The organism is Methylobacterium mesophilicum SR1.6/6, from assembly GCF_000364445.2.
GTDB lineage: Bacteria > Pseudomonadota > Alphaproteobacteria > Rhizobiales > Beijerinckiaceae > Methylobacterium > Methylobacterium mesophilicum_A.
In genome coordinates this window covers 57,059-112,939 of record NZ_CP043538.1, presented here as the reverse complement: position 1 = coordinate 112,939, position 55,881 = coordinate 57,059, and the positions used below count along the sequence as shown (strand labels likewise).

Sequence of the window (55,881 nt, the reverse complement as noted above, 5' to 3'; positions counted from 1 at the left end):
CGGCCGGGGCTAGTACGCGATGCGGCCCGAAACGCAGGATAGAGGGAGCAGTTAGCGGGGCGTGCCTACAGGTCAGCCGCAGCCGTTCTACCTCGGGATCACCGGCTCAAAAAGTCCACGGCGGCGAACGGGGTGGGCTGAGTGCGGCAGTGAGGTTACTTGCCGCCGCCGCTGCCAGTCGAACCGAGGCGGGAAGGTTGTGCTTCGTTGCCCACCGCTGCCGAGTCTGACGCAATGCCGTCGGCAGCGCGACCCGTCGGTGAGTAGGTCGCGGCACCTTCGTCTCCGGTCGATCCGGGCTGGCGCGTGACGACGCACGGCACACCAGGCGGGACAACGACCGTGGTGATCGTGGGCGTCTCGATGACAGCCTGCGCGAAGACGGGCTAGATAGAAAACAGAGAGGCGACGTTAGTAAAAGAAAGCTTATACATATTGAGCCCCAGACGAAACATGTGCGACAGGAAATTCCTGAAGCTTGTGCCGATCTCTATTGCCTGCAATTGATCCAGACATGCATTATGCCATGTGTACTTATCCGCGTTTACACATCGTATTTACATTTAGAAACAGATGTCCGGCACTGTCTTTATCTTCAGGCTGAGGTTTGCGGCAACGGGTCTTCGTGCGGGCTGAGATAGCTGTTTGCCAGACCGTCACTCCTCGAAGCTATCCTACTTTGCTTCGGCAGGCAGATGCACAGAAACATCTATTGTTCCATGTATGCTATCTGCATTAGATTTCCGCTGTTCGTCAGCAAGTTGTGACATCGGATCAGTCCCGCCGAAGCCCTGTCAGCTAGCTGGAAACTGTTAACCGAGATCAATTGCGGACGACTGATCTTTCACGATCTTAACCTGGATTGGGTTCGCGGACGTTTCTAATAGGGCACCCAAGAAACGGGTCGCCAAGTCAGAAAGATCGAACGATGTCCTCCATCACCCTGTCGGCCGCCACGCGTCAGAATCTGCTCTCGCTGCAGGACACGGCGCAGCTGATGGCGACCACCCAGAACCGCCTCGCCACCGGCAAGACGGTCAACTCCGCCCTCGACAACCCGACCAACTTCTTCACCTCCCAGGCCCTCGACAGCCGCTCCAACGCCCTCAACACCCTGCTCGACGGCGTCTCCAACGGCATCCAGTCGATCCAGGCGGCCAACCAGGGCATCACCTCGATCCAGAAGCTCGTCGATCAGGCCAAGTCGATCGCCAACCAGGCGCTCTCGACCCAGCTCTCCACCACCGGCACCGCCGCCAACGCCTACAGCGCCAGCGCCTCCAGCGCCTCCGTGCTGCTGACCATCAACGGCACCTCGGTGTCGGCCAACATCAGTGCCACATCGAGCATCTCGGCCACCGTCGCGGCCCTGAACGCCGCGGTCAGCTCCGCCAGCACCTCCTCCAATGGCTCGTTCGGCGCCGGCGCGATCTTCTCCACCGACAGCACCGGCACCAAGATCGTGCTGAATGCCCAGGCCGACGTCGAGTTCCAGAACTCCACCAGCCAGGCGGCCCTGGGCTTCACCTCGTCCTCCACCACCGCCTCGACCTACGGCACCGCCGCCTCCACGGTGGTCAGCAGCGACCTGGCGGTCTCCGGCGTGACCCAGCGCGCCTCCCTGGCCCAGCAGTACAACAACCTGCTCAACCAGATCACGCAGCTCGCCGGCGACGCCAGCTACAACGGCGTCAACCTCATCGCCGGCAAGGGCAACGACCTGAACATCAAGTTCAATGCCAACGGCAGCTCGAACCTGAACGTCGCCTCGGTCGACGCCACCGCCAGCGGTCTGGGCCTGTCCTCGATCACCAACTCGAACAGCTCGTCGAGCTCGAACGGTCTGGGCAACTTCCTGCTGAACGCGGACGTGAACAAGACTCTGGCGACACTGACTTCTGCGGGCGGCACGCTCAACTCGGCGGCGAGCGCGCTAGGCTCGAACCTGTCGGTGGTGCAGAACCGTCAGGACTTCTCCAAGCAGCTGATCAACGTGCTGCAGACCGGCTCGGCCAACCTGACGAACGCGGACCTGAACCAGGAGGCGGCGAACTCGCAGGCGCTCACGACGCGTCAGTCGATGGGCATCTCGGCGCTGTCGCTGGCCAACTCGGCCCAGCAGGGCGTGCTCCAGCTTCTCCGCTAAGCATCGGCATCGTTACCGATGCGGCGGCCGGGGAGCTACCCCGGCCGTTTTCGTTCGAAATGTAAAGCGGTGCGGCATCGATGGTGCGCCCGAAATTTTGTTGTCGGAGGTTCGGATTAAAAACGCGGCCGATCCGTTTGCTTTGCCCCGAAATGGACATGGCAACATCATCGCCGCATGTCGCTTGGCATTACTCAATCTAATCAGCGGATGAGAACGGCTTGGGGCAGCTTGGGCCCGAGGTGTGACCTCGAAGATACATCAATTTGCTGCGTTCTTGACTAAATCTCAGCACGATTGGTGTCATGAACAAGAGATCGCTGTGATTAAAAATCTGCTTGGCATTTTGGTGGCGGGCGCTGCTTTGACCGGCGCCGCCTTGGCCGCCGACCTGCCGCGCCGGGCCGCGCCGCCGCCGGTGTTCACGCCGGTCCCGGTCTTCACCTGGACGGGCGCGTATTTCGGCATCAACGCGGGCTACGCCTACACCGAGGCGGACACGATCCGGACCGTGGGCATCGGCGCCCTCCAGAGCAACGTGAACAACCTGCTGCGCAGCCCGGCCGTCCGCCTGCCGCAGGACGGCTTCACCGCCGGCGGCCAGGTCGGCTACAATTATCAGTTCACCCCCGGCTCCGGCATCGTGGTCGGCGTCGAGGCGGATGCCGCCTACATGGATCTGCAGCGCACCGGCGTGCAGTCGATCTTCCGTCCCGCCTTCAACCCGAACGTCCTGACCAACACCTACCGGACGGATCTGAGCTTCCTCGGTACCGTGCGGGGACGCGTCGGCTACGCCTTCGACCGCGTCTTCGTGTACGGCACCGGCGGCTTCGCCTACGGCGACGTGACTCAGCGCGTCGGGTTCCAGACCGGTGCCCCGCTCACCTACTTCGGCAGCCGTTCGCGGATCGACACCGGATACGCCTACGGCGGCGGCATCGAGTACGCGCTGCCGACCGACTCGTTCCTGAACTTCTTCCGCTCCAGCGCCGTGACGCTCAAGGCCGAGTATCTGCGCTACGATCTCGGCAGCCACAACCTGCTCGTCGGCTCCGTCGGGGGACCGGGCATCGGCTACATCTCGCGCTTCCGGACCGAGGGCGGCATCGCCCGCGCCGGCCTGAACTTCAAGTTCGGCTCCTACTGAGCGCGGCGGGCGCGCTCAGCCCCGGCCCGCCCGGCTGGAGCGCCCGACCGGACTGCCTACGTCACCGCGAGCGCCCCGGGGGCCACGGCTTCTGAGGCGCTCGCCGTCCGGTGCGGCTCTTCCGGGAACGGAGCGGCCTGCGCCCCGGATCCTGCGCGCGGCTGCGCGAGCACGGCAGCAGCGCGGCGGCGACGACCCGCGTCGATCCGCTCCCTGATCGCGCCGCCGCCGAGCTTGATCGGGAGACCGGTCCCCTACGGGGCGACGGCATCGCCGTCGAATCCGTGGGCGTCGAAGATCCTGCGGACGAGACCCGCGCGCTTGGCCTCCTGCAGCCACGCGGTCACGTAGGCGAGGGCAGCGGGACGGCCCTTCGGCAGAGCCACAGCGACCTGCGTCTGCTGGAAGCCGCCGCTGACGATCCGGGAGCCCGGAACCTGCGGGACGACCGGCCGCAGCGTGTCGCGCGAGAGGGCGAAGGCGTCCGCTTGTCCCGCCCGCATGCGGCTGACCGCCTCGGCCAACGACGGGACAGCCACGGGCTGCGTCCGCGTCAGCGTGCGCGCCGAGGCGCGGAGCGTCGTTGTGCCGTCGATGGCCAGGACCCTGATGCCCGGCCGGTCCACCTGCGCCACGTCGGTGATCCCCGAGGCCGCGCTGGCGAGGTAGGTGCTCTCCAGGTCGTAGTAGCCCGGCCCGAAATCGAGCACCTGCCGCCGTGTCGCGTCGACCGGCATGAAGCTCACGTCGAGGCTCCCGGCCTGGAGGGCGGCGGCCGCCGCACCCGAGTTCGGGAACAGGGTGACGGCGAGCGGTACTCCGGCCACCCGGGCCAGGTCCGCGCCCAGATCGGCGGTGACGCCCTCGGGCGTCCCGTCCGCCGCGCGGCCGACGAAGATGAGTCCGGCGGACGGCGCCTCGATGAGGCCGGCACGAAGCGTGCCCGTGGGGGCGAGTTCGGCCCTCGGGGCGGCGTCCTGGGCGTGGCTGGCCGGCGTCATGCCGGCGAGGATAATGGCCGCCGCGACGGGCGACCAGACGGAACGGACACGACCGGTCCCCCGGACCGGGGCTGCGGCACGAGCCCCATCACAAAGCGCGGAGGCGGGTTGTGCGCCGCCGCCGCGGGCGCCATCTCGTCGTGGTCCTTGTCGGGGCAGGGGCGGGCCGTCGGGTCGACCGAGCCTTCCCCCGTCCATCGTTCCTCCGGAACGGAGCAACCGCTGATCCCAGCCTGAACGTCGCAGGAGCTTTGCCATGGCGTATGTCACCAAAGAGCGGGCCGCGGACGGCCACTTCCGGGTCATCGTGGCGGGCCGGCCTGTGACGGAGACCTGCGAGAAGCGGCAAGCCAAGATGCTGGTGCGCGCCATCCGCCGGCTGCGCTCGCTGAAGAAGGCCAAGAAAAAGGACCGCGGCGTCCCTCTGTTCGGCGGCGCCCGACTCGGCTGACGCGGCGCGCGGCCGCCCGGACCGGGACGAGACCGGTCAGGCCCCGGGCGATCCTGCCTCGCGGCCCTCGTCCGGCGGATCCACAGACGGCCGCGTGCCTCACGGGAACGTCTCGGGCGGTCGCGGGTTCGTCCGCGACGCAGGAGGTCCGCAACCGCCATGATCATGATCATCATCTGCTTTCTCGTGCCGTGGCTCGCCATGTTCCTGCGCGGGAAGGTGTTCCAGGGGATCCTGTGCATCCTCCTGCACCTCACGCTCATCGGCTGGATCCCGGCGACGATCTGGGCCCTGATCGTCACCCGGCGCGAGAGCGCGGCCTGAGCGGCCGGTCGGCCCGGCCGGCGGAAAGAAGCGCCGGTCCGGGCGTTGTACGGTGGCATCGACGCGGAGGATCGGGATCATGCGCGGACGTCGCAGAACGGCGGGCGGCCCGTCCGGGTGGCTCACGATGGGAACGGAGATCGCGATGCTCGGCGTCGAGGCCCAGATGGTCATCGGCCAGCGCATCGCGATGCTGATCGTCGGCGGCCCGAAGGCGCGCCGGGAGGCGCAGCGCATGGTGACCGAGAAGGTCCTGGCCGCCGGCAGTGCCGCGGCGACGATCGCCATGGGCGGTACGCCGCGGAAGGTCGTGCGCGGCTATCGCCGGAAGGTCCAGGCCAACCGCCGGCGCCTCGGCCAGGGCTGACGGCCCGCGGTCCAAGGCCGCCCCGACCGGGTCGGGACCGGACGTCCGCTTCCGATCCCGCGATCCTTGGCGCCCGCCGCCGGACCGGCATCCCCCTCGGCCGCGCGCCCTAGCGCGCTAACCGATCGACCAGTGCGCGAACCTGCGCCCGATCCATCGGCTGCGGGTCGACGGACCGGTGGATGAGCAGCCCTTCGATCATGGCATCCAGCACCTTCGCGGCCTCCGGCGCGAAGTGCCGCTCGAGCGCGGCCCGGCTCCGTCCCATCCATCGCCGCATCACCGCCCGCATCGGCGGATTGCGCGCCGCCAGGGCGTACAGCTCGTAGCTCAGCAGCAGCGCGCGCGGCCCCACCCAGCGCGCGTCCACCACCAGGTCGACCACGGCCTCGCAGGCCGCGTCGGCGGTCGCGCAGGCGCCCAGGCGCTCCTCGAACCCGTTCGCCACCGCGTCGGCGAGATGCGTGAACGCCTCCAGCAGCAGCGCGTCAAGGCTGGCGAAGTGGTAGGTCATCGAGCCCAGCGGCACGTCGGCCGCCGCCGCGACGCGGCGGTGGGTCGTGCCCGCCACCCCGTGCTCGGCGATGACGTCGAGCGTCGCCCGGATGATGCGGCTCCGCCGTTCGGGATCGTAGCGGCGCTGGGCTGCGGTCAAGGCGAACTCCGGGAGGGCCGGCTTGGAGGGTCGAGTGCGGACGGTTGGCATCCTCCGCCGTTGCGTACATATGTACATAACGGAGCAGGAGGGAAGGCTCCCGCATCGTCCGGCGCGGCAAGGATCGAACGTCCATGAGAACCGAGAAGCAGAAGATGCTGGCGGGCGAGGCCTACCGGCCGAACGACCCGGAACTCGCGGCGGATGCCCAGCGGGCCCGGGACTGGATGGTCCGCTACAACACGAGTCTTGCGGCCTCGCCGGACGAGCGGCGGGTGATGCTGGCCGCGCTGTTCGCGCATGTCGGCGCCGGCGCGGTGGTGCGACCGCCGTTCCACTGCGACTACGGCCAGCACATCTCCCTGGGGGAGGGGGCCTTCCTGAACTTCAACTGCGTGATCCTCGACGTCGCCCCCGTCGTCATCGGCGCGCTGACGCAGGTCGGGCCCGGCGTGCAGTTCCTCACCGCCGACCATCCCCGCGATCCCGCGCTCCGACGGGCCGGTGTCGAGAGCGGCCTGCCGATCACCGTCGGGACGAATGTCTGGATCGGCGGCGGCGCGCTGATCCTGCCCGGGGTCACGGTTGGAGACGACGCCATCATCGGCGCGGGGGCGGTGGTCACCCGCGACGTGCCCGCGGGGGCGACCGTCACGGGCAATCCGGCCCGGCCGCGCGGAACGGCCTGACCGGCCCGGCGCGGCCCGGCCCCGTCTCGCGCCGTCTCCGAAGGCCGCCCGGCATTCCGCGGCGCGGCTTCTTCATCGCGGCGGAGGCCCGGACCCTGCCCCGGATCCGGATCCCGCGGCGACGGCTCGCCAGACTTGCCATGACTGTCCGCGAACTTCGACGCGTGCGCGTCGATCCGGAGGGCGGATCGGCCCGGCGGACGACGACCGTCCGCGCCTCGCGTCACCCGTCGCGGGACCCGCACGCCGATTCCGCGACTCCGCGGCCCGCCTTGCCTGATCGTCCCGGCAAGAACTGCCAAGTCGTCCCGTAACCCTTTGAAAAGCCGGGGCAATTTGTGGCATAAGGGACACAGGCCGGCGGCATTCGCGTGCGCGGACCGCCGGTGCCAGGGATTAAACTATTCGTGAATTGCGGAGCGATGCCCGCCCGATGTGAATGGCTGTGCGCAGTCGCGGACAAGCACGCGCGTCCTGAACATCTGGCTGGGGGAAGATATGCGCGCCTTACGAGGCAGCCTGATCGCGTCTGTGGCGATGTTGCCCAGTCTTGCGGAGGCGCAGCAGGCCGTAACACTTGGGGAGATCAGCGTCGTCTCGACCTCGCCGGTCGGCGCGGGCGGCGGCAATTCCAGCGCCGTTCAGAACCTGAACACCCTCGGCCAGACCGTGCCGACCGCACCCGCCGGTCCGGCGCGCCTGCGCGGCTCCGAGCAGCCGCTCAACAAGATCCCCAGCACGGTCGAGACCGTCACGGCCCGCCAGATCGACGTCGACCGCGGCACCGACAACATCCTCGCGACCTTCGCGCGGGAGACGCCGGGCGTGAACCTCAACGACTCGCAGGGCAACGGCAACCGGGTCGATCTCAACTACCGCGGCTTCACCGCCTCGCCGGTGCAGGGCGTGCCGCAGGGCCTGGCCGTCTATCAGAACGGCATCCGCATCAACGAGGCCTTCGGCGACGTCGTCAACTTCGACCTGATCCCGCCGCAGGCGGTCCAGCGGATCGACGTGGTCACCGGCAACCCGATCTTCGGCCTCAACGCCATCGGCGGCGCGGTCAACATCCAGATGAAGAACGGCTTCACCTGGCAGGGGACCGAGATCTCGGCCTGGGGCGGCTCGGACGCGCGCACCGCCGGCTACCTCGAATACGGCAAGGTCTCCGACAACTGGAGCTTCTACTTCACGGGCGACGGGCTGAACGACCGCGGCTGGCGCTACCAGAATCCGAGCACGATCGGCAGGCTCTACGCGGATCTCGGCTACCGGTCGCAGGATTCGGAGTTCCACCTGATCGGGCTCGCCGCCCGCAGCTTCTACGGCGCGGCCGCCGCCACCCCGGTGGACTTCACCCACATCGATCCGCGGGCGATCTTCACCTACCCGCAGACCCAGACCACCCAGGTCGGCACGCTGCAGCTCACCGGCCGGGTGGACATCTCGCCGACCTGGGATCTCGCCGGCAACGCATATTACCGGCGCTTCAGCGAGACCTACGTCGACGGCAACCAGGGCAACTTCGAGAATTGCAGCAGCCGCGGCAGCTTCCGGGGCTTCCTGTGCTTCCAGGACGACGCGTTCAACGTGAACGCGCCGCCGACCAGTCAAGTGGCGGCGCGCCGGGCCTATGCCAACCAGTTCACCATCATCGGCCTGAACGGCCAGCCGATCCCCTTCCGGAACGTTCCCTACGGCACCATCGACACGACCCTGACCAACTCGGAAGCCTACGGTGGCTCGTTGCAGGCAGCCAACCGGGATCGGATCTTCGGACTGTCCAACACCTTCGTGGTCGGTGGCAGCGTCGATGCCTCGAACTTCTCGTTCAAGTCGGATAGCCAGTTGGGCGTGATCAACCCGAACCTTTCGGTCAGCGTCGATCCGAACAACCCGTATTACGGGACGATCCCCGGCCTGGGCACGACCGACATCCGCACGCTCGGCGCGATCGGCCTCGCCCCGACCAATGTCAGCGGGTCGACGCTGTACCTCGGCCTCTACGCCACCGACACGCTCGACTTGACCGACCGGCTGTCGCTCACCGCCGGCTTCCGTCTCAACTACGCCCGCATCCAGACGCGCGACCAGACCGGGTTCTCGCCGGACGTGACGGGCACGCACGAGTACACCAAGGTCAACCCGCTGGCGGGCCTGACCTACCAGTTCGATCCGGCCCTCAACCTCTACGGCAGCTACTCGGAATCGAACCGTGCGCCGACGCCCCTGGAGCTGTCCTGCTCCAGCCCGACGCAGCCATGCCTGCTGCCGAACTCGCTGGTGGCCGACCCGCCGCTCAAGCAGGTCACCGGCCAGACCTACGAGGCCGGCTTCCGGGGCGTGATCCCGGCCTTCCTCCAGGGCGGCGCCCTGACCTACAAGGCCGGCGTCTTCCGCACCGACCTGACCAACGACCTCTACCAGGTCGCCGTCGCCGGCAACGCCGCCCGCGCCTACTACATCAACGTCCCGGCGACCCGGCGACAGGGCATCGAGGTCGGCGCGGAATACGCCGTCACCCCCGACCTGCTGATCTACGCGAACTACGCCCTGGTCGACGCGACCTTCCAGTTCAACGAGACGCTGTCTTCGCCGAACAATCCGCTGGCCAACGCCGACGGCTCGATCAACGTCCGCCGGGGCGACAAGATCCCGCTGGTCCCGGATCACCAGATCAAGGCCGGGTTCGAGTACTTCATCACCCCGAACTGGCGCTTCGGCCTCAACGTCTCGGCGTTCTCGTCCTCCTACTATCGCGGCGACGAGTCGAACCTGAACCGCAAGCTGCCGGCCTACTACGTGATGAACCTGACGACGAAGTATCAGGTCACCAAGAACCTGGAGATCTTCGGGCTGATCACCAACCTGACCAACAACCGCTACGCCACCTTCGGGACGTTCGCGGAGCCGGGTGCGGTGGCCGGCAACCTCTCGATCAACGACCCGCGGACCACGACCCTGGCCCAGCCGCTCTCGATCTATGCGGGCCTGACCTACCGGTTCGGCGCCGATCCCGTGCCGATGGCGCCGGAGCCGATCATCCGGAAATACTGAACCGGAACCGCCGCGACCGACCCGGCGGAGCCGCAGACCCCCTGCGGCTCCTTCCCGTTTCGGGGGATCGACGCGGGGCGCTCAGGATGGATGCGGCGCCCCGATGGAAGCGGCTCCACGATCGGGCCGCCCGCTCCCGGCCTTCACGCCCCCCGGATCCGCCACCGGTGTCACGGTCGCGCGCCCGCGGCATGTCGAAGGCCGAGGGGGAGCGCGGCACAGGGTTCGCCCGTATCGGCGGGACTTGGAATACTGGCGGCGTGATGCGGATTGACTGGCGTTTCCGGGCGGTAGATCCGGGACAGGCGCAGCCATCTGTCTCGATCACGTTGGACAGAAGGCAAGCAATACGCTGTAGTTGGAGAGCCAATAAAGAAACACATCGGAGGAATGCCGCATGCCGTCGCTCAGCCGCCGTGATCTGCTCGCGGCCACGACAGCGCTGATCGCGCCCCCGCTGATCCGGCCCGCCCGGGCCCAGGCGCCCGTCATCCGGCTCGGCGTGCTCAATGATCAGTCCGGCCCCTACAGCGATGACGGCGGGGCGACCTCGGTGGCCTGCGTGCGCCAGGCCGTGCAGGAATTTGGCGACGGCCTGAAGGTCGAGGTGATCTACGCGGACCACCAGAACAAGCCCGATGTCGGGGCCGCCATCGCGCGGCAATGGCTCGATCAGGACGGCGTCGACGCCATCATCGACGTGCCGACCAGTTCGGTCGCGCTCGCGGTCAACCAGATCTGCCGCGACAAGAACAAGGTGCATCTGAATTCCGGCGCCGCGACCACGGATCTCACCGGGGCGCAATGCAGCCCGAACACCGTCCACTGGACCTACGACACCTACATGCTCGCCCGCTCGACCGGTGGCGCGATGGTGAAGGCGGGCGGCGACACGTGGTACTTCATCACGGCGGACTACACCTTCGGCCAGCAGTTGCAGCGCGACACCACCCGCGTCGTCGAGGCGTCCGGCGGCAAGGTCCTGGGCAGCCGCGCCTACCCGTTCCCGGGGACGTCCGACTTCTCATCCCTGCTGGTTCAGGCGCAGTCCTCCGGCGCGAAGGTGCTGGGACTGGCCAATTCCGGGGCGGACACGATCAACTGCATCAAGCAGGCGCACGAGTTCGGGCTCGATCAGAGCATGAAGATCGCCGCGATGCTGTTCTACAGCACCAACGTCCATGCGCTGGGTCTCGAACTCGCGCAGGGGCTGCTGCTCACCGAGAGCTTCTACTGGGACCTGAACCCGCGCACCCGGGCGCTCACGGAGCGCCTGCATCCGAAGATCGGGCCGGCCTGCCCCAACATGGTTCAGGCCGGCTGCTACGCGGCGACGCTGCACTACCTGAAGGCGGTCGCGGAGATCGGGGTCGCGGCGGCAAAGGCGGACGGCAAGGCCGCCGTGGCGCGGATGAAGGCGATGCCGACCGAGGACGACGCGTTCGGGACGGGACGCATCCGCGCCGACGGGCGCAAGGTCCAGCCCTCCTATCTTCTTCAGGCGAAGGCGCCGGGCGAATCGAAAGGCGGATGGGACCTGCTCAAGACGGTCGCGACGACGCCCGCCGAGGACGCGTACCGCCCGGAACGCGAGGGCGGCTGTCCCCTCGTCAAATGAGCATCGGACGCCCGGGAGGTTGACCGACGACCGGTGTCCCGGGCCGGCGCGAACCGCGCATTGTCGGGGGTCCGACATGGGGCTCGCGAGGCGCGGGATCGTGCGGTTTCCGGCAGCCTCGATGTCATTGCAGCCGACGGGCCGAATCCGAATTCCGGAGACCGCCGGACGGGGGCTCGGCCGCCCCCGCCTGTGTCCGCTTCGTCACAGCCATCGCGCATGTCGGCGGCAGGCTGCAACCAAGCGGCGGCTCAGATGTTGTCGCGCTTGGCCACGGATCTGGACATGTATTTCCGCAGCCTGATGCATGTTAATAGAAGATTTACTATAGCGACTTGCATCGAAGACGCTCGGTGTGTCCGTAAAACTACAGCCATTTCATCCACACATCGGTAGCTCTACCGCCACATCGAAACCCTGGATCAACCCAGATGACCAAGCTCCTCGCCTCGCTGGCCGCCTTTACCGCCCTGACCGCTGCCGCCTCGGCGGCCGACCTTCCGCGCCGTGCCGCGCCGCCGCCGGTGTTCACCCCCGTGCCGGTGTTCACCTGGACCGGCGCCTACTTCGGTATCAACGCCGGCTACGCCTTCGACGCCAGCGACCGCAACACCGGCAACACCTTCGGCGTGCCCTTCCCCTACGCCGCCCCCGGCACGGTGGCCACCTTCCGCAACCGCAGCCAGGACGGCTTCTCCGGCGGTGGCCAGGTCGGCTACAACTACCAGTTCACCCCGGGCTCGGGCGTGGTCATCGGCGTCGAGGCCGACGCCCAGTACCTCGACTTCGGCCGCAACCGGAACAACGCCTTCCTCTCCGGCGCCCTGGCCCCCGGCTACTACGTCACCGACCCGCGCGGCCTCTCCAGCCTCGACTTCTTCGGCACCGTGCGCGGCCGCCTCGGCTACGCCTTCGACCGCACCCTCGTCTACGGCACCGGCGGCTTCGCCTACGGCTCGGGCAGCGCCGACCGCTCCTTCGGCGGCTTTGCCGGCAACGACAGCTTCCGCACCGGATGGGCCGTCGGCGGCGGCATCGAGTACGCCCTGCCCACCGACTCCTTCCTGAACTTCTTCCGCTCCTCGGCCGTCACGCTCAAGGTCGAAGGCCTGTACGTCAACCTCGACCGCAACACCCGCAACCAGGGCGCGTTCGTCATCAACGCCGCCAACAACGTCCCGGCCGTCTACAGCCCGATCGGACGACGCGCCGACGAGTTCGCCGTCGTCCGCGCCGGCCTGAACTACAAGTTCGGCTCGTACTGAGAGCTCTCGCGGGCTTCCCCTCCGCGCGAACCGGCGCGGGGGGGTCCCGGTCAACGGGAATCCGTGAGGCTGCGGGTCGTGCCGCACCTCCTCTCGACCTGAGCATCCCCAGCCCGATCAAACTGGCCGCTTAGCCGAGACGCGTCCCGGGAGCCTCTCCCGGGACGTTCTGCGTCCGTGCGCCCAGGCCGGCCTCAGGCGTGGACGGCGTGCTCCAGCTGCGCCTTCGACATCCGCGAGCGGCCGGGCACGTTCTGCGCCCGCGCCTTGCGCATCAGCTCGGCCTTCGTCGTGTCGGCATGGCCGCTCTGGTCGGCGCTCTTAGTGCTCTTGGCGCTGCCCTTCGCGCTCTCCTTGCGCGCCACGGCGGCCTTCTCGGCGGCGGCCTTCGGCTGCTTCGAGAACTGCTTGCCCTTGGCGGTGTCGGCCCGCTTCTTGGCCGTGCTGGCGGCGTATTCCTTATCGGTCAGGCTCTCGCGGGCCTTCTTGGGCAGGTAGCGCTCGCCGGTCTTGCCGCTCGCCTTGCCGGACTTCGTGCCCCATTCCTCGTCGGTCCATTGCTGCAGGTGGTTGTCGGAATCCTTCTTGCCCGCGTAGCCGCCGCCTTCCTTCTTGTATTCGGCGCTCGCCATCTGCGCCTTGCGGGCCGACCACTGGCCCGGCTTGCCGCCCTTGTCGGACTTCGTGACCTCCTTCTTGACCTTGTACCAAAGTTTCGGGTCAGTCTTCTTGGCCGTTCCTGACATCGTCGCGTCTCCGGATGAAGATTTGGCAGACAACACGAGGCCTGCCGCTCTGTTCCTGCGACGCGTATGCCGTCCCGAACCGCCACGCCGGAGCGCACCCGAGCCCCGGATACGCCGGCCGTCCCGCGGGTTGGCCCTGAGGATCGGCCGTCCGGCCGGGCGCGCGGGAGAGGGACACAGCATGGCCGACACGCCGGACGACACGCAGGCCCAGCGGAGGCCCGGCGGCAAGCCGGAGAGCGCCGGGCTCGCGAACACGCCGCTCGACACCGCGACCGGGACGGTCAAACCGCAGGACGGCCCGATGGAGCGGGCCGGCACCGAGAAGGAGGAGGCGCGCCGGGGCGGCACGAGCCTCGGCGCGAAGCGCGACCGGCCGGGCGGCCGGGCGTGAGCCTGCGGCCCGCGCCGGGCCGTGATCCGAGCCAGCAGACGAGGCAGAGAGGAAGACGCATGCAGTACCGCCACAAGCCCCTGCGCGAGCAGGTGATCGTCATCACGGGCGCCTCCAGCGGGATCGGCCTCGCCACGGCCCGCGCGGCGGCCCGCCGCGGGGCCCGCGTCGTCCTGGCGGCGCGCAACGGCGCCGCCCTCGACGACATCGCCCGCGACATCCAAGAGCGCGGCGGCGAGGCCCGGGCGGTGGTGACCGACGTGTCGAGCCGCGCCGACATCGAGGCGCTCGCCGCCGAGGCCGTGCGCGCCTATGGCGGCTTCGACACCTGGGTGAACAATGCCGGCCTCTCGATCTTCGGCCGCCTGGAAGAGGTCTCGGACGAGGACCACCGCCGGCTGTTCGACGTCAATTTCTGGGGGATCGTCTACGGCTCGACGGTGGCGCTGCAGCACCTGCGCCAGACCGGGGGGGCGCTGATCAACCTGGGCTCGGTCGCCTCGGACCTCGCCTTCCCGATCCAGGGCATGTACGCCGCCTCCAAGCACGCGATCAAAGGTTTCACCGACGCGCTCCGCATGGAGCTGCAGGAGGAGGGCGTCCCGGTCTCGGTCACGCTCATCAAGCCGGCCTCGATCGACACGCCCTTCCCGGAGCATGCCAGGAACTACATGGCGCAGGCTCCGAAGCTGCCGCCGCCGGTCTACGACCCGGAGGACGTGGCGAAGGCGATCCTGCACGCCGCCGAGCACGGCCCGCGGGACCTCTACATCGGCGGCGGCGGCAAGATGATGAGTTCGCTGCGCAAGCGCGCGCCCGCGGTGAGCGACTGGATGGGCGCGGCGATGATGGCCAAGACCCAGAAGGCCGGGATAGCCGGCAAGGACCGGAACGGCGCCCTCTACGAGGCCGGCCGCGACGGGTCCGTGCGCGGCGGCTCGCCCCATCACGTCATGCGCAGCACCTACACGCAGGCCTCGATCAATCCGGTCCTGACCGGGATCCTGCTCGCGGGCGCCACGGCGGCGGCGGCCACGCTCCTGTCCCGCCCCGGGCGCTCCTAGTCGCGCCCGCCGCGCGCGGCGCGGCCGAATGTTTGTTTCCAGACAATTATAGCACAGGTCACCCTTCATTCAGGCCCGATGACCGATGGACCCGCGCCTCGCGCGAGTCCATCCGGCGCGAGTCCGAACAGAAGGTCAGATCATGATGCACGTGAAGATGCTCGCGGCCGCCGCGGCCGTCGTCGGCGGGCTCGGCCTCGCCTCCGCCGGTGCCGCCCCCCTGGCACCCGTCGCGGCCGACACGATCACAGGCCCGGCGGGTCTCAGCACCGTCGCGTACGGCTGCGGCCCCGGCTGGGCGCCGGGCCCCTACGGGCGCTGCCGCCCGATCTACGGCCGGCCGCGCTTCTACGGTCCACGCTGCTTCTTCCGCCCGACCCCCTTCGGGCCGCGGCGCGTCTGCCGCTACTGAGGCGAATACGGGCGGCGGCCGGCTCCGCCGAACCGTGACGCGCGCCACGGGTTGATCCGGGGGCGGGCGGCCTCTCCGCGAAGAGGCCGCCCGCCCCGCCTCGCGCGGTCGCACCCCTGCTGCAGCCTCTGCACCGGAATCCGGCGGCCTCGGACGAGACGGGCATTGAGGCACGAAGACGTGCGGCTCGGCCGCGATCGGGAGCGCCCATGGCCCGGGATCTGAGCGGCGGCGCCCACCTTTCTCCGGAGGAACGCGCGGCCGGCGAGCGTGCCGGCCGGAAGCACCTCGGTGCGGACGGGCGCCCGCAGGCGCACCCCGGGCCGGACCGGGGGACGGAGGATCGGGGGCAGGTGCGGCGCAGGCCCCGAAGCCGCCCGGACGCACCGGGAGACGGTGTATCAGCCCCGCCCGGGCCGTCAGCGCCCTGCGGCCCGCGCCGGGAATAAGGCCGGCCGCTTGCCGGTTCCCGATGCCATGGCGTAGCGCTCAGGGCGAGGCACCCATGGCTCAACGGTTTCTCGACAGGGCGGGCGCGGCTCGGCACGCCGCATGACGACCCTGGCCCGCGCGCGCTTCAGCCAGCTCGTCCTCCCGCGCCTCGACGAGGGTTACCGGCTCGCGCACTGGCTCACCGGCAACGCCACCGACGCCGAGGACGTGATGCAGGAGGCGTGTCTGCGCGCCTACCGGGCCATCGAGGGCTTCGCGGAGGGCAACGCCCGGGCGTGGTTCCTGACCATCGTCCGCAACACCGGCTATTCCTGGCTGCAGCGGCACCGGCCGAAGGCGGTGATCTTCGCCGAGGATCTCACCCCCGAGGCCCGCGCCGAGCTGGAGGGCGGCGGCCTCCTGGCCGAGGCGCCGGTGACGCCCGAGGCGGCCGTCATCGCCCGCGACGAGGCCGGGCAGCTCGCCCGCGCGGTCGACGCGCTGCCGGTCGCCTTCCGGGAGGCGCTGGTCCTGCGCGAGTACCACGGCCTCAGCTACCGGGAGATCGCCGCGGTGACGGGCGTGCCCATCGGAACCGTGATGTCGCGCCTCGGCCGCGCGCGGCAGCACCTGCTGACCCGGCTCGCGAAGGACGGGCGATGATCGACGACGACGAAACGCTCCTGCTCCTCGGCGCCTACCTGGATGGCGAGCTGTCGCCCGGCGAGGTCCTGGCCATGGAGCGCCGCCTCGCGGCCGAGCCGGGCCTGCGGGCGGCGGCCGAGCGCCTCCGCGGCCTCTCGGCCGGCCTGCGGGAAACGCTGGCGCGTCCGCCCAGCCCCGCATCCCTGCGCGGCCGCGTGATCGCGGAGGTCGGCTTCTCCGACCCGCCGCCGGGCCGCAACCTCTGGCACAGACCTTGGCGCGGGTTCTGGATGGGGTCCTGGATGGGATCCTGGCCGGCTCTGGCCGCGACGCTCCTCCTCGGCCTCGCCGGCGGCGCGACACTCGGTGGCGGCGCCTTCCGCCTCGACCGTCCTGACGCCGTGGCGACGGGCGCGGCCGTGCTGGCCGGGCATCTGCGCGGCCTCGCGGCGCCCCAGCCCTTCGACATCGCCTCCTCCGACCGCCACGTGGTCAAGCCCTGGTTCAACGGCCGCACCACGGTCGCCCCCGACGCGCCGGACCTCGCCGACCAGGGCTTCCCACTGGTCGGCGGCCGGATCGACATCGTCGGCGGCGCCCCCGTGCCGACCCTGGTCTACCGCAAGGACCGGCACGTGATCAGTGTCACGGTCGTCCCCGCCACGGACGGGCCGGGGCCGGGCCAGGAGCGGCGGGACGGCTCGACGATCGAGCGGTGGCGTCTCGGCGACCTTACCTACTGGGCGGTGTCGGACCTCAACCTGCGCGATTTGCGCGCCTTCGTGGACCTGTTCCGATCCCGGACCGGACGGCCGGGCTAAGCGCGGCCGGGCGGGAATCACCAGCCGCCGGGAATAACCGCCGCCGCCGCCGGGTTTGTCATCCCGTCGTCCCGCCGCTCTGATGAGGATCCGCGCGTGATCGCTCGACCAGACCCGGAGTTCCGCGACGCGCGGGGCGCCGAGACCGCGCCCGGCGCTGGGCGTCCGTGGCGGCTCATCGCCGGCGGGGTCACCCCCGTGCCCCCGGACCCGGGCCTCGTGGAGGCGGCACTCCATCTCCTGGCCGAGCGTTTCGAGCAGGGGCTGGCGGTCACCGACCGGTCCGGGCACGCCCGTTTCCTGAACCGTGCCGCCCGGGCCTTCATCGGCCGGGGCCTCCTCCGCCTGGAGCATGGCTGCCTGCGCGGTCCCACGCCCGAAGCCGGCGCGGCCCTGCGCCGGATCCTAGCGGCCTGCGCCGCCGGCCGCGGCGGCGCCACGCGCCTCGACGGGAAGGGCGGCACGCTGCTGGTCGCAGCCTGCGCGATCCCCGGCGCGCCCGACCCGGCCGGTGCCGGCGCCGTGCTCCTGCGCCTCATCGATCCCGCGGACGCGCCGTTGCCGGATCCGGACGCGCTCCGGAACCAGTTCGGCTTCACGCCCGCCGAGTCGGCCCTGGCGCTGGACATCCTGGCGGGGAACGATCTGGCAGCGAGCGCGCGCCGGCGCGGGATCACCCGGAATACGGCGCGTGTCCACCTGCGTCGCCTCTTCGAGAAGTCGGGAACCCGGCGCCAGGCGGAACTGATGCGCCTGCTCCTGCTCTGGCCGCAACCACTCGCTCAAGCGGACGACAGCCCTAAAATATTCGCACGCAGTTCGATCAGTAGTCCAAACGGAGGATGCACAGATACGAAAATACAGCGACGCTGAAAACGCCGAACATGAACATATCATTAATCATTCGGCGCAGCGGAGGCTGTCCTGATGCTCATCTCGTACCTGAAATCTGCCCAGAAACGCCGTATTTCGGCGCGGAATTTCCGCGTCCTGTCGGCGCTCGACGACGCGATGCTGCACGACATCGGCCTGGACCGGCGGACGTTGCAGACCTTCTGCGAGAACGGCTGCACGCACAATCCCGCCCCGCCGAGCCGGCCGGCGGCGCCCTGGACACCCGGCGTGCTGGGCGCCGCGTTCCGCTGAGCCGTCCTGCACCTGGCAGGACCGGTCAGATCGCGATGCAGATCTTGCCGAAGTGGCGGTTGCTCTCCTGATGCCGGAACGCCGCCACGAGTTCGTCGAGGGGATAGCGGCTGTCGACCACCGGCCGCAGCCCGCAGGCCTCGATCCCCCGGACCATCTCGATCTGGTGGCGGCGACTGCCGACCAGGACGCCCTGCAGGCGGATCTGGCGCAGCAGCGCCGGCACCAGGGGCAGTTCCCCGGCCACGCCCGACAGGATGCCGATCACCGAGATGTGGCCGGCGACCCGCACGGCCGCCATGGACTGCTCCAGCGTCCCCGGCCCGCCCACGTCGAGGACGTGATCGACGCCGCGCCCGTCGGTCAGGCGCCGGGCGGTCTCGCCCCAGGCCGGGTCGGCGCGGTAGTTGATGACGTGGTCGGCGCCGAGGCCGCGCAGGCGCTCCAGCTTGTCGTCGCTGGAGGAGGTGGCGATCACCGTGGCGCCCGCCGCCTTGGCGAATTGCAGGCCGAACAGCGACACGCCGCCCGTGCCCTGAACCAGCACGACGTCGCCGCTCTTCAGGCCCGCATCGGCGTGGAGCGCCCGCCACGCGGTGAGGCCGGCAGTGGTGAGGGTCGCCGCCTCGGCGTGGTCCCAACCCTTCGGGGCGTGCGTGAAGGCCGTGGCTGTCGCGGTGACGCGCTCGCGGGCGTAGCCGTCGACCCCATCACCCGGCACGGTGGCGAACCCCTCGACCAGCGGCGCCCCCTCGGCCCAGGTCGGGAAGAACGTGCTGACCACCCGGTCGCCCACGGCGAATTCGGCCATGCCGGAGCCCACCGCCTCGACCTCGCCGGCGCCGTCGGACATCGGGATCCGGGGCTCGCTCGGCCCCCACATCCCGCTGACCACCGCATAGTCGTGGTAGTTGAGGGAACTCGCCCGCAGGCGCACGGTGATCTCGCCGGGCCCGGGCTTCGGCACCGCCCGCTCGCCGAAAGTCACCCTGTCGAAGCCGCCGCCCGGCTGGACGATCACGGCCCGGGCTGTCGATCCGGTCATGAGGCACCTGTCGCTCCGCGGCCCTGGCCGCCGGGAGCCGGAAGCTGGCAGGCCGCGTGGCCGAAGTCGAGGGGGCCGGGCCGCCTCGGTCCGCCGGGGGTGGGGAGGGCGGCCCGCCAGGGGGGCTCCGGCCCTGATCGGCGCGTCCGTGCCCTTGCCGCTGCGCAACGCCGGCGGCAAGGTCATCGGTCCCATCACGCCCGTGGAAGGATGAGAGACCGTGTCGACCGAGCGCGTCGTTCTGACCGAAAGCATAGCGCCGACGGCGTCCAGGATCTTCACGCAGGCCGGGATCGGCGACATCCGGCAACTTCCTCGCGCCGTCAGCCCTGACGACGGCGGTGATCTTGCCGGCGCCACCGTGCTCGGCATCCGCTCGCGCACGCACGTCACCGCCGCGCTTCTCGACGCCCTGCCCGATCTGGCCGCGATCGGCTGCTTCAGCGTCGGGACCAACCAGGTCGACCTCGACGCGGCGCGTGCCCGGGGGCTGCCCGTGTTCAACGCGCCGTTCTCGAACACGCGCAGCGTCGCCGAACTGACGATCGGCGAGATCGTGATGCTGCTCCGGCGCATCGTGCCGCGCTCGATCGCCGCGCATGAAGGCGGATGGGACAAGTCGGCCACCGGCGCCTTCGAGGTGCGCGGCAAGACGCTCGGGATCGTCGGCTACGGCAATATCGGCGCGCAGCTCTCGAATCTCGCCGAGGCGATGGGCATGCGCGTCATCTTCTACGACCTGACCGACAAGCTGCGCCACGGCAACACCGAGCCGGCCGAGAGCTTCGCGGCGCTGCTCGCCGTCAGCGACGTGGTCAGCCTGCACGTCCCGGAGACGCCGCTGACCCACGGGCTGATGAGTGCGGAGCGCATCCGCGCGATGAAGCCGGGCGCCTGCCTGATCAACAACAGCCGGGGCACGGTGGTGGATCTGGACGCCCTGGCGGCGGCCCTGCGCGACGGGCACCTCGGCGGGGCCGCGATCGACGTCTTCCCGGTCGAGCCCCAGTCCAACGCGGAGCGCTTCGTCTCGCCGCTGCAGGGCCTGCCGAACGTCATCCTCACCCCCCATGTCGGCGGCTCGACGGAGGAGGCCCAGGACCGCATCGGCGCGGAGGTGGCCCGCAAGCTGGTCGAGTATGTCCAGACCGGTTCGACGCTGGGCGCGGTGAATTTCCCGCAGGTTCAGCTGCCGCCGCGCCTGTCCGGCGCGCGCTTCCTCCACGTGCACCGGAACGTGCCGGGCGTGCTCGGGCAGATCAACGCGATCTTCTCGAGCCGGTCGCTCAACATCGATGCCCAGCACCTGCAGACGGATGGCGAGTTCGGCTACGTCGTGGTGGACGCCTCGGTGGGACCGGGGGAGGCGGAGGCGGTGCTCCGCGCGCTGCGGGCGATCGACGGCACCGTGCGGACCCGGCATCTCCGGCCGGCGGGGGTGTGATTGTCCGCCGGCCGGCGGCTGTCGTGCGCTCCTCTCACGGCAAATGAGCGCGAGCAGCTCCGCGGCCCTCCCTCCCCCCTCTGCGGGGGAGGGGGATCCGCGCGCCCTTCGTTTCAGTGCCGCGGCAGCGTGTGCAGCGCCCTCAGGAAGGCATCGACCTCCGCGCGGGTGTTGTAGAAGGCGAGCGAGGCCCGCACCGACTGGTCGACTCCGAACCGGCGCAGGGCCGGCAGGGCGCAGTGGTGACCCGAGCGCACCGCGATGCCGTGCGCATCGAGGTGGTGGGCCACCGCCTCGTTCTCCTGCCCCTCGATCACGAAGGACATCACGCTCGCCTTCTCCCGGGCGGTGCCGATCAGGCGCAGGCCCTTCACGTCGGCGAGGCCTCCCTGCGCGTATTCCAGGAGGTCGTGCTCGTAGGCGGCGATCGCCGGCAGGCCGATCCGCTCCAGGTAGTCGAGCGCCGCCCCGAGGCCCATCGCCCCGGCGATGTCGGGCGTGCCCGCCTCGAACTTCTCCGGTGCGCCCTTGTAGACGGTCCTGGCGAAGGTGACGTCCTCGATCATGTGGCCGCCGCCCTGCCAGGGTGGCATCGCCTCCAGCAGGTGCGTCTTGCCGTAGAGCGCGCCGATGCCGGTCGGCCCGAACACCTTGTGGCCGGAGAAGACCAGGAAGTCGGCGTCGAGGGACTGCACGTCGAGCGGTATGTGCGGCGAGGATTGCGCCGCGTCGACCAGCACCGGCACCCCGTAGGCGTGGGCGAGCTGGATGATCTCCCGCACCGGGTTCACGGTGCCGAGCGCGTTGGCCACATGCGTCACCGAGACGATCTTGGTGCGGCCCGACAGCAGCGCCGCGTATTGCTCGAAGATGATCTCGCCGCGGTCGTTGACCGGGATCACCCGGAGCGTCGCCCCGGTCTGCTGCGCCAGCAGCTGCCAGGGCACGATGTTGGCGTGATGCTCGATGGTCGAGACGATGATCTCGTCGCCCGGGCCGATATTGGCCCGGCCGTAGGAATTGGCGACGAGGTTGATCGCCTCCGTGGTGCCGCGCAGGAAGACGATATCGTCCTTCGAAGGTGCGTTGAGGAAGCGGCGCACCGCCTCGCGGCCGCCCTCGAACAGGTCCGTCGAGCGCGCCGCCAGGGTGTGGGCCGCCCGGTGGATGTTCGAGTTGTGCCGGGCGTAGAATTCCGAGGTCGCGTCGATCACGGCCTGCGGCTTGTGGGTGGTGGCGGCGTTGTCGAGCCAGACCAGCGGGTGGCCGTTGACGCTCTGATGCAGGGCCAGGAAGTCCCGGCGGACGTGCTCGACGTCGAAGGGCGCCCCCACCGGGCTCGACCCGAGGGCCGTCAGCCGCGGCGCCGGCCCGGGATAGCGGGCCGGCTCCACCCGCGGACTCGCCGGCGCCTTCCGGGCCGGAAGGCTGATATCCAGGAAGTAGTAGTCGGAGACCGGCGCCCCGGCACCGGCCTTCGCCGGAGCGTCCGGCAAGAGTTGCGGGGCGAGCGCGTGCGCGAATGCGTTGGCGCGCGGGTGGTCCGCGGCGATCTGCCGGTGCAGCTCCGGACCGCCGGGGACGGCGGCCGCCAGCGCCGGAGCACCGGGGAAGGAGAAGTCCGGCAGGACGGGGCGCAGGCTCGCCGGATGAACCGGCGGGATCGCCGCCACGTCTGCGAAGGCCGGGCTCGCGGGCGCCAGGTTCGGTGCGGTCGGGCCGGAGAGGCCCGGCAGGCCGACCGGCGGCGCCCCGAAGGCGCGCGCCGCCAGCGCCGACGCGTCCGGCTGAAAGCCGGCGGGCTGGCCGCCCGTCGGCACCGAGGGGACGCCGAGGGGCGCGCTCGGCAGCGGCGCGCCGCCGGGGCCCTGGGGCAGGGCCTCGAGAGCCTGCGGGAGCTGGGGGCCGGCGGGGATCGCCGGGGCGAAGGGCTGGCTCGCGGCCTGACCCTGCCCGTAGATCTCCCGGGCGAGACGCCCGACGAGATCCGCGTGCAGGAGGTCAGCCTGAACCGGATCGCCCGGGCTCGCCCCGGGCAGCCCGAGGGCGAAGGCCTCAGGCGTAGTCATGGTAGTTGCCCAGCAGCACGTTATCGAGGCGGGCGATCGCGTCCTCGACCAGCACGGCCGCCGAGAAGTAGCGGGTCACGAGGTGCGAGGCGATCGAGTGGTCGTTGGTGCCCATGTAGCGCACCGACAGGCCGGGCTCGATCTCGCCGGTCACGCCGGATTTCTGCAGGCCGACCACGCCCTGCTCGCCCTCGCCGACCCGCAGCAGCAGGATCGAGGTGGTCTCGGCGCCCGTCACCGGGTCGATGTCGACCGGCAGCTTGTCGCTCGGCACCAGCGGCACGCCGCGCCACGTGATGAACGGGGCGCCGAACAGGTGCACCACCACCGGCGGCACGCCCCGGCGGGTCGCCTCCCGGCCGAAGGCCGCGATGGCGCGGGGATGGGCCACGAAGAAGGCCGGCTTCTTCCAGACCAGCGTCAGCAGCTCGTCGAGGTCGTCCGGGGTGGGCGGGCCGCCGCGGGTGGGGATGCGCTGGCGCGGGCCGACCTCGCCCAGAAGGCCGAACTGCGCGTTGTTGAGAAGCTCCCACTCCTCGCGCTCCTTCACGGCGTCGACCGTGAGGCGGATCTGCTCGCGGAGCTGGTCGATCTCGTTGGAGTAGAGGTCGGTGACGCGGGTGTGAGTGTTGAGGATCGTCTGGATGGTCGAGAGGTGGTACTCGCGCGGATCGACCTCGTAATCCACGAAGGTCGTGGGCAGGCGCGGCTCGCCGGTATGGACCGCCAGCAGCTCGATGCCCTGCTCGCCGTACGAGTTGGTGTGGCCCTTCAGTCGGTCGCGCTCCTCGCGGTACTGGGCGATCTTGGCGCGGATCTCGTCGTTCTCGACCGCGGCGGCGTCGAGGGTCAGGAGGGTCACCGCCGACAGGGCCTTCACGGCCGGGGCCGGGGCGCTCTCGCCGGCGAGGCCGGCATCGCCGAAATAGTCGCCCTTCGTGGCCAGGCCCTGGCGCAGGCGGCCCCTGTAGGGGCCCGACAGGGTCAGCTCGACCGTGCCGTCGGCCACCACCACGAGGCTGCGGCCGGAGGAGCCCTCCTCGTGGATCACCTCGCCGGCCTTGTGCCGGCTCTCGGTGAACTTGGCCGCCAGCGCCGCCAGCTCGGCATCGCCCAGCCGGCTGAACAGCGGCACGGAGCGAAGGGAGGCGGGGCGGATCACCCGGCCCTTGCTGTCCTCGGCGGCGAGGTCGATCCGGCCGGGGCGCGCCAGCACGACGGCCCGGCGGTTGACCCGGTAGACCCCGCCCGCGACGTCCACGAAGGGCAGGAGCCGCAGGAGCCAGCGCGGCGTGTTGGCCGCGTTCTGGACCGAGGTGACGGTCGCCGTCGCTAGATTGCGTGCCGCCGTGGCGCTGACACTCAGACCCGGTCCCGTCATCGTTCGTCCTCACTCGTCAGGGTTGCAGGCGCGCCGCATCGGCCCGCGCGACGGCGGCCCGCCCCGCGGGGATGCGGGGTGCGCGCGATCTGTAAGACTTAAGTCATGATGACGATGTCGATCCGATATCTCGCATCGCCATCAGTCAAAAATTGATTTCTTGGGCTGATTTGCAATCATCACCCGCCGAAAATCCGGACCCAGAACGTCCGTGTTCCGGTGAGGATGAGATAAAGTCCGATTCGCCCCGGCGTCAACGAAACAATGTTCTCAATTTACACGCCATCTTGGACGTTGATTCCTTGGTACGTCCGACACATAGAACATCGTCTCGATAATGACGGCTTCGTCGAGAAGATAATTTCTCACGGTCGCGACAGGGCGCGGCGGGTCGGCGACTTTGTTTTGCGGGAAGGATTTTCCGCGCGTCAGATTCCGTCGCCGTAACCGAAGGACTGGTCCATGCTGAGCGCCGGCTCCTCATCCACCGGCAGGCGCGAGACGACCCGGGCGGGCACGCCCGCCACGGTCGTGTGGGGCGGGACGTCCTGCAGCACCACGGCGGCGGCCGCGACCTTGGCGCCCGCGCCGACCCGGATGTTGCCCAAGACCTTGGCGCCGACGCTGAGCAGCACCCCGCGCTCGATCTTGGGATGCCGGTCGCCGCTCTCCTTGCCGTTGCCGCCGAGCGTGACCGACTGGAGGATCGACACGTCGTCGGCGATCACCGTGGTCTCGCCGATCACCACCCCTGTGGCGTGGTCGATGAACACCCCCGAGCCGATCCGGGCCGCCGGGTGGATGTCGCAGCCGAACACCTCGGAGATGCGGCTCTGGACGTGGAGCGCCAGGGTGGCCCGGCCCTGGTGCCAGAGCCAGTGGCCGACCCGGTAGGCCTCCAGCGCCGCCAGCCCCTTGTAGAACAGGAACGGATCGAGGTAGCGGCGGCAGGTGGGGTCGCGCTCGCGGATCGCCACGAGGTCGCGCACCGCACGGGCGCCAGCCTGCGGATCCGCCTCGAATGCGGAGAGGCACAGGTCGCGCATCGACAGCCGGGCCAGGTCGCCGTCCCCGAGGCGGTGGGCGAGGCGGTAGGCGAAGGCCTGGGCCAGGGAGCGCTGGTCGAGGATCGTCGCCTGGATGATCCCGGCATAGAGCGGCTCCTCGATCAGGGCCGCCTCGGCCTCGGCGCGCAGGGCCGCCCAGACCTCGGATTCCCCGGTGCCGCGGCTCGTGATGCGCAGGGGCGGCTGCGCCGCGACCAGGCCGGCCGGCGGGCGGCCGAGGGGCTGACGGTCGAACGCGTACGGGCTCACCGGGCGGCTCCTCAATGCACACGCCGGAACAGGTCGGGCAGGTAGCGCTCCAGGGTGTCGTGGCCCTGGAACTGCACATCCACCGTGGCGCCGCCCTCCTGGCCGCCCTCCTGGCCGCCATCCCGACGGTGGACACCCACCACCCGGCCGCGGGCGTGGCGCCAGATCCCCAGGATCTCGGCGAGGTCGAGCCGCTCGAACACGACCTCGTCGCCCTGCCGCATCGACGCTGACGGGCCGGCGTCGGCCTCGCCGGGCCGGCCGGTTCCGGCCGTCCGATTCGGCGGCGGTGCGGACCGGGTCGGCCCCCGAACCCGGCCGCGGGAAGGCTCTTCCGGGCGCCCCCGGAGAAGGGAGAAGGTTTCGGTCGCGTGCCGTCCCATCCGGAGCATGATTTCCGCTAAGTGCCTGCAATAGAACGATTTTCAAGGATGCGGCACCGTTTTGCAAGCCCGTGCGGCGGCCTTCGTGACCTGCGGGGGCAAGCAGAGGGCCGCGGCGCCGGCGGCCCCGGACTCCACCTTGTGCTCCAAGATGCGCCTTTCACGAACAACCTGCACCTCAAGTCGTCACCACTTTGGCAGCACATTCTCGGGCCGGCTCCTTAGATTGAGGCCGTCGACGAACCAGTCGATCCTTAGACGATGGAGGGTACGGTGACCGCCACCCTAGATCAGATCGCTCCGACGACTTCGCACTGTCTGCCGTGTTGCCGCGTCCGAGACGAGGAAAGCGCACGACACCAGACATGGAAGGCGACCAGCGATGCTGACCTATGAGACCACCCACACGCCACACCGAGACCGGATCGCCACCGCGGCGGTCCACGGACCCCGCATCCCGTTCCGCCTGAGACACCCCTCGCTGTCGGCCCACGAGCAGGCCGCCCTGGCGAACGCCGTCGATGACGGCCTGATGCCCGACGAGGTGGCGCAGATCCTCGCCGGCCGGCGGGTGGCCGAGGCCTTCCCGGTCCGTCGGGGCGAGAGCCCCGCGGCCTACGCCTCCCGGGCCGTGTCCGAGATGTTCGTCGCCTACCTCCAGTAGGCGCCCCGGCCGCTCCGATCCTCCACGATGGACATTGCCATGCCGGTCTTCACCCACGGGTGGGGGCGCCGGACGGGGATTGCTGCCTGCGTCCTCGCCCTAGTGCTCGGGGCTGCCGCCGGCCCGGCCGCCGCCGGGCCGCCGACGAAGGGCCGGGCCGGAACCTCCGTCGACGGGCCGGAGCGCCCGGCCCGGGTCACGCTGGGGCCGGATGGCCGGGACCTGCGCCTCGCGGGCGACCTCACCGAGGGTGTCGCCGCCCGGGCGGCCGCGCTCCTGGCGGCCCATCCGGAGGTGGAGCGCATCCACCTCACCAGCGACGGCGGCCTCGTGGCGGAGGGCGCGGCGATCGGAGCCCTCGTGGCCGCGCGGGGCCTGTCCACCTACGTGCCCGATGTCTGCGTGTCGGCCTGCACGCTGATCTTCGTCCGCGGGCGGGCCCGCTTCCTCGCGGCCGGGGGCCGGCTCGGCTTCCACGCCCCCTACACGGTGGGAGCACACGGCCGGATACGCCGGGTGGATCCGGCGCCTGAACGGGCGGCCTACCGGTCCGCCGGCCTGCCCCGCGCCTTCGTGGCGCGCGCCCTGTCAGTCCCGCCGGCCGGGATCTGGATCCCCGACGGCGCGGTCCTGCGCGCGGCCGGCATCGTCACCGAGATCGTCGGGCCGGAACGCTTCCCGGATTCCACCCTCGACGCCGATCCGAGCGCGGATGGGGCCCGCGCGGCGATCCTGCGCGCCCTGCCGATCCTGCGGCAGGCGGGGTCGGCGGACCTCGATCCCATCGCCCGCTGGTACCGCGACGGCTACGCCGCGGGCCGGCCGGAAGCGGAGGCGGCCGCGGGGGTGAAGCGGATGGCCGGCGCCTACCTGCGGCGGCGCTTCCGGGCCGGCGACGACGCCGTCGTCCGGGCGGTGGGGCGCCAACTCCTGGCCATGATGCGGGCCAGCGCGCCGCGCGACGCTGCCGCCTGCAGGATCCTCGCGGCCGGCGACCTCGTTGCGCTCGATGCCCGTCTCCGGGCCCAGCAGCCCTCCGCTCCCGGACTCGCGCGGCTCCTCGCCCGGACGCGGCCGGTGCCGCCGAGCCTTTCCGCCGCCGCGGAGCCACTCCAAGCCCGGTCGACGGCTTGCGCCGCCGGGATCGCCGGCGCGGCGCGGGCCCTCGACCTGCCGGCCCCGGATTCCGCCGCGGTCCTGCGGTCGCTGTTCCTCGGCGATCCCCAGCCGGTGCTGGCCGCAGGCGCTGCGCCGTAGTGCCCCCTCGACAAGCCGCCGCGCTGCCTATCTTCGCACCCGGTCGGGCCGCCGCCGATGCCGGCGGCGGGCGCGGGCCGATCGGGAAGGGAGAGGATGGATGCCGGAGTATCGCCTGCGCGGGGCGGTTCGTGGCGCCGATGGGGAAATCGGCACGCCGCTGGTCGACGAGCGGCTCGCCGCCGCCGACGCGAAGGAGGCCGTGCGTCTGGCCAACATCCGCTCGCTGACGATCGAAGACTACGCGGTGAACGCCCTCTGGCTGGTGGACGCGCGCGGAACCCTGCTGTGGTCGCTGCGCCGCGCCGATCGGGAAGCCTGACGGAGCGGCCTGCGGGGCGCTCGGCGCGGCCGCGAGGTCGGATTTCGACGTCGTCCCGCACCCGCAGGGCCACAGGCTGTACGCTCTGGAAACCGCACGCCCCCGCTCGGGCAGCCGTGTGACATGCCCGCATCGTCGGTCCGGGGCGGCGCAGGCGAGCCTTGACCCGGGAGGCAGGCCGCACCCGATCTCCGGTCCCGCAGAGTGTGGGCTTGGCGCAGGACGAGACGAACGTCCTGCTCCGCCGGCAGGATCAGGCCCCCGGCCCGTCGGGGCCGACGCGCAGCCGTGACGCGAGGCCCCTGGAGGGCGCATCGCGGACGCGACGTCGCGGTCGCCCCGTCAGGGGAGGCAGAGGCCGCTCATCGACCGGAGCGGACCGGTGTGCATGCCCCTGTGGCACGAGCCGCGCCCGACCCCGGCCACGACGCTCTCCGCCACGCCCGGCGCCGGAGGAGCAGGAACGCCTCCCCGGCAAGCCCGGGGACCGGCGCGACAGGGACCGACATCGGCATCCCGTCTAACCAATGATAGGAAAAATAAGCTTCGCAGCATGATAAACTAATCTGCATAAGTATTCATAGGCACGACTAAATGTAGGCTGGCCTGACCCCACGCCGTCGTGGAGAAACAGTCGTGCCAAACCCGCTTGTCCACAAGCTAGAATGCTACGTTCGTCTCTCGGACGCGGACCGGATGTGCTTGGCCGATGCCGTCAGCCCGGGCCGCCTGGTCGCGGCGCGCACCGACATCATCCATGAGGGCGACGATCCGCGCGCGGTCAACGTCATCCTCGACGGCTGGGCCTGCCGCTACCGGCAATTCGCCAACGGGCGCCGCCAGATCGTCGCGCTCCTGCTGCCGGGGGACCTCTGCGACCCGCACGTCTTCCTCCTCGACGCGATGGACCACACGATCGGCGCGATCACGCCCGTCCTGCTCGGCCAGATCACCGGCGCCAGGATGCAGGCGATGACGGCCCGCAGCCCGGACCTCGACCTCGCCCTGCACCGCGAGGCGCTGGCCACCGCGGCGATGCAGCGCGAGTGGACGGTCAGCCTCGGCAGCCGCACCGGCATCGAGCGACTGGCCCACCTGTTCTGCGAGCTGCACGCCCGGCTGGCGGCGATCGGCCTCACCGACGGGAACACCTGCCCGATGCCGATCACGCAGAACGACCTCGGCGACGCGATGGGCCAGACCAGCGTCCACATCAACCGGACCCTGCAGGAGCTGCGCGGCCTGGGGCTGATCACCCTGCGCAGCCGCCGCCTGACCATCCACGATCCTGTCGCGCTCGCCCGGCTCGCGCATTTCGATGCCGCCTATCTCCACCTGACGGCGGGCTCCGGCGCGACCCTCGCGCAGCGCGCCTGAACCGCGCCCATCCCGACAGGATTGAGGCCCGTGAGACGACATCCGGAAGAGGCCCGGCATGACTGACCCTCGCGCTTCCGCGGAACGCCTCCTGGCCCTTGAGGCCGACAACGCGCGCCTGCGCCGCCTGCTCGACGAGGCGGGCATGCCCGACAGCCTGCGACACGGGATGCGCAACACGATGGCGATGATGCGCACCATCATGCACCGCTCCGCCGAGAGCGTCACCGACGTCGAGAGCTACGTGGCGCATCTCGACGGCCGGTTCGGAGCCGTCATGCGGGTCCAGGCCGCCACGGACGCGTTCGGCGACGCGAACCTGCACACCCTGATCTCCGACGAGCTGATGTTCCACCTCGTGCGCGAGGGGGAGCAGGCCACGATCGCCGGGCCGCGGGTGCGGCTCCGGCCCCGGGCCGCGCTGGTCATGGCGCTGGCGCTGCACGAGCTGACGAGCAACGCGGTGGAGCACGGCTCCCTGGCGCTCCCGCAGGGCCGGGTCAGCGCCACCTGGGCGGTGGGCGACGCGGAGACGGGGCCGCCGATCCTGACCCTCGGCTGGGCCGAGACCGGCGGCAGCGGCATCCGGGAGCCGGCCCGGCGCGGCTTCGGGACGGACGTGCTGGAGGACATGCTCGCCTACGATCTCGGCGCGCAGGTCCGCCTGGCCTACGCACCGGACGGGCTGCGCTGCACGATCCGCCTGCCGCTCACCGACCGCATCGGGCGTCGTCTGTCTGAGGACCCGGAGGTCGCCTGGGACGACGAGGTCCGGTGAGGCCTCCACTCGGTGCCCCGTCGGGCGCGCCCGCGGCCCGACCCCGCGTCAGCCGGCCTCGGCGGCGCCGTAGATGGCGCCCGCCAGGTCCTCCAGCTTCGCGCGGTCGATGACCGTGATGCCGCCCCCGCTGCGCGCGGATCATGCCGGCCCCCTCGAGGATGTGGGTCGCCGTCGTCACAGTGGGCCGACGGACGCCGAGCATCTTCGAGAGCACCTCGTGCGTCAGGGGCAGCTCATCCTGATCCAGCCGGTCGTGGGTCATGAGGATCCACCGGGCGAGACGCGCCTCGACCGTCAGGTCGGCATTGGCGTAGACGGTCTGCCCCACCTGCACGATCAGGCTCTGCACGTAGCCGCCCAGCATCCGCCGCAGGCCGGCGCTCGCGTCGAGGGCCTCCCGCAGCGTGCCGGCGGCGATGCAGAGCGCCTCGCCGCCGGCCTGCACGATGGCGGTGTGGGGCGTGGACTCGGCACCGAGCGCGAGCGGAACGCCGACGAAGCCCTCGCGTCCGGTGAGGCCGACCTCGATGCGCCCCTCGCGGGTATCCGCCACCAGGGAGACGAGCCCCTCCTCGACGAAATGCGCCCGCCGGATCGGCTGGTGCGGGGCGATCAAGACCTGATGGAGCGGCAGCGATACCGGCTCCAGGGCCGGAGCAAGGCGGTCGAACTCCTCCGGCGCGAGGGCGGCCAGAAGGTGATTGCGGACGGCGGATTGCTGCGGCAGCGCCATGGGCCCCTCCAGATCCGGGCAGGAGCACAGGCCAACTCCCAGTCATCCGCGCCCAAAAACTCCGGCGGATAATCGCCACTCTCTCACACCGAACTCCGTCGCAGTATGGAGTAGATTAGTTTTTGCGCATCAATACATACAGATACGCGTATTTGGACTGTGCCTAAAGGCTCCGGGCGGGTACAGCCGGCCGATTCCGGGGTTCGGGACGGCCCCGGCGCCCCGTCTGCCTAAATATGTGGCACGCAATTTGCGATCCCCCGTCCGTGTCGAGGAAAACGACCAAGGGGACCGCCGTGAAAGCATTTGGAACCTGGGGCCCGGCCGCCGCTCTGGCCGCCGGGCTCGCGATGAGCAGCCTGGGGATGGGGGCCGCGCGGGCACAGGAGACGATCAAGGTCGGCATCCTGCACTCGCTCTCGGGGACGATGGCGATCTCCGAGACCACCCTCAAGGACGCGATGCTGATGCTCATCGCCGAGCAGAACGCCAAGGGTGGCGTGCTCGGCAAGAAGCTGGAGCCGGTGGTGGTCGATCCGGCCTCGAACTGGCCGCTCTTCGCCGAGAAGGCCCGCGAGCTGATCAGCAAGGACAAGGTCGCGGCCGTGTTCGGCTGCTGGACCAGCGTCTCGCGCAAATCCGTGCTGCCGGTCTTCAAGGAACTCGACAACATCCTGTTCTACCCCGTCCAGTACGAGGGCGAGGAGAGCGAGCGGAACGTGTTCTACACCGGCGCCGCCCCGAACCAGCAGGCGATCCCGGCGGTGGATTACCTGATGTCGGAGGACGGCGGCGGCGCCAAGCGCTGGGTGCTGGAAGGGACCGACTACGTCTACCCGCGCACCACCAACAAGATCCTCGAAGCCTACCTCAAGTCCAAGGGCGTCAAGGACGAGGACATCCTGATCAACTACACGCCGTTCGGCTTCTCGGACTGGCAGACGGAGGTGTCGAAGATCAAGGCGTTCGGCTCGGCCGGCAAGAAGACCGCCGTGGTCTCGACCATCAACGGCGACGCCAACGTGCCGTTCTACAAGGAGCTCGGCAACCAGGGCATCAAGGCCACCGACATCCCGGTGGTCGCCTTCTCGGTGGGCGAGGAGGAGCTCGCCGGCATCGACGCCAAGCCGCTGGTCGGCCACCTCGCCGCCTGGAACTACTTCGAGTCGATCAAGACGCCGGAGAACGAGGACTTCATCAAGAAGTGGCAGGCCTTCCGGAAGAACCCCAAGGCGGTCACCAACGACCCGATGGAGGCTCACTATATCGGCTTCAACATGTGGGTGAAGGCGGTCGAGAAGGCCGGGACCACCGACCCCGACAAGGTGATCGACGCGCTGCCGGGCATCGAGCAGAAGAACCTCACCGGCGGCACCGCCACGATGCTGCCGAACCACCACATCACCAAGCCGGTCTTCATCGGCGAGATCGAGTCGAACGGCCAGTTCGACGTGGTGTGGAAGACCGACAAGCTGATTCCCGGCGAGGCGTGGTCGAAGCAGCTCGAGGGCTCGAAGGACCTCGAGGCCGACTGGGTCAAGCTCAAGTGCGGCAACTACAACACCAAGACCAAGAGCTGCGGCGGCGCGTAAGCCGCCTTCTCCCCTCCCCAGGCGATCCCGGGCCTGCCCGGGATGCGCTCAAGCTTGCGGGGAGGGGTAGGGGTGGGGGTGGTGCAGGAGGCACCGCCACGCTCGATCCTGAACCACACCCGCCTCCGGCTCCTCCCCGCAAGGGGGAGGAGAGTTCCGCTGCGCCAGAAGTGCCATGCTCCGTCTCCTCACCCTCCTCGTCCTGCTGCTGGCCGCCCCGGCGCGCGCCCAGGCGCCCGACCCCTACGGCCAGCTCGCCGGCGACGGCTACGCCGAGATCGAGGCCGGCGTCTCCGGCCTCGCCGCCTCTGGCGACCCGCGCGCCGACGCGATCCTCTCCGCCCTGTCGGACGGACGGCTGCTGGTGGGCCCGGACAAGACCCTGCTCATCCGGCAGGGAAACGCCGTCGCGGACGCGAAGACCGGCGCCCCGGCCGCCGACAGCCCCGACCTCAAGCCCGTGCGGGCCAACAACCGGGTCCGCCGGGCGATCGAGGCCGCCCGCGGGCAGCTCGACCTCGCGAGCCCCGACCCGGCCAAGCGCCGCGCCGCCGCCGACGCGGTGTTCAAGGCCCGGGACGCGGCGGCGCTCCCGGCCCTCGACGCGGCCCTGGCGCGCGAGACGCAGGCCGGGATCCGCCAGGCGCTGACGGAGGCGCGCGCCGCCGTTCTGCTCGCCAAGCCCGGTACGGCGGAGACCGACCGGATTGCCGCAATTCCCGCCATCCAGGCCCGGGGCGATGGCGACGCGATGGGCATCCTGCGCGGTCTCGCGGCGGATCCGGGCGAAGCGGTGCGCGCCGCCGCCGCCCGCGGCATCGCGGCGATCGAGACGCGGCTCGCGATTCTCGGCGCCCTGCAGAACGTCTGGTACGGCATCTCGCTCGGCTCGGTGCTTCTGCTCGCCGCCATCGGGCTCGCCATCACCTTCGGGGTGATGGGCGTGATCAACATGGCCCACGGCGAGATGGTGATGCTCGGCGCCTACACGACCTACGGCGTGCAGGAGCTGATCCGCACCCAGGCGCCGTCCCTGTTCGGCTGGTCGCTCGCGATCAGCATCCCCTGCGCGTTCCTGGTCGCCGGCCTCGTCGGCGTGCTGATCGAGCGGTTCATCATCCGCTTCCTGTACGGGCGCCCGCTGGAGACGCTGCTCGCCACCTTCGGGGTCAGCCTCGCCCTGCAGCAGGGGGTACGCTCGATCTTCGGCCCGACCAACCGCGAGGTCGGCGCCCCCGCCTTCATGAGCGGCGCCTTCGATTTCTACGGCCTGTCGATCACCTGGGGCCGGATGTGGATCATCGTGTTCGCGTTTGCCGTGTTCCTGGGCCTGTTGTTCGTGCTGCGAAAGACCTCGTTCGGCCTGAAGACCCGGGCGGTCACCCAGAACCGCCGCATGGCCGCCGCCATGGGCATCCGCACGCCCTACGTCGACGCGCTGACCTTCGGCCTCGGATCCGGGATCGCCGGCATCGCCGGGGTGGCGCTGTCGCAGATCGACAACGTCTCGCCCAATCTCGGCCAGGGCTACATCATCGACTCGTTCCTCGTGGTGGTGTTCGGCGGCGTCGGCAACCTCTGGGGGACGCTGGTGGCGGCGCTGACGCTCGGCGTCGTGAACAAGCTCGCCGAGCCGTATATCGGCGCGGTGCTCGCCAAGATCGGCCTCCTGATCTTCATCATCCTGTTCATCCAGAAGCGCCCGCGCGGCCTGTTCGCGCTCAAGGGCCGGGCGGTGGAATCGTGAGGGACCGGCGTCCTTCCCTCCCCCTTGCGGGGAGGGACCGAGGGTGGAGGTGGTGCAGAAGGCACCGCCGCGCTCGAGCCGGGACCACCCCCACCCCGACCCCTCCCCGCAAGGGGGAGGGGACACGCGTTGCGCCCTCGGGATCCGCCGCATGACCCCCCGCACCCCCCTCATCGATCTCAAGGGCTGGATCTTCCTCGCCGTCCTGGCCGCCTTCTGCCTCGCCGTGCCGGTGCTGAACCTCGCGGTGCCGGAAGGCTCCGGCCTGCACCTGCCGACCTACCTCGTCTCGCTCTTCGGAAAATACCTCGCCTACGCGCTGCTCGCGGTCAGCCTCGACCTCGTCTGGGGCTATTGCGGCATCCTCTCGCTCGGCCACGGGGCGTTCTTCGCGCTCGGCGGCTACGCGATGGGCATGTACCTGATGCGCCAGATCGGATCCCGGGGCGTCTACGGCAACCCGGTCCTGCCCGACTTCATGGTGTTCCTGAACTACAAGGCGCTGCCTTGGTACTGGTACGGCTTCGACCACTTCGCCTTCGCGGGCCTGATGGTCCTGCTGGTGCCGGGCCTGCTGGCCTTCGTGTTCGGCTGGCTCGCCTTCCGGTCGCGGGTGACGGGCGTCTACCTGTCGATCATCACCCAGGCGCTGACCTACGCGCTGATGCTCGCCTTCTTCCGCAACGACATGGGGCTCGGCGGCAACAACGGCCTCACCGACTTCAAGGATCTCTTGGGACTCTCCGTCCAGTCACAAAACTTCCGCGTCGGCATCTTCGTGGCCACCGGCGTGGCGCTGGCGCTCGGCTACCTGATCGCCCGGGTCATGACGGTCTCGGCCTACGGAAAGATCCTGATCGCCGTGCGCGATGCCGAGAGCCGGACGCGCTTCCTCGGCTACCGGCCGGAGCACTTCAAAACGCTGGCCTTCACGGTCTCGGCCATGATGGCCGGCGTCGCCGGCGCCCTCTACGTGCCGCAGGTCGGCATCATCAACCCGGGGGAGTTCGCCCCGACCAACTCCATCGAGACGGTGATCTGGGTGGCGGTGGGCGGCCGCGGCACCCTGGTCGGCGCGGCGCTCGGCGCCGTGCTGGTCAACTACGCCAAGACCGTGCTCACCGGCGTCATGCCCGACGCGTGGCTGTTCGCGCTCGGCGGCCTGTTCGTGGTCGTGACGCTGTTCCTGCCGCGCGGCCTCGTCGGCACCGTGATCGAGCGGTTCGGCTCCCGGCGCGCGGCGGCCAGGCTGCCGCCGGAGCCCGAGATCGCCCCGAAACTCGCGGAAGAAGGGCAGGGCTCGTGAGCACCGACCTCCTCGAACGCCCGGACGCCCGCGGCCCCGCCAATCGGAAGCGCGAGACGGACGCGCTCCTCTACCTCGACGACCTGCGGGTGACCTTCGACGGCTACAAGGCCCTGCGCGGCCTGTCGCTGACGCTGGCCCGCGGCGAGCTGCGGGCGATCATCGGCCCGAACGGCGCCGGCAAGACCACCATGATGGACTGCATCACCGGCAAGACCCGGCCGGACAGCGGCATCGCCCTGTTCGACGGCACCCACGACCTCCTGAAGAGCGACGAGCCGGCGATCGCCGACCTCGGCATCGGCCGCAAGTTCCAGAAGCCCACCGTGTTCGAGAGCCACACGGTGGCCGACAACATCCTGTTGGCGCTGAAGGGGCCGCGGGCCGCCTTCGCGTCCCTGTTCGGCTGGCGCAACCGCGTCGAGGCCGCGCGGATCGACGCCCTGCTGGAGACCGTCGGCCTGCTGGCCCATCGCGGCCGACCGGCGGCCGACCTGAGCCACGGCCAGAAGCAGTGGCTGGAGATCGGCATGCTGCTCGCGCAGGATCCCAAGCTCCTGCTGGTCGACGAGCCGGTGGCCGGCATGACCGACGCCGAGACCGCCGAGACCGCCCGCCTGCTGCGGCGCATCGCCGGCGAGCACGCCGTCCTCGTGGTCGAGCACGACATGCACTTCGTCCGCGACCTCGGCTGCCGGGTCACCTGCCTGCACGAGGGCGCGGTGCTGGCCGAGGGCTCGATCGACGCCGTCTCGGCCGACCCGCGGGTGGTCGAAGTCTATCTCGGGCGATGATGGATCTGGGACGATGACCATGCTCTCCGTCGACGGCATCGACCTGTACTACGGCGCCGCGCAGGCGCTTCGCGGCGTCTCGCTGACGGCCGAGGCCGGGCAGGTGACGACGGTTCTCGGCCGCAACGGCGTCGGCAAGACCTCGCTGCTGCGGGCCATCGTCGGCCAGCAGCCGGTGCGCTCCGGCGCGATCCGCCTCGGCGGCCGCCCGATCCAGGGCCTCGCGCCCTACGACCGGGCACGGGCCGGGATTGCCTTCGTGCCCCAGGGCCGCGAGATCTTCCCGCTGCTCACCGTGAAGGAGAACCTGGAGACCGGCTTCGCGCCGCTGAAGCGCCGCGACCGCCACATCCCGGGGGAGATCTACGACCTGTTCCCGGTGCTCAAGGACATGCTGCACCGGCGCGGCGGCGACCTCTCGGGCGGCCAGCAGCAGCAGCTCGCCATCGGCCGGGCGCTGGTGACGCGGCCGAAGCTCCTCGTGCTCGACGAGCCGACCGAGGGCATCCAGCCCTCGATCATCAAGGATATCGGCCGGGCGATCACCTACCTGCGGGGCAAGGGCGAGATGGGAATCGTGCTGGTCGAGCAGTATTTCGAGTGGGCGCGCGACCTGTGCGATTCCTACGCCGTGATGGATCGCGGTCAGGTGGTGCTGGCCGGCCCCCGGGCCGGGATGGTCGAGGCCGACGTGCTCCGATGGATGTCGGTCTAGGGATCTGCGCGCGCTCGGCAGACCGCGCCGGTGCCGGGCCTGCGGCGGCCGCCGGGTCGAGTTGTCGGCGCCGAGGAGAAGAATATTCGCGCTACCGGTTCCGCAATCACGGGCCAATTTCCGGAACATGATCAGCGAAAACTGTTTACAGGCCACCGATCGGCCAAGGTTAAACCATAATTCGGGCCTGGCATGGGGAGGCAGCCCGGGAGCGCCCATGACGATTCTCGATCCGACGACCGGCGAGTTGGTCACCATCTCCGTGCCGCGGCCCCGTCCGCGCTGAGGGTTCGGGACTTCGATGCACGGTGCGCGCGGCGCCGGCCATCAACCTGTGAGGCGTCATGGCGGAACCGACCGATCGCAGGCCCCGTCGCCCGCGCGGGCGACGACGGGACCCGAGCCGGACGTCACCCCCCATCCTGCTGCTGGTCGGCGGAGGCGGGGAGCCGGGCCAGAACGGCGAGGCGACGGCCGCCGCGCTGATCGCCCTGGCGCGGGCAGCCCGCCGTGAGGCCAGCGGGGGTGCCGAGTCGAGCTGAGGCAGCGCCGGTCGCGGGATCCCGGCCCCCGCGCGGGCGTCGGATCCGGCGCCCGGTCCAGCCGGCCCGGTGCCGCAGACGACAGGGTGGGCCAATCAGGTGAACGGGGACGCTGAAGTCGTGACGTCCGTGGTCTCGCCCTACGGCGACGGGACGCTTCCGGCGGGCATCCGGTCGCGCCTCCTGCCGGGGATCAACGGCCTCACCGTTCACCTGCTGGAGGCCGGCCACGCGCCGGCCGGCCGGCCGCTGGTCATGCTGCTGCACGGTTTCCCGGAACTCGCCTACAGCTGGCGCAAGGTCATGCTGCCCCTGGCGGAGGCCGGGTTTCACGTCGTCGCCGCCGACCAGCGGGGCTACGGCCGGACGACCGGCTGGGATCCGGCCTACGACGCGAGCACGCATCCCTTCGGCTTCGTCAATGTCGTGACCGACACCCTAGCGCTCGCCGCCGCCCTGGGACATCGGCAGGTCGCCTGTGTGGTCGGCCACGATGCCGGCTCGCCCGCTGCGGCTTGGTGCGCGCTCATCAGGCCGGACGTCTTCCGCTCGGTCGTGATGATGAGCGCCCCGTTCGCGGGCCCGCCGGCGCTGCCCGGCGATGCCGGGAACGGGGCCGTGCCCTCGCCCGCGGAGAGGGACGACGCCTTGGACGCGACCCTGGCGGCCCTGCCGCGCCCGCGCAAGTTCTACCAGCGCTGGTACAGGACGCGGGAGGCGAACGACGACCTGCTGCGGGCGCCCCAGGGGCTTCGGAACGTCCTGCGCGCCTATTACCACGCGAAGAGCGCCGACTGGCCGGACAACGCGCCCCATCCGCTGAACTCCGGTTCAGCCGAGGACCTCGCGCGGCTTCCGACCTACTACATCATGGACCGCGACAGGGGCATGGCGGCGACGGTCGGCCCCGAGATGCCGTCCGCGGCGCAGATCGCCGCCTGCCGGTGGCTGACGGACGCCGAGCTGGACGTGTACGTGACGGAATACGCGCAAACCGGGTTCCAGGGGGGCTTGCAGGGCTACCGCCGCTACACGGACGCCGCCTGCGTCGACGATCTCCGCGTCTTCGCCGGCCGGACCGTCGACGTGCCGTCGTGCTTCATCGCGGGCCGGTGCGACTGGGGCGTCTACCAAAGTCCGGGCGCCGCCGAGGCGATGCGCCAGCACGCCTGCACGGCCATGACCGGCTTCCACCTCGTCGAGGGGGCCGGGCACTGGGTTCAGCAGGAGCAGCCCGAGGCGGTGGCCCGGCTCATCACGACCTTCATCCGCGACGCCGCCTGAGTTCAGGGCGGGACCCGCCCCTGGCGGCTCGCATGGGTTCCGTCGCATCCTGAGGACGTGACGGGCAAACGCACTTGAAGCGCGCTTCGCGGGAGCGGATACCGCATTCACAGACCGAGAGCGTGCGAAGACGCGCTCGGATCCCTTCCGCCGGCAGCGCCGTCGGGACGGGTCCGGAGGGAGGGCGCCATGCAGATCGATATCGCGGCCGTCGAGACGACGGCGGGGGTTGCACTGACGGGTCCGCCCCTGCGCGCTGGGGGCTGGCTGCGCCGGTTGGACGACGGGCTGGGATACCTCGTGGAGATCCCGGCGGCGCTGCTCGTTCTCGCCGAGATCGGCGTGCTGCTCGGCGGCGTGGTCAGCCGCTACGTGTTCCGCGCGCCTTTGGTCTGGTCGGACGAACTCGCCTCGATCCTGTTCCTGTGGCTCGCCATGCTGGGCGCCGTGGTCGCCTTCCGCCGCGCCGAGCACATGCGCATGACCGCCTTCGTGGCCATGAGCGGCCCGCGCCTGCGCGCCTTCCTGGAGACCATCGCCCTGGTGGCCGGCCTGATCTTCGTCGCCCTGATGCTGGAGCCGGCCTTCGAATTCGCCAGCGAGGAGACCTTCGTCCAGACGCCCGCGCTGGAACTGAACAACGCGTGGCGCGCCGCCGCCCTGCCGATCGGGCTGGGCCTCATGCTGATCGTTGCGGTGATCCGCCTGCTGGAGACCGCCGACTGGCGCCTCACCGCGGGCGCGCTCGTGCTGGGCGCCGGGCTCGCGGCCGGCCTCGTGGCGCTCCAGCCCTGGCTGCGGGACCTCGGCAACCTCAACCTGCTCTTGTTCTTCGTCCTGGGCGTGGGGGGCCTGGTGTTCTCCGGCGTGCCGATCGCCTTCGCCTTCGGCCTCTCGACCTTCGCCTACATCGCGCTGACCACCGACGCCCCGTCGATGGTGGTGGTCGGCCGCATGGACGAGGGCATGAGCCACCGGCGGGATGCGGGGTGGTGCCGGCGGCGCGGAAGGCGGTGGCGCGACGCGCGGGCCCGGCGGCGCCGAGGGCGGTGCGCGCGGAGCCGAGCCGGGCGGACCTGCCGGTCGCGGCGCCGAGGGACCCGGCCGGCCCGGCGGAGCCGCCGAGCGCAACGGTCCCTCCGAGCGCGCTGGTCCGGGCGCCAACCCCGGCGCCGGCGACCGCGGCGATCGTGGTGATCGCGGCAACCGCGAGGAACGCGGAGACCGTGGCGGGCGCGAGCCCGGCGCTGCGGGACAGCGCGGCGGCCGGGACGGTGCCGGACCGAACCAGGGCGGCCGCGGCGCGGCCGGTGAGCGGGGTGGTCGTGGGGGCGTCCGCGAGGGCGGTTCCGCTCGCGGCGCGGTCGGCCGTCTCGACACGCGGCAGCGCACCGAGTTCCGCAGCTCGATCACCCGCCTGGGCGTTTCGCCCCTCCGGGACGTGGCGTTCGGGCTGGCGGTTGGGACGGCGATTCCGCGCTCGGTCACGCTGCACCGGCTGCCGCCCGCGATCGTCACCCTGGTGCCGGAATACGAGGGCTACGAGTTCATCCTGGTGCGCGACGATATCGTGATCATCGATCCCGATACGTATGAGATCGTGGACGTGATCCCGGCCTGACGCATACGATCCCCGGGGCCGGGCGGGCGATGCGCCCGTTCGGCTCCTGCTACCGTCCGCCATCCAACAATTTCGACACCACCCGCGCCGTATAGTCGACCATCGGCACGATCCGGGCGTAGTTCAGTCGCGTCGGGCCGATCACCCCGACCACGCCCACGATCTTCTGCGATCCGTCGCGGAACGGCGCCGCGATCAGCGACGACCCGGACAGCGAGAACAGCTTGTTTTCCGAACCGATGAAGATCCGCACGCCCTCGCCACCCTCGGCACGGGCCAGGAGGTCGATGACGTCCTTCTGGGTCTCGAGGTCGTTGAACAGCAGCCGGATGCGCTCGAGATCCTCGACCGCGCGCAGGTCATCGAGCAGGTTCGCCTGTCCGCGCACGATCAGCTGGCGCGCCTCTGACGGGCCGACCGGCGTGGCGAGCCCGGCATCCACGAGGCGCTCGGTGATCGCGTCGAGCTCGCGTTTCATGGCCTTGCGTCCGGCCTCGATCTCGGCGCGCAGCGATCCCAGCGTGCGGCCCTGCAGCCGGGCATTGAGGAAGTTGGTTGCCTCCTGAAGCGCGCCTGCCGGCAGGCCCGGGGGCAGGTCCACGAGGCGGTTCTCCACGGAGCCGTCGTCCGAGACCAGGATCACCAGGGCGCGGGCGGGATCGAGGCGGACGAACTCGATGTGCTTGAGGTTCACGTTCGCCTTGGTGGTCAGGACCACGCCGGCGCCGCGCGACACCCCCGACAGCATCGTCGATGCCTCGGCGAGCGCCGAGTCGAAGGTGTGGCCGGACGCGGCCGCCCGCATCTGCGCCTCGATCCGGGCCTGCTCGTCCTGGCTGACGTCGCCCAGTTCGAGCATGGCGTCCACGAAGAACCGCAGACCCAGCTCTGTCGGCAGGCGGCCGGCCGACGTGTGGGGCGCGAAGATCAGACCGGAATGCTCCAGATCCGCCATCACGTTGCGGATCGAGGCCGGTGACAGAGTCATCGGAAGGATTCGCGCCAGATTGCGCGATCCCACTGGCTCCCCCGTCGTCAGATAACTCTCGACGATCTGGCGAAAGATCTCCCGGGCACGCTCGTTGAGCGCGGCAAGCGCCTGCATGGACTGGCCGTTCGTCACTCTGAAGGTCGGATCTGTCACGCAATCATCCTGTGGTCCGATCATGTCCGGACGGCCGTCAAGGATCAATCCGCCGGGATCGATCAGCCGGGCGCTGCTTGCCCGCGGTAACGGCTCGGCCTATGAGCCCGGCCCTCGATCTCCTCGACAGAAAGGGCCCGCAATGCGGCCTTCCAAGCGTGCCGCCGACGAGTTGCGGTCCGTCAGCCTGGAGCGCGCGGTCTCGCGCTACGCCGAGGGCTCCTGCCTAGTCAGCTTCGGCAACACCCGGGTGCTCTGCACCGCCTCCCTGGAAGAGCGGGGTCCGCCGTGGCTGCGCGGTTCCGGCAAGGGATGGGTCACGGCCGAGTACGCCATGCTGCCGCGTGCGACGCACGAACGCACCCGCCGCGAGGTCGGTTCCGGCAAGCCCTCGGGGCGGACCCAGGAGATCCAGCGGCTGATCGGCCGCTCGCTCCGCGCGGTCACCAACCTGCCGGCGATCGGCGAGCGCCAGATCACCATAGATTGCGACGTGATCCAGGCCGACGGCGGCACCCGCACAGCCGCCATCACCGGCGCCTGGGTGGCGCTCCACGATTGCTTCACCTGGATGCGGGCCCGCTCCATCATCTCGGTCGATCCGCTGCGCGACCACGTCGCGGCCGTGTCGTGCGGGCTGTACAAGGGCACGCCGGTCCTCGACCTCGACTACGCCGAGGATTCCGCGGCCGAGACCGACGCCAATTTCGTGCTGACAGGCCGGGGCGGCATCGTCGAGGTGCAGGGCACCGCCGAGATGGAGCCGTTCTCGGAGGACCAGCTCCTCGAGTTGCTGCGGCTCGCCCGCGCCGGGACCGACCGGCTGGTCGCCCTCCAGAAGGAGGCGATCGCGTGAGCCCCGCGCCCCGCCATGGCCGGAGGCTGACCGGCAAGGTGGTGATCGCCACCCACAACGCCGGCAAGCTCACCGAGATGAGCGAGCTTCTGGCGCCGTTCGGCGTCGAGGCGGTGTCGGCCGGAGAGCTGGGGCTGCCGGAGCCGGACGAGACCGGCACGATGTTCGCCGAGAACGCGTTCATCAAGGCCAAGGCCGCCGCGGACGCGACCGGCCTCCCGGCCTTCGCCGACGATTCCGGCCTCTGCGTGGACGCGCTCGACTGCGCACCCGGCATCTTCTCGGCGCGCTGGGCCGGGCCGACCAAGGACTTCGCCGGTGCCATGGCGCGGATCTTCGCGGAGTTGGATCAGCGCGGGGCGCAGTCCCGCCGCGCCCATTTCGTGTCGGCGCTGGTGCTCGCCTGGCCCGACGGACACACCGAACTTTTCGAAGGTCGGGTGTTCGGCGACCTCGTGGCGGCGAAAGGCTCGGCCGGCTTCGGCTACGACCCGATCTTCCGTCCCGAGGGACACGATCGCACGTTTGGGGAGATGAGCGCCGACGAGAAGCACGGCGTCGACTGGCAGAAGGGCGAGGGGCTGTCGCACCGGGCGCGGGCCTTCGTGGAGCTGAGCCGGGCCTGCCTCGCTCCAGCCTCCTGATTGCCAAACCGGCCGCCTGCCCTCACATCCAGGTCCATCATGACCTTGACCGGCCCGGACCATCCCACCCGCGATGCGGGTTTCGGGATCTACCTGCACTGGCCCTTCTGCGCCGCGAAGTGCCCGTACTGCGACTTCAACAGTCATGTCCGGCACGGCGGCGTCGACGAGTCGCGGTTCCTCGACGCCTTCCGGGCCGAGATCGCCAACGCCGCGGGCCGGACGCCCGGCCGGGCCGTCACCAGCGTCTTCCTCGGTGGCGGCACGCCCTCGCTGATGCAGCCCGCGACCGTCGCGGGCCTCCTCGATGCGGTGGCCGCGCACTGGACCGTGGCGTCGGACGCCGAGATCACCCTGGAGGCCAACCCGTCGAGCGTCGAGGCCGGGCGCTTCCGCGGCTACCGGGCCGCGGGAATCAACCGCGTCTCCCTCGGCGTCCAGGCGCTGGACGATACGGCCCTGAAGGCACTCGGCCGCCTTCACGACGTGGCGCAGGCGCTCGACGCCATCCGCGTCGCGCAGGCCGTCTTCGACCGCACGTCGTTCGACCTGATCTACGCCCGCTCCGGACAGACCCCCGAGCTGTGGCGCGCCGAACTCCGCGAAGCGCTGGACCGGGCCGCCGAGCATCTCTCTCTCTATCAGCTCACGATCGAGCCCGGCACGCCGTTCCACGGCCTCGCCGCCGCCGGCAAGCTGGTGATCCCCGACGACGACACCGGGCGGGCCCTCTACGACGTGACGCAGGAACTGTGCGCAGGGGCGGGGCTGCCCGCCTACGAGATCTCCAACCACGCCCGGCCCGGCGCGGAATCGCGCCACAACCTGCTGTACTGGCGCTACGGCGAGTATGCCGGGATCGGTCCGGGCGCCCATGGGCGACTCGTCACGGCCCATGGGCGGGTCGGCACCATCACGGAGCGATCGCCGGAGGCGTGGCTCGCCCGGGTCGAGCGCGACGGCCACGGCATCGTCGAGACCGAGATGCTTTCGGCCGCCGATCAGGCCGATGAGTTTCTGGTCATGGGACTGCGCCTCGCCGAGGGCATCGATCCGGCACGGTACGCGGCCCTGAAGGGCAGGCCGCTGAACGGCAACCGCGTCGGCATGCTGGTGGGCGACGGTCTGCTGGAGCGGCGGCCGGGCGGCCGCATCGCCGCGACCGCGCGGGGCGCGCCGGTCCTCAACGCCCTGGTCGCCGAATTGGCAGCCTGATCAGATCGCCGGCTTGGCCAGCAGCCGCGGTGCCGGGCTCACGATCGTCGTGGCGTTGTTGCGGATCTCGTAGACCGCCAAGCTCCGCTCGCTCTGCCCGTCCGGTCGGAACCGGAAGGTGCCGTCCACTCCGGCGAAGCCCGCTCCGCTCGTCAGAGTGGGTTCGGCGAAGCGCTGCGATCCGTATTGCCGCGACAGTGCCGCGGTCAGCATCACGGCGTCGTAGGCGAGGGAGGCGACGCGCGGCGGAACGGTGCCGAACTTGGCTTGGTAGCGTCCGCTGAAATTGGAGAACCCGCTCCGGTCCGCGGCCGCGAAGCGGCCGCCCTGAAGGGCCGGCAGGGTGAACAGGGCCGGCTCGTTCCAGAGAGCCGTGCCGATCGGGCGGACGCGGGCCGGCGAGAAGCCGGCCTTGGTCAGGGCCGCCGCGACGCCCGGCAGGCCCTCGGGGGTCTCCGGGATGAACAGGGCGTCGGCCGTCGCGCCGGGACCGGTGATGACGCGCGCCAGCCGCTCCACGGCGGGGCCGGGCGCACCCGCGGGGTATCGCTCGATGGCCGCGACCCGGGCGCCCTGGCGCGCCACGACCTCGCGGAATTCCGCCTCGACGGCGTTGCCATAGGCGGTCTCGGGGATCAACGCCGCGAAGGAACGCTTGCCTCCCGCCACGGAGTCCTCCACCGCCCGGTCCACCTCCGGCTGGGGCAGGAAGCTCAGGAGGTAGACGCCCCGGGCCGCCACGGTGGCGTCCGTGGAGAATCCGATCACCGGCTTGCCCGCGGCGCGCGCCACTGCGGCCGCGGCCTGTACGCTCCCGGCGAACAGGGGACCGAGGACGATCTCGGCGCCCTGCCGGAGGGCGTCCTGCGTCGCGTCCCGTGCTCCGTCGGGATTGCCCCGGTCATCCTCCACGAGGATCGTCAGGTCCGGCTGTTGTCCTTCGTCGAAGGCGAGCTGGGCGGCGTTGCGCATGGCCGCGCCCACCGCGGCGCCTTGTCCGCTGAGCGGCAGCACCAGGGCGACCTTCACGGCGCCTGAGCCGATGCGTTGCCCGCCCACCGCGGCGAGTGTCGGCGGGGCGTCTGCGGCGGGCGCCTGCGGCACCGCCGCGGGCGGTGACAGCTCGGCCTGAGCCGAGGGCCGGCGCCGCCCGCCGTCGGTGGCGAGGCAACCGCCGAGGAGCGGCAGCGCGGCGCAGAGCGCGGCGATCAGGGCGGCGGCGCGCGGAAGACCCTCCCGCACCCCTATCGGACGCGCCATCGCGCGGACTCCCTCAAGCAGGCGGGGATAGCCTGACGATCGGCTTTGGAAATGTAAACGCGCCGCAGCGGACTTGCCCCCTGGTGGTGGCCGCTGCCGCGACGAGAGCCGGCGGGTGTGGCAACATGGTCAACGATGACCCGCCGATTCGACGCCCCGGGGACCGCTCCTCACATGAGAGTCCCGTCCCACAAGCCCGGAGCGGATCGGCCGCGGACCCCGACCTTCACGGCCTTCGGGCTGGCGAGCGAGGCCGAAACCCTGGCGCCCGGCCTTCACATCGTGGCGACGCCCATCGGCAACCTCCGCGACATAACGATCCGCGCCCTGGCGACGCTCGCGGCGGCGGACGCGGTCCTCGCCGAGGACACGCGGGTCACCCGGACGCTGCTCGCCCATTACGGCATCACAACCCCGCTCCTCGCCTACCATGAGCATTCCAACGAGGCGGTGCGCGAACGCATGGTCGCCCGCCTGCGCGCCGGCGAGGCCCTGGCCCTGGTGTCGGATGCGGGTACGCCGCTGGTCTCCGACCCCGGTTACAAGCTCGTCCAAGCCGCCATCGAAGCCGGGATCGGGATCACGCCCGTCCCGGGTCCTTCGGCGGTGATGACCGCCCTGGTTGCCGCCGGCCTGCCGACGGACCGCTTCTTTTTCGAGGGCTTCCTTCCTCAGAAGGCCGGCGCCCGGCGCAACCGGCTGGAGGCGCTCGTCCCGGTCCCCGGGACTCTGGTCCTGTTCGAATCGCCGCACCGCCTCCCCGAAATGCTGGCGGACGCCGCCGCGGTGCTGGGTCCCGACCGGCCCGCCGCGGTGACCCGCGAACTCACCAAGCTCTATGAGACCGTCCGGCGCGACACGTTGGGCTCCCTCAGCGCGCGCTTCGGCGAGGATGGGCCGCCGAAAGGCGAGATCGTCGTCATCATCGGCGCCGCCACGGCGCCCGAGCGCACGGCCGACAGCGATGCCGCCCTCGACGCGCTGCTGCGTGCGGCGCTCGAGCGGCACTCGATCAAGGATGCCGCGAGCCTCGTCGCCGACGATACCGGGCAGCCGCGTCGTCTCGTCTACGCGCGGGCGCTGGTTTTGGCGCGGGGCGAACCTTGAACGGCGCGCTCCCCGACCGGGCGCAGCGGCATCGCGCCGCTTATCGGCGCGGCCACCGGGCCGAGTGGCTGGCGCTGGCGGTCCTGATGCTCAAGGGCTACTGGCCGGTCGGCCGGCGCGTGAGCGTTGCGGGGGGCGAGATCGACCTGATCGTCCAGCGCTGGAACACCGTCGCGTTCGTCGAGGTGAAGGCCCGGTCCCGGCGCGAGGACGCCCGCGAGGCGATCGATGCGGCCAAGCGCCGCCGCTTTTCCCGCGCGGTCCGGGCCTGGATCGGCCGCAATACCTGGAGCGCCGGCATGACCTTCCGGGCGGATGCGGTGTTCGTCGGCGCGCGGGAATGGCCGGCCCACGTGGCCGACGCCTTCACGATCGAAGGCTTGTAGGCGCCGCCGTCAGTCCCGGACGGCGCGGATCGCGCCGATCAGCGTCCGCTTCAGGTCCGCTTGGCTGAACGGCTTCTGCACTACGGGCCTGTCCCGGAAGGGCTCGCGGATACCCGCCCCGCCGTAACCCGTGGAGAACACCAGCGGCAGATCGCGCTTCGCGATGGCCTCGGCCACCGGGTAGATCGGCTCGCCCGCGACGTTCACGTCCAGGATCGCAACCTCGAAGGTCTCCTGCGACGCCATCTCGAGGGCCGACGACAGGCGCGCGGCCGGGCCGACGACCGAACAACCGAAATCGAGGAGCATGTCCTCGAGCAGCATCGAGATGGCAGCCTCGTCCTCGACGACGAGCACGCGGACGCCGTTGAGGACGTCATCGTTGGGGTCAGCAGTCACGCCGGGCCGTCTTCCCTTCGAACGCCCCCGCCACCGGGGATCTTGCCGTGCAGTAGGTCTCATCTCGCGAACCACGCGAGCAACGGTCCGTAATACGGCGCAGCTTCGGCGGGCAGGCCACGAGATGGCCTTTGGCGTCGCCCGTAATGCGCAACGTGTCAAGCGTTCCCGGGTCGTTCCGGCGCCAATAGCGCCTAGTATGTTAACCGGTGATACATTTTTGACCAGGGGCGACGCCGGATCGGTGCGGCGACCTAGTCGTCCTTGAAGCTGACCTTGGCGCCCCGGGTCACGTGGGCCGCGAGATCGCGCGCATTCCAGTTGGTCAGTCGGATGCAGCCGTGCGACTCGGTCTTTCCGACCTTCTCGGGCTCCGGCGTGCCGTGGATCCCGTAGCTCGGGATGGCAAGATCGATCCAGACAAGACCGACAGGGTTGTTGGGGCCGGCCTGGATGGTGAACTTGTGCTTCGCCTTCACACCTTTGAACGCATATTTCGGATTGTAGGTGTAGTCCGGATCGAACGCCACGCCCTTCACCTTGGTGTCGCCGCTCGGGGCCGGCTTCTCCGTGCTGCCGATCGAGGCGGGGTAGTAGGCGACCAGCTTTCCATCCTCACCGAAGGCGCGTACGTCGCGGCTGCTCTTGTCGACTTCTATACGGTCGACCTTCGGATCCTTCGGCAGATCCTTTCCCTTGGGTTTGTCGAGGGTCATCGGATCGACGGCCGCAACCGCGATGGCGGTCCCGGCCTTGTCGAGCGGCTTGCCCGGATTGAGTGCGCTGACGAGGTCCCGGCTCATGTGGAAGCGTTCGGCCAGCATCTCCCGCGGATTGGTGTAGCCGAGATCCTTCAGGTCGGCCTGCTCCTCCATCTTCGGCGGAATCTTGTCGACGTAGGGGCCCGACGCGTCCGCCTCGGTCAGCGTGTAATCCGTAACCGCCGGCTTGTCGCTCGTGCCCTGAAGCTTGTCCCAGACCTCCGGCGTCAGGTCCTGGGTGGCGGGCAGGCCCTGTGCCACCGCGAAGGCCGAGAGGGCATGCTGGTAATTCTCGCCCTTCCGCCCGTCGATGGCGCCCGGGTAGAAATGGGCTCGGTCGAGGAGAACCTGCGCCTTGACGATCAGCGGATCGGGCTTGTCGTCGGCCGCCCGCGACTTGCGCCTCTGCGCGGCGGACTTCTTCGCCTCGGGCTTTGACTCCCCCGCCGCGCCGCCCTGCGGCGACAGGGTCGCCGCGTTCACCGCATCCGCCGTCAGCGCGGGCGTCGTGTCCCCTTTGCCGGTCTCCTTCCTGGCGGATTCCCTCGGTCTGGCCTCCGCACCCTGCACGATGAGGCAACTCGCCAGGAGGGCCGCCCAGACCGGCCGCCGAGGGGTCGGGAACATCGACGTCGCAATCTCCGGGAACAGACGCGTTCCGGTGCCACAAGCGCCGAGCCGGCGGGAACGTTCCATGAGCCCTATTCGCAGAGGCGGTGGCCCGCGTTGCGCTCGCGCTCATCGAGATGGAAGTGGTTAGAATGGGCCGCGTTCGTCCCCGGCCCCAGGACCGTTCGGAAGAATTCGCAGGCCTTGCCGCGCACGGCCACCAGGAACCGCGCCTCCTCGGATCCCTCAGGCATCGCCTTGACCGGAATGCTCGGGCGCCCTGCGAAACTGAAGCCCATCACGTCGGCGGCATTGGCGAAGGCGTGCTCGCTGAGCTTTGCATCGAAATCGTGGTTCTGCCCCCGGCACACGTAGGATCCACCGAGTTCGAGCGTGGCGAGTGGGTGCTTGAGGGTCCGCTCGGCCTCGACCTGGACTTCCGTGACCCAGCGCGCCAGCGCCTCGGCCGACCGGCAGGTCAGCGTCGCGCCCTGCGGAAGCGTCACGCCGTCGGCGAACTTGGTGACCTTCAGCGGAAGCGGCGCCGTGCACTGGCCCTCGGCGATCGGCGGCAGCGGCTCGAACTCCACTCCGAGGCGCTTGAGACGCGTCCGACAGGCGGTGTCGTCCGGAGGCGAGACCTTCAGGGCGAGCGCCGCCTCGCCGGAGAGTTCCGGCGGCCGGCCGGGCGGCGTGGGCGGCGGCGACGGCATCTCGGGCTTGCCGGCCTCCGTGCCCGCCTCGACCGCGGGTTTGCCGCTTTCTTTGGGCGAGACCGTCGTGGGTGGTGTCAGTTCCGCCGGTCGGGCCGGCGGCGCCGGAAGGGCAGTCTCCGGGGCAGCCGGCGGCTTCAGTGCGTCCGGCCGCTCGGGCGGCTTCGGTGGGGGGACCGGCACGGTGGCAGCCGGGGCCTCGGCGGTCCGGCCCGACGCGGCCGGAAAGATGGCCAGACCGAGGACGAGGAGACTGCGCGCGAGCGGTGGCGCGGTGCGACGGATCGGCGGCAGACGTCCTGGCATGAGGCCTCGAAGCTTAGGCGTTGGCCGATGGTAACGGGCGAGACGTCGTTCGGATCGCCTGCGCGGTTGACGGATGCGGCGATCAGGTCACTGTCTTCCGCAGGACGCCCGTCGACCCCATGTCGCCGGACCGCACGGCGACGGCAATGGTCGCCGTAGGGATGACTTCGAGGACCGTATGCTGGACTCCGCTGATGCCGGGCTGCCGAGCCTGCCGCAGGACAATCCCTTCCAGGAGGCGCACTGGACGACGCCGTTCGGCCTGCCGCCCTTCGAACGGATCCATCCGAACCATTACCGGCCGGCCTTCGAGGCGGCGCTGGCGGCCCACGATGCCGAGATCCGGGCCATCGCGGCCGACACGGCTCCGGCGACCTTCGCCAATACGGTGGCGGCGATGGAGCGGGCCGGCCTCGCCCTCGATCGGGTCGCCGGCGTCTTCTACAATTTGACCGGCAGCCATACGAATCCGGATCTGCAGGCGATCGAGCGGGAGATCGGTCCGAAGCTCGCCCGGCACGGCAGCGCCATCTACCTCAACCCGCAGCTCTGGGCCCGCATCTCGGCCGTCGGTGCCGAGAGGCTCGACCCGGAGGAGCGCCGCGTCCTCGACCGCTACCGCATCCGCTTCCGGCGCTCGGGCGCGGAGCTCGGTCCAGACGACAAGGCGCGCATCGCCGAGATCGCCGCGCGCATGTCGGAGCTCGGGACGCGGTTCAGCCAGAATCTGCTGGCCGACGAGAGCAGCTTCACGCTGGCCCTGGAATCGGAGGACGACCTCGCCGGCCTGCCGCCGTTCCTGCGCGCTGCAGCCGCCAGCGCGGCGAAGGAGCGCGGGCACGACGGCCACGTCATCACCCTGTCGCGCTCCCTCATTGAGCCATTCCTGGTCTTCTCCACCCGCCGTGATCTGCGCGAGCGCGCTTACGCCGCCTGGACTCGGCGCGGGGAGAACGGCGGCGAGACCGATAACCGGGCGGTGAGCGCCGAGATCGTCAGTCTCCGGGCCGAGCGGGCGCGGCTCCTCGGCTTCGAGAGCTTCGCGCATTTCGCCCTCGACGACACGATGGCGGCAAGTCCGGAGGCCGCCACGGGCCTGCTGCGCGACGTCTGGACGCCGGCCCGGGCCCGGGCCGCCGAGGAGCGCGACCGCCTCCAGGCGGCGGTCCAGGATGAGGGCCACAACTTCACCCTCCAGGCCCACGATTGGCGCCATTACGCCGAGAAGGTGCGCCGCGCCGAGCACGATCTCGATGAGAGCGAGATCAAGGCCTACCTGCCCCTCGACCGCATGATCCAGGCGGCCTTCGACACGGCCGCGCGGTTGTTCGGGCTGACCTTCGAGGAGCTGTCCGACGTTCCCCGCTACCACCCCGACGTGCGGGTCTGGCGAGTGGGCAATCCGGACGGCTCCGAGGTCGGGCTGTTCCTCGGCGATTATTTTGCCCGCGCCTCGAAGCGGTCGGGTGCCTGGATGAGCGCGTTCCGCTCCCAGGAGCGCCTGAACGGGCCGATCACCCCGATCATCGTCAACGTGATGAATTTCGCCAAGGCACCCGCCGGCGAGAGCACGCTGCTGTCGTTCGACGATGCCCGGACCCTGTTCCACGAGTTCGGCCACGCCCTGCACGGCCTCCTTTCCGATGTGACCTACCCGATCCTGTCCGGCACGGCCGTCTCGCGCGACTTCGTCGAACTCCCGTCGCAGCTCTACGAGCACTGGCTTGAGCAGCCGGAGGTGCTCCGGACGCACGCGCGCCACCACCAGACCGGGGAGCCGATGCCCGACGCGCTCCTGCGGAAGCTGCTGGCGGCGCGCACCTTCAACCAGGGTTTCGCCACGGTGGAGTACACCGCCTCGGCCATCGTCGACATGACGCTGCACCTCTCAGCCGAGGGCGAGGCCGGCCTCGACGTGCCCGCCTTCGAAGCGGAGGCCCTGCGGCGGATCAGCATGCCGGCCGAGATCACCATGCGGCATCGCACGCCGCACTTCGCCCACATCTTCTCGGGCGACGGCTACGCGGCCGGCTACTACAGCTATCTCTGGTCAGAGGTGCTCGACGCGGACGCTTTCGATGCCTTCCGCGAGGCAGGCGATATCTTCGACCCGGAGACGGCCAAGCGCCTGCGCACCTTCGTGTACGGCGCCGGGAATCTGCGCGACGCCCGCGAGGCCTACACGGCTTTCCGCGGCCGGATGCCCAGTATCGCGCCGCTCCTCAAGAAGCGGGGGCTGGCGGCCTGATCCGCGCGCCCGCGGTAAGGGTTTCGTAAACAAACGTCCTTAACGAACGCTTGCAGCGACATCCTGCGAGCGGAGTTCGGGGCGATGACGAAGAGCGAAGCCAAGCAGGCGGTATCCCCGGTCGACCTGCTTAAGGCTGCGGTGGGCGGAACGACGGATCCGAAGCCCGAGACGAAGGTCGAGGTCAAGGAAGTCTCGGCCCCCAAGCGCTTCGCGCTGCCGCCGCTGCCGCCGATCGACCTGCACCGCCTCGCCGTACCGGGCGCGGCGCTGGCCGTGGGTGCCCTCCTGGGCGGCGGCGTCATAGCGATGACTCGGTCGGCGCCGTCCAACGATGCCGTGATGGCACTCAGCACCACGCTCGATGCGGGCCGGACCGAGACGGCCCGGCTCGGCAGCGACATCGCGCAGCTTCATCAAGTGCTCGCCGATCTGAGGGCATCCACCGACACGGCGCGCAAGGAGGCCGGGAGCCGTAGCAGCACCCTCGGCGACCGCCTCGCGCAGCTCGACAAGACCTTGAATGCCAAGACGGCGGCCCTGAGCGAGCGCTTCGAGCAGGTGGAGCGCGAGCAGAACGCGCGGATTGCCGCCCTCGCGACTCAGCTCGAGCGGCGCGCCACGGCCGCCGTGATGCCCGCTGCACGCACGGAGCCAACCCAGACCGGCAGCCTCGCCGAGGCACCGCGGAGCGTTGAGACGAAGAGTGTCGAAGCCAAAGTTCCGGAGCCAAGAAGCTCGGAGCCCAGAAGCTCGGAGCCCAGGGCCCCCGAGACGAAGCTGGCCGATGCCAAGGCGATAGACCTGAAGCCGAAGGCCGCCACGCCGGAGAAGCCGCCGGTCATCGACGGATGGGCCCTGCGAGACATCTTCGAGGGCGCGGCGATCCTTGAGAACCGGCGTCACCGGCTTGTGGAGGTGGGCCCAGGCGACATCGTGCCGGGCGTTGGCCGGGTCGAGGCCGTCGAGCGCCGGGGTCGGGACTGGGTGGTGGTGACGCGCCAGGGCCTCGTCACGCCGCAGGCTTGGTGACCGCCCTCAGCGACTCGTGCAGGCTGTCGGAACGAGCACGTCGTTGGTGAGGGGGAAGCGCGGCTCGATCGTCATCGGGTCCGCCAGGGCGGCCGCGCGTTCCGCGCGGCGCCGCCCGTGTCGCAAAGCCCGGGTCTGAGCGGCACGCGTCGGGTGAAGTATCGACGCGAGGAGCGCCTGGCCCTCGAACTCGCTATCCAGGTTTTTCGATTCGAAGACGGGCATGGCCGGCCTGCTTGCTTGCGGTCGAAACTGCCGCCCGAAGCAGCGTTTCGTACCACACCCGGAACAACGGGCATCGCGTGGACAGGTTCCGCCAAGCTTTCGCTGCGCAACCTCTTTTTTACGATTGTCCAGACGACGCCCGAATGCGGTGCGCCGGCGCACACCGCCGGGATCCTCAGACGAACTGGTTGAGGCCGGGGATCGAGCCGATGATCGGGCCCATCGCGTCCTCGCCGACCTTCTCGCGGCCGAAGGCGAAAAGCTCCTGACCCAGGGGCTGCATCTCGCCCATGGGCACGCCGGCCGACATGAGCTTCTGGCCGAGCGCCATCACGCCGCCGCCACCCATCATGCCGCCGAGCATGCCCATCAGGCCGCCCCCACCGGCGTCACCGGCATTCGCTTCGGCGATCAGCGTCTCGGAGCCCGGCAGAGCCGCCAGCAACTGACCGACCTCCGTCGCAGGCCCTTCCTTCTGCAGGAAGGCGAGGATGTGCCCGATGGCGGTCTGTGCGGTCGCGGCGTCGAGCCCGGTGCGGGCGGTGACGCGGGCGAGCAATTCTTCCATGGTGATGATCTCTTCGGAATGCTTCCAGACGTCCTTCGACTCTGAGGCGCCGGAAATCAAGCCGGTGGCCCGCTCGCTGGAAAAGTCCGGGCGCCCCGTCCATAACGGTACCCAGATGCGCCGGGGGGCAACGACGATGGGCGACGGTACGATCCTGGTCGGCAAGAGCGTCCAGGCCTCGGGGCCGGGCAAGCCGGAGGTGCTGGCCCTGCGGCTCGCCAACCGGCACGGGCTCGTCGCCGGCGCGACGGGCACCGGCAAGACCGTGACCCTCCAGGTGCTGGCCGAGGGTTTCTCCAATGCCGGGGTGCCGGTCTTCGCGGCCGACATCAAGGGCGACCTGTCGGGCATCGCCGCTGCCGGGGAAGCCAAGCCTGCCTTCGTGAAGCGCGCCGAGGAACTCGGCCTCACCTACGAGCCCGACCGTTTCCCCACGGTGTTCTGGGACCTGTTCGGCGAGCAGGGCCATCCGATCCGCTGCACCGTCACCGAGATGGGTCCGCTGCTGCTCGGCCGCTTGCTGGAGCTCAACGACACGCAGGAGGGCGTGCTCAACATCGCGTTCCGGGTCGCGGACGAGAACCAGTGGCCGGTGATCGACCTGAAGGACCTGCGCGCCCTGCTGGCCTTCTGCTCCGAGAACCTGAAGGACATCTCGGGCCGGTACGGCAACGTCTCGTCGGCGTCGGTCGGCGCGATCCAGCGGCAACTGCTGGTCCTCGAGAACCAGGGCGCCGACAAATTTTTCGGCGAGCCCGCGCTCGACCTCACGGACTTCATGCGCACGGACCGGGACGGGCGCGGTTTCGTCAACATCCTCGCGGCCGACAAGCTGATGCAGCGGCCGAAGCTCTACGCCTCGTTCCTGCTCTGGATGCTCTCCGAGCTGTTCGAGCAGTTGCCGGAAGTCGGCGATCTCGACAAACCGAAGCTCGTATTCTTCTTCGACGAGGCGCATCTGCTCTTCAACGACGCGCCGAAATCGCTGCTCGACGCGGTCGAGCAGGTCGTGCGCCTGATCCGCTCGAAGGGGGGCGGCGTCTACTTCGTGACGCAGAATCCCCTCGACGTGCCCGAGACCGTGCTGGGCCAGCTCGGAAACCGCGTCCAGCACGCGTTGCGGGCCTTCACGCCACGGGACCAGCGGGCCGTCCGGGCGGCAGCCGAGACCTTCCGGCAGAACCCGGCCTTCGACGTGGCGACGGTCATCACCGAACTCGGCGTCGGCGAGGCGCTGATGAGTTTCCTGGAGCCGAAGGGCACACCGTCCCTGGTGGAGCGGGCGCTGGTCGCGCCGCCGCAGGGGCGCGTCGGGCCCCTGACCCAGCAGGAGCGGGCGGCGCTGATCGCGCAGAGCCCGCTGCGGGGCAAGTACGACGCCAGCGTCGACAACGAGAGCGCCTACGAGATGCTCGCCAAGCGCAAGAACCTCGACGCGGCGCCCGAGGAGGGCGCCTCCGAGGGCGGGCTCGGGGGGATGCTGGGCGGCGTCTTCGGCAGCGTCTTCGGGACACCTGCCAAGGGCAAGGCCGGCCGCCGGCCGCCGCAGAGCCTCGCCGAGCAGGTGATCGGCAACGCCGCGCGGTCGATGGCCCGCAGCGTCGGGCGGGAGGTGGGCAACGCCATCCTGCGCAACGTGCTCGGCGGGCTGA

52 protein-coding genes and 2 pseudogenes (1 of these 54 running past the window's edge) are annotated in these 55,881 nt (G+C 70.3%); 38 read left to right on the top strand and 16 right to left on the bottom strand.

The window, feature by feature from the left end; all coding sequences use genetic code 11:
• The first annotated feature begins 928 nt into the window (after window positions 1-928).
• Both MMSR116_RS00515 and MMSR116_RS00510 read left to right on the top strand, forming a co-directional pair.
• Window positions 929-2,146, top strand: a complete 1,218-nt coding sequence (locus tag MMSR116_RS00515; protein ID WP_158168481.1) for a flagellin — start codon at window positions 929-931, stop codon at window positions 2,144-2,146.
• Between the two features lie 349 nt (window positions 2,147-2,495).
• On the top strand, window positions 2,496-3,296 hold the full coding sequence (locus MMSR116_RS00510; protein ID WP_010685734.1) for a porin family protein: 801 nt from the start codon (window positions 2,496-2,498) through the stop codon (window positions 3,294-3,296).
• Window positions 3,297-3,550: 254 nt separating this feature from the next.
• Here MMSR116_RS00510 and MMSR116_RS00505 read toward each other — a convergent pair whose 3' ends face one another.
• Complete coding sequence (locus MMSR116_RS00505; RefSeq protein WP_039894134.1) at window positions 3,551-4,297, bottom strand: transporter substrate-binding domain-containing protein; 747 nt, start codon at window positions 4,295-4,297, stop codon at window positions 3,551-3,553.
• A 256-nt stretch (window positions 4,298-4,553) separates the two neighbouring features.
• On the opposite strand from MMSR116_RS00505, the gene MMSR116_RS00500 reads away from it, so the two are divergent.
• From MMSR116_RS00500 to MMSR116_RS00490, 3 genes are all read left to right on the top strand, one after another.
• Window positions 4,554-4,748, top strand: coding sequence for a hypothetical protein (locus MMSR116_RS00500; protein ID WP_010685732.1), 195 nt, complete (start codon window positions 4,554-4,556; stop codon window positions 4,746-4,748).
• A 159-nt stretch (window positions 4,749-4,907) separates the two neighbouring features.
• Window positions 4,908-5,072 (top strand): YqaE/Pmp3 family membrane protein, encoded by a 165-nt coding sequence (locus MMSR116_RS00495; RefSeq protein ID WP_010685731.1) that lies wholly within the window; start codon window positions 4,908-4,910, stop codon window positions 5,070-5,072.
• A gap of 127 nt (window positions 5,073-5,199) precedes the next feature.
• Window positions 5,200-5,439, top strand: coding sequence for a hypothetical protein (locus MMSR116_RS00490; RefSeq protein ID WP_039894133.1), 240 nt, complete (start codon window positions 5,200-5,202; stop codon window positions 5,437-5,439).
• A 109-nt stretch (window positions 5,440-5,548) separates the two neighbouring features.
• On the opposite strand, the gene MMSR116_RS00485 is transcribed toward MMSR116_RS00490, so the two are convergent.
• Complete coding sequence (locus tag MMSR116_RS00485; protein ID WP_010685729.1) at window positions 5,549-6,094, bottom strand: TetR/AcrR family transcriptional regulator; 546 nt, start codon at window positions 6,092-6,094, stop codon at window positions 5,549-5,551.
• A 134-nt stretch (window positions 6,095-6,228) separates the two neighbouring features.
• Here MMSR116_RS00485 and MMSR116_RS00480 point away from each other — a divergent pair, with 134 nt between their 5' ends.
• The 4 genes from MMSR116_RS00480 (at window position 6,229) to MMSR116_RS00465 (ending at window position 12,723) form a co-directional block, all read left to right on the top strand.
• On the top strand, window positions 6,229-6,783 hold the full coding sequence (locus tag MMSR116_RS00480) for a sugar O-acetyltransferase (protein WP_010685728.1): 555 nt from the start codon (window positions 6,229-6,231) through the stop codon (window positions 6,781-6,783).
• Between the two features lie 498 nt (window positions 6,784-7,281).
• A complete protein-coding gene (locus MMSR116_RS00475) occupies window positions 7,282-9,840 on the top strand; it encodes a TonB-dependent receptor (protein WP_158168479.1) in 2,559 nt (852 codons plus the stop codon).
• Between the two features lie 397 nt (window positions 9,841-10,237).
• Complete coding sequence (locus MMSR116_RS00470; RefSeq protein WP_010685726.1) at window positions 10,238-11,458, top strand: ABC transporter substrate-binding protein; 1,221 nt, start codon at window positions 10,238-10,240, stop codon at window positions 11,456-11,458.
• A 431-nt stretch (window positions 11,459-11,889) separates the two neighbouring features.
• Complete coding sequence (locus MMSR116_RS00465) at window positions 11,890-12,723, top strand: outer membrane protein (protein WP_158168477.1); 834 nt, start codon at window positions 11,890-11,892, stop codon at window positions 12,721-12,723.
• Between the two features lie 194 nt (window positions 12,724-12,917).
• Here MMSR116_RS00465 and MMSR116_RS00460 read toward each other — a convergent pair whose 3' ends face one another.
• Complete coding sequence (locus tag MMSR116_RS00460; RefSeq protein WP_010685724.1) at window positions 12,918-13,469, bottom strand: hypothetical protein; 552 nt, start codon at window positions 13,467-13,469, stop codon at window positions 12,918-12,920.
• A 181-nt stretch (window positions 13,470-13,650) separates the two neighbouring features.
• Here MMSR116_RS00460 and MMSR116_RS00455 point away from each other — a divergent pair, with 181 nt between their 5' ends.
• From MMSR116_RS00455 to MMSR116_RS00425, 7 genes are all read left to right on the top strand, one after another.
• Window positions 13,651-13,863, top strand: coding sequence for a hypothetical protein (locus tag MMSR116_RS00455; protein ID WP_010685723.1), 213 nt, complete (start codon window positions 13,651-13,653; stop codon window positions 13,861-13,863).
• A 59-nt stretch (window positions 13,864-13,922) separates the two neighbouring features.
• Window positions 13,923-14,927: an SDR family oxidoreductase gene (locus MMSR116_RS00450; RefSeq protein WP_010685722.1), complete on the top strand. Its 1,005-nt coding sequence runs from the start codon at window positions 13,923-13,925 to the stop codon at window positions 14,925-14,927.
• A gap of 142 nt (window positions 14,928-15,069) precedes the next feature.
• Window positions 15,070-15,339, top strand: a complete 270-nt coding sequence (locus tag MMSR116_RS00445) for a GCG_CRPN prefix-to-repeats domain-containing protein (protein ID WP_039894130.1) — start codon at window positions 15,070-15,072, stop codon at window positions 15,337-15,339.
• 552 nt (window positions 15,340-15,891) lie between these two features.
• The gene (locus tag MMSR116_RS00440; RefSeq protein ID WP_010685720.1) at window positions 15,892-16,434 is read left to right on the top strand and encodes a sigma-70 family RNA polymerase sigma factor; all 543 of its coding nucleotides are present in this window, start codon (window positions 15,892-15,894) and stop codon (window positions 16,432-16,434) included.
• Complete coding sequence (locus MMSR116_RS00435; protein WP_010685719.1) at window positions 16,431-17,237, top strand: anti-sigma factor family protein; 807 nt, start codon at window positions 16,431-16,433, stop codon at window positions 17,235-17,237. The genes MMSR116_RS00440 and MMSR116_RS00435 overlap by 4 nt, the downstream gene beginning before the upstream one ends.
• Before the next feature lie 96 nt (window positions 17,238-17,333).
• Window positions 17,334-18,110 carry a helix-turn-helix transcriptional regulator gene (locus MMSR116_RS00430; protein WP_010685718.1) on the top strand — a complete coding sequence of 259 codons (777 nt, stop codon included), beginning with the start codon at window positions 17,334-17,336 and terminating at the stop codon, window positions 18,108-18,110.
• 54 nt (window positions 18,111-18,164) lie between these two features.
• A complete protein-coding gene (locus tag MMSR116_RS00425; RefSeq protein ID WP_010685717.1) occupies window positions 18,165-18,383 on the top strand; it encodes a DUF1127 domain-containing protein in 219 nt (72 codons plus the stop codon).
• A 25-nt stretch (window positions 18,384-18,408) separates the two neighbouring features.
• On the opposite strand, the gene MMSR116_RS00420 is transcribed toward MMSR116_RS00425, so the two are convergent.
• Window positions 18,409-19,428, bottom strand: coding sequence for a zinc-dependent alcohol dehydrogenase family protein (locus tag MMSR116_RS00420; RefSeq protein ID WP_010685716.1), 1,020 nt, complete (start codon window positions 19,426-19,428; stop codon window positions 18,409-18,411).
• A gap of 220 nt (window positions 19,429-19,648) precedes the next feature.
• Between MMSR116_RS00420 and serA the strand changes: the two genes are divergently transcribed.
• Window positions 19,649-20,872 carry a phosphoglycerate dehydrogenase gene (serA, locus tag MMSR116_RS00415; RefSeq protein WP_010685715.1) on the top strand — a complete coding sequence of 408 codons (1,224 nt, stop codon included), beginning with the start codon at window positions 19,649-19,651 and terminating at the stop codon, window positions 20,870-20,872.
• Between the two features lie 113 nt (window positions 20,873-20,985).
• Here serA and MMSR116_RS00410 read toward each other — a convergent pair whose 3' ends face one another.
• From MMSR116_RS00410 to MMSR116_RS00395, 4 genes are all read right to left on the bottom strand, one after another.
• A complete protein-coding gene (locus tag MMSR116_RS00410) occupies window positions 20,986-22,941 on the bottom strand; it encodes a family 2A encapsulin nanocompartment cargo protein cysteine desulfurase (protein WP_010685714.1) in 1,956 nt (651 codons plus the stop codon).
• Window positions 22,928-24,322, bottom strand: a complete 1,395-nt coding sequence (locus tag MMSR116_RS32175; protein ID WP_010685713.1) for a family 2B encapsulin nanocompartment shell protein — start codon at window positions 24,320-24,322, stop codon at window positions 22,928-22,930. Before MMSR116_RS32175 ends, MMSR116_RS00410 begins: the two co-directional genes overlap by 14 nt.
• A gap of 428 nt (window positions 24,323-24,750) precedes the next feature.
• Window positions 24,751-25,587, bottom strand: a complete 837-nt coding sequence (gene cysE / locus MMSR116_RS00400) for a serine O-acetyltransferase (RefSeq protein ID WP_039894165.1) — start codon at window positions 25,585-25,587, stop codon at window positions 24,751-24,753.
• 62 nt (window positions 25,588-25,649) lie between these two features.
• Entirely contained in the window at window positions 25,650-25,862 is a 213-nt protein-coding gene (locus MMSR116_RS00395) for a hypothetical protein (protein WP_010685711.1), read from the bottom strand.
• Window positions 25,863-26,403: 541 nt separating this feature from the next.
• Here MMSR116_RS00395 and MMSR116_RS00390 point away from each other — a divergent pair.
• From MMSR116_RS00390 to MMSR116_RS00370, 5 genes are all read left to right on the top strand, one after another.
• Window positions 26,404-26,685, top strand: a complete 282-nt coding sequence (locus MMSR116_RS00390; protein WP_010685710.1) for a hypothetical protein — start codon at window positions 26,404-26,406, stop codon at window positions 26,683-26,685.
• A gap of 39 nt (window positions 26,686-26,724) precedes the next feature.
• Window positions 26,725-27,942 carry a hypothetical protein gene (locus tag MMSR116_RS00385; RefSeq protein WP_010685709.1) on the top strand — a complete coding sequence of 406 codons (1,218 nt, stop codon included), beginning with the start codon at window positions 26,725-26,727 and terminating at the stop codon, window positions 27,940-27,942.
• 100 nt (window positions 27,943-28,042) lie between these two features.
• Window positions 28,043-28,264, top strand: coding sequence for a hypothetical protein (locus MMSR116_RS00380; protein WP_010685708.1), 222 nt, complete (start codon window positions 28,043-28,045; stop codon window positions 28,262-28,264).
• Between the two features lie 636 nt (window positions 28,265-28,900).
• Entirely contained in the window at window positions 28,901-29,641 is a 741-nt protein-coding gene (locus MMSR116_RS00375; protein ID WP_010685707.1) for a Crp/Fnr family transcriptional regulator, read from the top strand.
• Between the two features lie 58 nt (window positions 29,642-29,699).
• Window positions 29,700-30,419, top strand: coding sequence for an HWE histidine kinase domain-containing protein (locus tag MMSR116_RS00370; RefSeq protein ID WP_010685706.1), 720 nt, complete (start codon window positions 29,700-29,702; stop codon window positions 30,417-30,419).
• A 48-nt stretch (window positions 30,420-30,467) separates the two neighbouring features.
• Here the strand turns inward: MMSR116_RS00370 and MMSR116_RS00365 are convergent.
• Window positions 30,468-31,155 (bottom strand): annotated as a pseudogene (locus tag MMSR116_RS00365) (Crp/Fnr family transcriptional regulator).
• A gap of 350 nt (window positions 31,156-31,505) precedes the next feature.
• Between MMSR116_RS00365 and urtA the strand changes: the two are divergent.
• The 8 genes and pseudogenes from urtA (at window position 31,506) to MMSR116_RS31620 (ending at window position 40,756) form a co-directional block, all read left to right on the top strand.
• Window positions 31,506-32,747 carry an urea ABC transporter substrate-binding protein gene (gene urtA, locus MMSR116_RS00360; protein ID WP_244625725.1) on the top strand — a complete coding sequence of 414 codons (1,242 nt, stop codon included), beginning with the start codon at window positions 31,506-31,508 and terminating at the stop codon, window positions 32,745-32,747.
• Between the two features lie 175 nt (window positions 32,748-32,922).
• Window positions 32,923-34,494, top strand: coding sequence for an urea ABC transporter permease subunit UrtB (gene urtB, locus MMSR116_RS00355; RefSeq protein ID WP_010685703.1), 1,572 nt, complete (start codon window positions 32,923-32,925; stop codon window positions 34,492-34,494).
• A 151-nt stretch (window positions 34,495-34,645) separates the two neighbouring features.
• On the top strand, window positions 34,646-35,800 hold the full coding sequence (gene urtC / locus MMSR116_RS00350; RefSeq protein ID WP_010685702.1) for an urea ABC transporter permease subunit UrtC: 1,155 nt from the start codon (window positions 34,646-34,648) through the stop codon (window positions 35,798-35,800).
• Window positions 35,797-36,594: an urea ABC transporter ATP-binding protein UrtD gene (urtD, locus tag MMSR116_RS00345; RefSeq protein ID WP_010685701.1), complete on the top strand. Its 798-nt coding sequence runs from the start codon at window positions 35,797-35,799 to the stop codon at window positions 36,592-36,594. Before urtC ends, urtD begins: the two co-directional genes overlap by 4 nt.
• Window positions 36,595-36,613: 19 nt before the next feature.
• Window positions 36,614-37,309 carry an urea ABC transporter ATP-binding subunit UrtE gene (gene urtE, locus MMSR116_RS00340; RefSeq protein ID WP_039894162.1) on the top strand — a complete coding sequence of 232 codons (696 nt, stop codon included), beginning with the start codon at window positions 36,614-36,616 and terminating at the stop codon, window positions 37,307-37,309.
• 641 nt (window positions 37,310-37,950) lie between these two features.
• Entirely contained in the window at window positions 37,951-39,135 is a 1,185-nt protein-coding gene (locus MMSR116_RS00335) for an alpha/beta fold hydrolase (protein WP_010685699.1), read from the top strand.
• A gap of 189 nt (window positions 39,136-39,324) precedes the next feature.
• Window positions 39,325-40,110: pseudogene (locus tag MMSR116_RS00330) on the top strand (TRAP transporter small permease); the annotation flags it as partial.
• Between the two features lie 466 nt (window positions 40,111-40,576).
• Complete coding sequence (locus MMSR116_RS31620; protein WP_244625582.1) at window positions 40,577-40,756, top strand: DUF1236 domain-containing protein; 180 nt, start codon at window positions 40,577-40,579, stop codon at window positions 40,754-40,756.
• Window positions 40,757-40,805: 49 nt separating this feature from the next.
• Here the strand turns inward: MMSR116_RS31620 and hrcA are convergent, their stop codons facing one another.
• Window positions 40,806-41,861 carry a heat-inducible transcriptional repressor HrcA gene (hrcA, locus tag MMSR116_RS00320; protein ID WP_158169374.1) on the bottom strand — a complete coding sequence of 352 codons (1,056 nt, stop codon included), beginning with the start codon at window positions 41,859-41,861 and terminating at the stop codon, window positions 40,806-40,808.
• A gap of 181 nt (window positions 41,862-42,042) precedes the next feature.
• Between hrcA and rph the strand changes: the two genes are divergently transcribed.
• The 3 genes from rph to hemW are packed head-to-tail and all read left to right on the top strand — an operon-like array spanning window position 42,043 to window position 44,615.
• Window positions 42,043-42,756 (top strand): ribonuclease PH, encoded by a 714-nt coding sequence (gene rph / locus MMSR116_RS00315; RefSeq protein ID WP_158168473.1) that lies wholly within the window; start codon window positions 42,043-42,045, stop codon window positions 42,754-42,756.
• Window positions 42,753-43,400: an RdgB/HAM1 family non-canonical purine NTP pyrophosphatase gene (rdgB, locus tag MMSR116_RS00310; protein ID WP_158168471.1), complete on the top strand. Its 648-nt coding sequence runs from the start codon at window positions 42,753-42,755 to the stop codon at window positions 43,398-43,400. The genes rph and rdgB overlap by 4 nt, the downstream gene beginning before the upstream one ends.
• Before the next feature lie 39 nt (window positions 43,401-43,439).
• A complete protein-coding gene (gene hemW / locus MMSR116_RS00305; RefSeq protein ID WP_158168469.1) occupies window positions 43,440-44,615 on the top strand; it encodes a radical SAM family heme chaperone HemW in 1,176 nt (391 codons plus the stop codon).
• Here hemW and MMSR116_RS00300 read toward each other — a convergent pair whose 3' ends face one another.
• A complete protein-coding gene (locus MMSR116_RS00300; RefSeq protein WP_244625581.1) occupies window positions 44,616-45,875 on the bottom strand; it encodes a penicillin-binding protein activator in 1,260 nt (419 codons plus the stop codon). It lies immediately after the preceding gene.
• Between the two features lie 174 nt (window positions 45,876-46,049).
• Between MMSR116_RS00300 and rsmI the strand changes: the two genes are divergently transcribed.
• Both rsmI and MMSR116_RS00290 read left to right on the top strand, forming a co-directional pair.
• Window positions 46,050-46,982 (top strand): 16S rRNA (cytidine(1402)-2'-O)-methyltransferase, encoded by a 933-nt coding sequence (gene rsmI / locus MMSR116_RS00295; protein WP_244625580.1) that lies wholly within the window; start codon window positions 46,050-46,052, stop codon window positions 46,980-46,982.
• The gene (locus MMSR116_RS00290) at window positions 46,979-47,368 is read left to right on the top strand and encodes a YraN family protein (protein ID WP_158168465.1); all 390 of its coding nucleotides are present in this window, start codon (window positions 46,979-46,981) and stop codon (window positions 47,366-47,368) included. Before rsmI ends, MMSR116_RS00290 begins: the two co-directional genes overlap by 4 nt.
• 9 nt (window positions 47,369-47,377) lie before the next feature.
• Here the strand turns inward: MMSR116_RS00290 and MMSR116_RS00285 are convergent, their stop codons facing one another.
• The 3 genes from MMSR116_RS00285 to MMSR116_RS00275 all read right to left on the bottom strand — a co-directional run bounded on the left by MMSR116_RS00285 (window position 47,378) and on the right by MMSR116_RS00275 (window position 50,156).
• Window positions 47,378-47,767 carry a response regulator gene (locus MMSR116_RS00285; protein ID WP_158168463.1) on the bottom strand — a complete coding sequence of 130 codons (390 nt, stop codon included), beginning with the start codon at window positions 47,765-47,767 and terminating at the stop codon, window positions 47,378-47,380.
• A 254-nt stretch (window positions 47,768-48,021) separates the two neighbouring features.
• Window positions 48,022-49,155, bottom strand: a complete 1,134-nt coding sequence (locus tag MMSR116_RS00280; RefSeq protein ID WP_202882059.1) for a L,D-transpeptidase family protein — start codon at window positions 49,153-49,155, stop codon at window positions 48,022-48,024.
• Window positions 49,156-49,229: 74 nt separating this feature from the next.
• Complete coding sequence (locus MMSR116_RS00275) at window positions 49,230-50,156, bottom strand: extensin family protein (RefSeq protein WP_158168461.1); 927 nt, start codon at window positions 50,154-50,156, stop codon at window positions 49,230-49,232.
• 178 nt (window positions 50,157-50,334) lie between these two features.
• On the opposite strand from MMSR116_RS00275, the gene MMSR116_RS00270 reads away from it, so the two are divergent.
• Together MMSR116_RS00270 and MMSR116_RS00265 are read left to right on the top strand one after the other, a co-directional pair.
• Window positions 50,335-52,404 carry a M3 family metallopeptidase gene (locus MMSR116_RS00270; RefSeq protein ID WP_158168459.1) on the top strand — a complete coding sequence of 690 codons (2,070 nt, stop codon included), beginning with the start codon at window positions 50,335-50,337 and terminating at the stop codon, window positions 52,402-52,404.
• An 84-nt stretch (window positions 52,405-52,488) separates the two neighbouring features.
• Entirely contained in the window at window positions 52,489-53,436 is a 948-nt protein-coding gene (locus tag MMSR116_RS00265; RefSeq protein ID WP_158168458.1) for a hypothetical protein, read from the top strand.
• A gap of 6 nt (window positions 53,437-53,442) precedes the next feature.
• Here MMSR116_RS00265 and MMSR116_RS00260 read toward each other — a convergent pair whose 3' ends face one another.
• On the bottom strand, window positions 53,443-53,661 hold the full coding sequence (locus MMSR116_RS00260) for a hypothetical protein (protein ID WP_158168456.1): 219 nt from the start codon (window positions 53,659-53,661) through the stop codon (window positions 53,443-53,445).
• A gap of 175 nt (window positions 53,662-53,836) precedes the next feature.
• Window positions 53,837-54,229: a DUF2267 domain-containing protein gene (locus tag MMSR116_RS00255; RefSeq protein WP_158168454.1), complete on the bottom strand. Its 393-nt coding sequence runs from the start codon at window positions 54,227-54,229 to the stop codon at window positions 53,837-53,839.
• Window positions 54,230-54,344: 115 nt separating this feature from the next.
• On the opposite strand from MMSR116_RS00255, the gene MMSR116_RS00250 reads away from it, so the two are divergent.
• On the top strand, window positions 54,345-55,881 hold the 5' portion of the coding sequence (locus MMSR116_RS00250) for a helicase HerA-like domain-containing protein (protein WP_191991903.1). Its footprint extends 11 nt past the window's final position; the window shows 1,537 of its 1,548 coding nt (coding positions 1-1,537); the start codon lies at window positions 54,345-54,347; its stop codon lies off the right edge, out of view.

Excerpts from the sequence above, each read along its gene's own strand:
- MMSR116_RS00515 (WP_158168481.1), top strand. The coding sequence starts at position 929 with ATGTCCTCCATCACCCTGTCGGCCGCCACGCGTCAGAATCTGCTCTCG.
- MMSR116_RS00505 (WP_039894134.1), bottom strand. The coding sequence starts at position 4,297 with ATGACGCCGGCCAGCCACGCCCAGGACGCCGCCCCGAGGGCCGAACTC.
- MMSR116_RS00500 (WP_010685732.1), top strand. The coding sequence starts at position 4,554 with ATGGCGTATGTCACCAAAGAGCGGGCCGCGGACGGCCACTTCCGGGTC.
- MMSR116_RS00495 (WP_010685731.1), top strand. The coding sequence starts at position 4,908 with ATGATCATGATCATCATCTGCTTTCTCGTGCCGTGGCTCGCCATGTTC.
- MMSR116_RS00490 (WP_039894133.1), top strand. The coding sequence starts at position 5,200 with ATGGGAACGGAGATCGCGATGCTCGGCGTCGAGGCCCAGATGGTCATC.
- MMSR116_RS00480 (WP_010685728.1), top strand. The coding sequence starts at position 6,229 with ATGAGAACCGAGAAGCAGAAGATGCTGGCGGGCGAGGCCTACCGGCCG.
- MMSR116_RS00475 (WP_158168479.1), top strand. The coding sequence starts at position 7,282 with ATGCGCGCCTTACGAGGCAGCCTGATCGCGTCTGTGGCGATGTTGCCC.
- MMSR116_RS00470 (WP_010685726.1), top strand. The coding sequence starts at position 10,238 with ATGCCGTCGCTCAGCCGCCGTGATCTGCTCGCGGCCACGACAGCGCTG.
- MMSR116_RS00465 (WP_158168477.1), top strand. The coding sequence starts at position 11,890 with ATGACCAAGCTCCTCGCCTCGCTGGCCGCCTTTACCGCCCTGACCGCT.
- MMSR116_RS00460 (WP_010685724.1), bottom strand. The coding sequence starts at position 13,469 with ATGTCAGGAACGGCCAAGAAGACTGACCCGAAACTTTGGTACAAGGTC.
- MMSR116_RS00455 (WP_010685723.1), top strand. The coding sequence starts at position 13,651 with ATGGCCGACACGCCGGACGACACGCAGGCCCAGCGGAGGCCCGGCGGC.
- MMSR116_RS00450 (WP_010685722.1), top strand. The coding sequence starts at position 13,923 with ATGCAGTACCGCCACAAGCCCCTGCGCGAGCAGGTGATCGTCATCACG.
- MMSR116_RS00445 (WP_039894130.1), top strand. The coding sequence starts at position 15,070 with ATGATGCACGTGAAGATGCTCGCGGCCGCCGCGGCCGTCGTCGGCGGG.
- MMSR116_RS00440 (WP_010685720.1), top strand. The coding sequence starts at position 15,892 with ATGACGACCCTGGCCCGCGCGCGCTTCAGCCAGCTCGTCCTCCCGCGC.
- MMSR116_RS00435 (WP_010685719.1), top strand. The coding sequence starts at position 16,431 with ATGATCGACGACGACGAAACGCTCCTGCTCCTCGGCGCCTACCTGGAT.
- MMSR116_RS00425 (WP_010685717.1), top strand. The coding sequence starts at position 18,165 with ATGCTCATCTCGTACCTGAAATCTGCCCAGAAACGCCGTATTTCGGCG.
- MMSR116_RS00420 (WP_010685716.1), bottom strand. The coding sequence starts at position 19,428 with ATGACCGGATCGACAGCCCGGGCCGTGATCGTCCAGCCGGGCGGCGGC.
- MMSR116_RS00410 (WP_010685714.1), bottom strand. The coding sequence starts at position 22,941 with ATGACTACGCCTGAGGCCTTCGCCCTCGGGCTGCCCGGGGCGAGCCCG.
- MMSR116_RS32175 (WP_010685713.1), bottom strand. The coding sequence starts at position 24,322 with ATGACGGGACCGGGTCTGAGTGTCAGCGCCACGGCGGCACGCAATCTA.
- MMSR116_RS00395 (WP_010685711.1), bottom strand. The coding sequence starts at position 25,862 with ATGCGGCAGGGCGACGAGGTCGTGTTCGAGCGGCTCGACCTCGCCGAG.
- MMSR116_RS00390 (WP_010685710.1), top strand. The coding sequence starts at position 26,404 with ATGCTGACCTATGAGACCACCCACACGCCACACCGAGACCGGATCGCC.
- MMSR116_RS00385 (WP_010685709.1), top strand. The coding sequence starts at position 26,725 with ATGCCGGTCTTCACCCACGGGTGGGGGCGCCGGACGGGGATTGCTGCC.
- MMSR116_RS00380 (WP_010685708.1), top strand. The coding sequence starts at position 28,043 with ATGCCGGAGTATCGCCTGCGCGGGGCGGTTCGTGGCGCCGATGGGGAA.
- MMSR116_RS00370 (WP_010685706.1), top strand. The coding sequence starts at position 29,700 with ATGACTGACCCTCGCGCTTCCGCGGAACGCCTCCTGGCCCTTGAGGCC.
- urtA (WP_244625725.1), top strand. The coding sequence starts at position 31,506 with ATGAGCAGCCTGGGGATGGGGGCCGCGCGGGCACAGGAGACGATCAAG.
- urtB (WP_010685703.1), top strand. The coding sequence starts at position 32,923 with ATGCTCCGTCTCCTCACCCTCCTCGTCCTGCTGCTGGCCGCCCCGGCG.
- urtC (WP_010685702.1), top strand. The coding sequence starts at position 34,646 with ATGACCCCCCGCACCCCCCTCATCGATCTCAAGGGCTGGATCTTCCTC.
- urtE (WP_039894162.1), top strand. The coding sequence starts at position 36,614 with ATGCTCTCCGTCGACGGCATCGACCTGTACTACGGCGCCGCGCAGGCG.
- hrcA (WP_158169374.1), bottom strand. The coding sequence starts at position 41,861 with ATGCAGGCGCTTGCCGCGCTCAACGAGCGTGCCCGGGAGATCTTTCGC.
- rph (WP_158168473.1), top strand. The coding sequence starts at position 42,043 with ATGCGGCCTTCCAAGCGTGCCGCCGACGAGTTGCGGTCCGTCAGCCTG.
- hemW (WP_158168469.1), top strand. The coding sequence starts at position 43,440 with ATGACCTTGACCGGCCCGGACCATCCCACCCGCGATGCGGGTTTCGGG.
- MMSR116_RS00300 (WP_244625581.1), bottom strand. The coding sequence starts at position 45,875 with ATGGCGCGTCCGATAGGGGTGCGGGAGGGTCTTCCGCGCGCCGCCGCC.
- rsmI (WP_244625580.1), top strand. The coding sequence starts at position 46,050 with ATGAGAGTCCCGTCCCACAAGCCCGGAGCGGATCGGCCGCGGACCCCG.
- MMSR116_RS00280 (WP_202882059.1), bottom strand. The coding sequence starts at position 49,155 with ATGTTCCCGACCCCTCGGCGGCCGGTCTGGGCGGCCCTCCTGGCGAGT.
- MMSR116_RS00275 (WP_158168461.1), bottom strand. The coding sequence starts at position 50,156 with ATGCCAGGACGTCTGCCGCCGATCCGTCGCACCGCGCCACCGCTCGCG.
- MMSR116_RS00270 (WP_158168459.1), top strand. The coding sequence starts at position 50,335 with ATGCTGGACTCCGCTGATGCCGGGCTGCCGAGCCTGCCGCAGGACAAT.
- MMSR116_RS00265 (WP_158168458.1), top strand. The coding sequence starts at position 52,489 with ATGACGAAGAGCGAAGCCAAGCAGGCGGTATCCCCGGTCGACCTGCTT.
- MMSR116_RS00260 (WP_158168456.1), bottom strand. The coding sequence starts at position 53,661 with ATGCCCGTCTTCGAATCGAAAAACCTGGATAGCGAGTTCGAGGGCCAG.
- MMSR116_RS00255 (WP_158168454.1), bottom strand. The coding sequence starts at position 54,229 with ATGGAAGAATTGCTCGCCCGCGTCACCGCCCGCACCGGGCTCGACGCC.